The 56,489-nt window shown below is 66.8% G+C and carries 55 protein-coding genes (2 of these 55 cut by a window edge); 28 read left to right on the forward strand and 27 right to left on the reverse strand.

Going from position 1 to position 56,489, the window contains the following annotated elements:
* Positions 1–298, reverse strand: the 5' portion of a protein-coding gene (locus tag LDO86_RS19185; RefSeq protein WP_018771907.1) for an SGNH/GDSL hydrolase family protein. It extends 464 nt beyond the left edge of the window; only the first 298 of its 762 coding nucleotides appear in the window; the start codon lies at positions 296–298; its stop codon lies off the left edge, out of view.
* Between the two features lie 43 nt (positions 299–341).
* Complete coding sequence (locus LDO86_RS19190) at positions 342–839, reverse strand: MarR family transcriptional regulator (protein ID WP_026266173.1); 498 nt, start codon at positions 837–839, stop codon at positions 342–344.
* A gap of 60 nt (positions 840–899) precedes the next feature.
* Here LDO86_RS19190 and LDO86_RS19195 point away from each other — a divergent pair, with 60 nt between their 5' ends.
* Positions 900–1,205: a YciI family protein gene (locus LDO86_RS19195; protein WP_018771909.1), complete on the forward strand. Its 306-nt coding sequence runs from the start codon at positions 900–902 to the stop codon at positions 1,203–1,205.
* 14 nt (positions 1,206–1,219) lie between these two features.
* Here LDO86_RS19195 and LDO86_RS19200 read toward each other — a convergent pair whose 3' ends face one another.
* The 7 genes from LDO86_RS19200 to LDO86_RS19230 all read right to left on the reverse strand — a co-directional run bounded on the left by LDO86_RS19200 (position 1,220) and on the right by LDO86_RS19230 (position 9,634).
* Positions 1,220–2,065 carry an SGNH/GDSL hydrolase family protein gene (locus LDO86_RS19200; RefSeq protein ID WP_026266174.1) on the reverse strand — a complete coding sequence of 282 codons (846 nt, stop codon included), beginning with the start codon at positions 2,063–2,065 and terminating at the stop codon, positions 1,220–1,222.
* A 99-nt stretch (positions 2,066–2,164) separates the two neighbouring features.
* The gene (locus LDO86_RS19205) at positions 2,165–4,360 is read right to left on the reverse strand and encodes a DNRLRE domain-containing protein (protein WP_134164936.1); all 2,196 of its coding nucleotides are present in this window, start codon (positions 4,358–4,360) and stop codon (positions 2,165–2,167) included.
* A 180-nt stretch (positions 4,361–4,540) separates the two neighbouring features.
* Positions 4,541–5,548: a siderophore-interacting protein gene (locus LDO86_RS19210; RefSeq protein WP_018771912.1), complete on the reverse strand. Its 1,008-nt coding sequence runs from the start codon at positions 5,546–5,548 to the stop codon at positions 4,541–4,543.
* 59 nt (positions 5,549–5,607) lie between these two features.
* Positions 5,608–6,420: an ABC transporter ATP-binding protein gene (locus LDO86_RS19215; protein ID WP_018771913.1), complete on the reverse strand. Its 813-nt coding sequence runs from the start codon at positions 6,418–6,420 to the stop codon at positions 5,608–5,610.
* A gap of 1 nt (position 6,421) precedes the next feature.
* Positions 6,422–7,453, reverse strand: coding sequence for an iron chelate uptake ABC transporter family permease subunit (locus LDO86_RS19220; RefSeq protein ID WP_018771914.1), 1,032 nt, complete (start codon positions 7,451–7,453; stop codon positions 6,422–6,424).
* Positions 7,453–8,532: an iron chelate uptake ABC transporter family permease subunit gene (locus LDO86_RS19225; protein WP_018771915.1), complete on the reverse strand. Its 1,080-nt coding sequence runs from the start codon at positions 8,530–8,532 to the stop codon at positions 7,453–7,455. The genes LDO86_RS19220 and LDO86_RS19225 overlap by 1 nt, the downstream gene beginning before the upstream one ends.
* A gap of 13 nt (positions 8,533–8,545) precedes the next feature.
* Positions 8,546–9,634, reverse strand: coding sequence for an iron-siderophore ABC transporter substrate-binding protein (locus LDO86_RS19230; RefSeq protein ID WP_018771916.1), 1,089 nt, complete (start codon positions 9,632–9,634; stop codon positions 8,546–8,548).
* Between the two features lie 353 nt (positions 9,635–9,987).
* Here LDO86_RS19230 and LDO86_RS19235 point away from each other — a divergent pair, with 353 nt between their 5' ends.
* Complete coding sequence (locus LDO86_RS19235) at positions 9,988–10,482, forward strand: FBP domain-containing protein (RefSeq protein ID WP_018771917.1); 495 nt, start codon at positions 9,988–9,990, stop codon at positions 10,480–10,482.
* A 54-nt stretch (positions 10,483–10,536) separates the two neighbouring features.
* On the opposite strand, the gene LDO86_RS19240 is transcribed toward LDO86_RS19235, so the two are convergent.
* The 4 genes from LDO86_RS19240 to LDO86_RS19255 form a co-directional block, all read right to left on the reverse strand.
* A complete protein-coding gene (locus tag LDO86_RS19240) occupies positions 10,537–11,166 on the reverse strand; it encodes a hypothetical protein (protein ID WP_224084160.1) in 630 nt (209 codons plus the stop codon).
* A 216-nt stretch (positions 11,167–11,382) separates the two neighbouring features.
* Complete coding sequence (locus LDO86_RS19245) at positions 11,383–14,856, reverse strand: ATP-binding protein (protein ID WP_018771919.1); 3,474 nt, start codon at positions 14,854–14,856, stop codon at positions 11,383–11,385.
* On the reverse strand, positions 14,853–15,665 hold the full coding sequence (locus LDO86_RS19250; RefSeq protein WP_018771920.1) for a DUF4194 domain-containing protein: 813 nt from the start codon (positions 15,663–15,665) through the stop codon (positions 14,853–14,855). The genes LDO86_RS19245 and LDO86_RS19250 overlap by 4 nt, the downstream gene beginning before the upstream one ends.
* On the reverse strand, positions 15,658–17,115 hold the full coding sequence (locus tag LDO86_RS19255; protein ID WP_018771921.1) for a DUF3375 family protein: 1,458 nt from the start codon (positions 17,113–17,115) through the stop codon (positions 15,658–15,660). Before LDO86_RS19255 ends, LDO86_RS19250 begins: the two co-directional genes overlap by 8 nt.
* Positions 17,116–17,384: 269 nt before the next feature.
* On the opposite strand from LDO86_RS19255, the gene LDO86_RS19260 reads away from it, so the two are divergent.
* The 3 genes from LDO86_RS19260 (at position 17,385) to LDO86_RS19270 (ending at position 20,647) form a co-directional block, all read left to right on the forward strand.
* Positions 17,385–17,687, forward strand: a complete 303-nt coding sequence (locus LDO86_RS19260; protein ID WP_026266177.1) for a hypothetical protein — start codon at positions 17,385–17,387, stop codon at positions 17,685–17,687.
* Between the two features lie 61 nt (positions 17,688–17,748).
* Positions 17,749–19,749: an acyl-CoA dehydrogenase family protein gene (locus LDO86_RS19265; RefSeq protein ID WP_018771923.1), complete on the forward strand. Its 2,001-nt coding sequence runs from the start codon at positions 17,749–17,751 to the stop codon at positions 19,747–19,749.
* A gap of 64 nt (positions 19,750–19,813) precedes the next feature.
* Positions 19,814–20,647, forward strand: coding sequence for a TIGR04086 family membrane protein (locus LDO86_RS19270; protein ID WP_018771924.1), 834 nt, complete (start codon positions 19,814–19,816; stop codon positions 20,645–20,647).
* Here the strand turns inward: LDO86_RS19270 and LDO86_RS19275 are convergent, their stop codons facing one another.
* On the reverse strand, positions 20,648–21,046 hold the full coding sequence (locus tag LDO86_RS19275) for a YchJ family protein (RefSeq protein ID WP_018771925.1): 399 nt from the start codon (positions 21,044–21,046) through the stop codon (positions 20,648–20,650). It lies immediately after the preceding gene.
* A 162-nt stretch (positions 21,047–21,208) separates the two neighbouring features.
* On the opposite strand from LDO86_RS19275, the gene LDO86_RS19280 reads away from it, so the two are divergent.
* The 4 genes from LDO86_RS19280 to LDO86_RS19295 all read left to right on the forward strand — a co-directional run bounded on the left by LDO86_RS19280 (position 21,209) and on the right by LDO86_RS19295 (position 25,043).
* On the forward strand, positions 21,209–21,868 hold the full coding sequence (locus tag LDO86_RS19280) for a hypothetical protein (protein ID WP_018771926.1): 660 nt from the start codon (positions 21,209–21,211) through the stop codon (positions 21,866–21,868).
* A 54-nt stretch (positions 21,869–21,922) separates the two neighbouring features.
* Positions 21,923–22,927 carry an aldo/keto reductase family protein gene (locus tag LDO86_RS19285; RefSeq protein ID WP_018771927.1) on the forward strand — a complete coding sequence of 335 codons (1,005 nt, stop codon included), beginning with the start codon at positions 21,923–21,925 and terminating at the stop codon, positions 22,925–22,927.
* Entirely contained in the window at positions 22,928–23,803 is an 876-nt protein-coding gene (locus tag LDO86_RS19290) for an SDR family oxidoreductase (RefSeq protein ID WP_018771928.1), read from the forward strand.
* 106 nt (positions 23,804–23,909) lie between these two features.
* Positions 23,910–25,043 carry a sulfite oxidase gene (locus tag LDO86_RS19295; protein WP_043425625.1) on the forward strand — a complete coding sequence of 378 codons (1,134 nt, stop codon included), beginning with the start codon at positions 23,910–23,912 and terminating at the stop codon, positions 25,041–25,043.
* Positions 25,044–25,083: 40 nt separating this feature from the next.
* On the opposite strand, the gene LDO86_RS19300 is transcribed toward LDO86_RS19295, so the two are convergent.
* A complete protein-coding gene (locus LDO86_RS19300) occupies positions 25,084–25,440 on the reverse strand; it encodes a hypothetical protein (RefSeq protein WP_018771930.1) in 357 nt (118 codons plus the stop codon).
* A gap of 153 nt (positions 25,441–25,593) precedes the next feature.
* Between LDO86_RS19300 and LDO86_RS19305 the strand changes: the two genes are divergently transcribed.
* Positions 25,594–25,977 carry an RNA-binding S4 domain-containing protein gene (locus LDO86_RS19305; protein ID WP_018771931.1) on the forward strand — a complete coding sequence of 128 codons (384 nt, stop codon included), beginning with the start codon at positions 25,594–25,596 and terminating at the stop codon, positions 25,975–25,977.
* Positions 25,978–25,994: 17 nt separating this feature from the next.
* Here LDO86_RS19305 and LDO86_RS19310 read toward each other — a convergent pair whose 3' ends face one another.
* The gene (locus tag LDO86_RS19310) at positions 25,995–26,507 is read right to left on the reverse strand and encodes a hypothetical protein (RefSeq protein WP_018771932.1); all 513 of its coding nucleotides are present in this window, start codon (positions 26,505–26,507) and stop codon (positions 25,995–25,997) included.
* A 243-nt stretch (positions 26,508–26,750) separates the two neighbouring features.
* Here LDO86_RS19310 and LDO86_RS19315 point away from each other — a divergent pair, with 243 nt between their 5' ends.
* The 8 genes from LDO86_RS19315 (at position 26,751) to LDO86_RS19350 (ending at position 35,097) form a co-directional block, all read left to right on the forward strand.
* Complete coding sequence (locus LDO86_RS19315) at positions 26,751–28,046, forward strand: HNH endonuclease signature motif containing protein (RefSeq protein WP_224084493.1); 1,296 nt, start codon at positions 26,751–26,753, stop codon at positions 28,044–28,046.
* Positions 28,047–28,176: 130 nt separating this feature from the next.
* Positions 28,177–28,794, forward strand: coding sequence for a uracil-DNA glycosylase (locus tag LDO86_RS19320; RefSeq protein WP_018771934.1), 618 nt, complete (start codon positions 28,177–28,179; stop codon positions 28,792–28,794).
* A gap of 83 nt (positions 28,795–28,877) precedes the next feature.
* Complete coding sequence (locus LDO86_RS19325; RefSeq protein ID WP_026266179.1) at positions 28,878–29,633, forward strand: phosphatase PAP2 family protein; 756 nt, start codon at positions 28,878–28,880, stop codon at positions 29,631–29,633.
* A 9-nt stretch (positions 29,634–29,642) separates the two neighbouring features.
* Entirely contained in the window at positions 29,643–30,278 is a 636-nt protein-coding gene (locus LDO86_RS19330; RefSeq protein WP_018771936.1) for a DedA family protein, read from the forward strand.
* Positions 30,279–30,320: 42 nt separating this feature from the next.
* The gene (locus LDO86_RS19335) at positions 30,321–31,028 is read left to right on the forward strand and encodes a FadR/GntR family transcriptional regulator (protein ID WP_018771937.1); all 708 of its coding nucleotides are present in this window, start codon (positions 30,321–30,323) and stop codon (positions 31,026–31,028) included.
* 30 nt (positions 31,029–31,058) lie between these two features.
* Positions 31,059–32,099: an asparaginase gene (locus tag LDO86_RS19340; RefSeq protein WP_026266180.1), complete on the forward strand. Its 1,041-nt coding sequence runs from the start codon at positions 31,059–31,061 to the stop codon at positions 32,097–32,099.
* A 40-nt stretch (positions 32,100–32,139) separates the two neighbouring features.
* Positions 32,140–33,555, forward strand: a complete 1,416-nt coding sequence (locus LDO86_RS19345) for an aspartate ammonia-lyase (protein ID WP_018771939.1) — start codon at positions 32,140–32,142, stop codon at positions 33,553–33,555.
* 27 nt (positions 33,556–33,582) lie between these two features.
* Positions 33,583–35,097: an amino acid permease gene (locus tag LDO86_RS19350; protein ID WP_134164919.1), complete on the forward strand. Its 1,515-nt coding sequence runs from the start codon at positions 33,583–33,585 to the stop codon at positions 35,095–35,097.
* A gap of 82 nt (positions 35,098–35,179) precedes the next feature.
* Here the strand turns inward: LDO86_RS19350 and ggt are convergent, their stop codons facing one another.
* The gene (gene ggt, locus LDO86_RS19355) at positions 35,180–37,033 is read right to left on the reverse strand and encodes a gamma-glutamyltransferase (RefSeq protein ID WP_223993057.1); all 1,854 of its coding nucleotides are present in this window, start codon (positions 37,031–37,033) and stop codon (positions 35,180–35,182) included.
* A 90-nt stretch (positions 37,034–37,123) separates the two neighbouring features.
* On the opposite strand from ggt, the gene LDO86_RS19360 reads away from it, so the two are divergent.
* The 3 genes from LDO86_RS19360 (at position 37,124) to LDO86_RS19370 (ending at position 40,152) form a co-directional block, all read left to right on the forward strand.
* The gene (locus tag LDO86_RS19360) at positions 37,124–38,071 is read left to right on the forward strand and encodes an L-lactate dehydrogenase (RefSeq protein WP_018769713.1); all 948 of its coding nucleotides are present in this window, start codon (positions 37,124–37,126) and stop codon (positions 38,069–38,071) included.
* A gap of 123 nt (positions 38,072–38,194) precedes the next feature.
* Complete coding sequence (locus tag LDO86_RS19365; RefSeq protein WP_018769714.1) at positions 38,195–39,511, forward strand: GNAT family N-acetyltransferase; 1,317 nt, start codon at positions 38,195–38,197, stop codon at positions 39,509–39,511.
* 92 nt (positions 39,512–39,603) lie between these two features.
* The gene (locus LDO86_RS19370) at positions 39,604–40,152 is read left to right on the forward strand and encodes a flavodoxin domain-containing protein (RefSeq protein WP_043425020.1); all 549 of its coding nucleotides are present in this window, start codon (positions 39,604–39,606) and stop codon (positions 40,150–40,152) included.
* Here LDO86_RS19370 and LDO86_RS19375 read toward each other — a convergent pair.
* Together LDO86_RS19375 and gluQRS are read right to left on the reverse strand one after the other, a co-directional pair.
* Positions 40,119–40,742, reverse strand: coding sequence for an HD domain-containing protein (locus LDO86_RS19375; protein WP_018769716.1), 624 nt, complete (start codon positions 40,740–40,742; stop codon positions 40,119–40,121). The two genes, LDO86_RS19370 and LDO86_RS19375, sit on opposite strands and share 34 nt — an antisense overlap.
* A 9-nt stretch (positions 40,743–40,751) precedes the next feature.
* Positions 40,752–41,651, reverse strand: a complete 900-nt coding sequence (gluQRS, locus tag LDO86_RS19380; protein ID WP_018769717.1) for a tRNA glutamyl-Q(34) synthetase GluQRS — start codon at positions 41,649–41,651, stop codon at positions 40,752–40,754.
* Positions 41,652–41,967: 316 nt separating this feature from the next.
* Here gluQRS and LDO86_RS19385 point away from each other — a divergent pair, with 316 nt between their 5' ends.
* From LDO86_RS19385 to LDO86_RS19395, 3 genes are all read left to right on the forward strand, one after another.
* Positions 41,968–42,444, forward strand: a complete 477-nt coding sequence (locus LDO86_RS19385; RefSeq protein ID WP_026265834.1) for an Lrp/AsnC family transcriptional regulator — start codon at positions 41,968–41,970, stop codon at positions 42,442–42,444.
* Between the two features lie 99 nt (positions 42,445–42,543).
* Positions 42,544–44,016, forward strand: a complete 1,473-nt coding sequence (locus LDO86_RS19390) for a hypothetical protein (RefSeq protein ID WP_018769719.1) — start codon at positions 42,544–42,546, stop codon at positions 44,014–44,016.
* 140 nt (positions 44,017–44,156) lie between these two features.
* Positions 44,157–44,669 (forward strand): hypothetical protein, encoded by a 513-nt coding sequence (locus LDO86_RS19395; RefSeq protein ID WP_331274147.1) that lies wholly within the window; start codon positions 44,157–44,159, stop codon positions 44,667–44,669.
* Positions 44,670–44,687: 18 nt separating this feature from the next.
* Here the strand turns inward: LDO86_RS19395 and LDO86_RS19400 are convergent, their stop codons facing one another.
* A complete protein-coding gene (locus tag LDO86_RS19400) occupies positions 44,688–45,143 on the reverse strand; it encodes an Lrp/AsnC family transcriptional regulator (RefSeq protein ID WP_081620204.1) in 456 nt (151 codons plus the stop codon).
* A gap of 107 nt (positions 45,144–45,250) precedes the next feature.
* On the opposite strand from LDO86_RS19400, the gene LDO86_RS19405 reads away from it, so the two are divergent.
* Positions 45,251–45,910 carry a LysE family translocator gene (locus LDO86_RS19405; protein WP_018769722.1) on the forward strand — a complete coding sequence of 220 codons (660 nt, stop codon included), beginning with the start codon at positions 45,251–45,253 and terminating at the stop codon, positions 45,908–45,910.
* Positions 45,911–45,923: 13 nt separating this feature from the next.
* Here LDO86_RS19405 and LDO86_RS19410 read toward each other — a convergent pair whose 3' ends face one another.
* The 6 genes from LDO86_RS19410 to LDO86_RS19435 all read right to left on the reverse strand — a co-directional run bounded on the left by LDO86_RS19410 (position 45,924) and on the right by LDO86_RS19435 (position 51,459).
* On the reverse strand, positions 45,924–46,901 hold the full coding sequence (locus tag LDO86_RS19410) for a hypothetical protein (RefSeq protein ID WP_018769723.1): 978 nt from the start codon (positions 46,899–46,901) through the stop codon (positions 45,924–45,926).
* A 9-nt stretch (positions 46,902–46,910) separates the two neighbouring features.
* The gene (locus LDO86_RS19415) at positions 46,911–47,303 is read right to left on the reverse strand and encodes a nuclear transport factor 2 family protein (protein ID WP_224084161.1); all 393 of its coding nucleotides are present in this window, start codon (positions 47,301–47,303) and stop codon (positions 46,911–46,913) included.
* Between the two features lie 40 nt (positions 47,304–47,343).
* Positions 47,344–47,847, reverse strand: coding sequence for a DUF456 domain-containing protein (locus LDO86_RS19420; protein WP_018769725.1), 504 nt, complete (start codon positions 47,845–47,847; stop codon positions 47,344–47,346).
* Positions 47,848–47,941: 94 nt separating this feature from the next.
* On the reverse strand, positions 47,942–49,141 hold the full coding sequence (locus tag LDO86_RS19425; protein ID WP_018769726.1) for an NADP-dependent malic enzyme: 1,200 nt from the start codon (positions 49,139–49,141) through the stop codon (positions 47,942–47,944).
* 288 nt (positions 49,142–49,429) lie between these two features.
* Positions 49,430–50,038, reverse strand: a complete 609-nt coding sequence (locus LDO86_RS19430; RefSeq protein ID WP_018769727.1) for a TetR/AcrR family transcriptional regulator — start codon at positions 50,036–50,038, stop codon at positions 49,430–49,432.
* 137 nt (positions 50,039–50,175) lie between these two features.
* On the reverse strand, positions 50,176–51,459 hold the full coding sequence (locus LDO86_RS19435; RefSeq protein ID WP_018769728.1) for an MFS transporter: 1,284 nt from the start codon (positions 51,457–51,459) through the stop codon (positions 50,176–50,178).
* 143 nt (positions 51,460–51,602) lie between these two features.
* On the opposite strand from LDO86_RS19435, the gene rraA reads away from it, so the two are divergent.
* The 3 genes from rraA (at position 51,603) to LDO86_RS19450 (ending at position 55,500) form a co-directional block, all read left to right on the forward strand.
* Complete coding sequence (gene rraA / locus LDO86_RS19440; RefSeq protein ID WP_018769729.1) at positions 51,603–52,124, forward strand: ribonuclease E activity regulator RraA; 522 nt, start codon at positions 51,603–51,605, stop codon at positions 52,122–52,124.
* Positions 52,125–52,195: 71 nt separating this feature from the next.
* A complete protein-coding gene (locus LDO86_RS19445; protein WP_018769730.1) occupies positions 52,196–53,860 on the forward strand; it encodes an MDR family MFS transporter in 1,665 nt (554 codons plus the stop codon).
* A gap of 200 nt (positions 53,861–54,060) precedes the next feature.
* Entirely contained in the window at positions 54,061–55,500 is a 1,440-nt protein-coding gene (locus LDO86_RS19450) for a sugar porter family MFS transporter (RefSeq protein WP_026265837.1), read from the forward strand.
* Positions 55,501–55,620: 120 nt separating this feature from the next.
* Here LDO86_RS19450 and LDO86_RS19455 read toward each other — a convergent pair whose 3' ends face one another.
* Positions 55,621–56,489 carry the 3' portion of an MFS transporter gene (locus tag LDO86_RS19455; RefSeq protein ID WP_018769732.1) on the reverse strand. It continues 358 nt past the right edge of the window, so 869 of the gene's 1,227 nt are visible here — the last part of the coding sequence; its start codon lies off the right edge, out of view; the stop codon is at positions 55,621–55,623.

Here is a 56,489-nt window from a genome sequence, read left to right on the forward strand (position 1 = left end):
CCACCAGGAGGTCATCGATGTCCACGCGCGGGCGGAGGATGTCATTGGCCCCGGCGTAGATGCTCACCAGCGTGGGTTTGAGTTCGACGGCGGCGTCCACCTGCTCGGCCACGATCTGCCGAAGCTTCCTGCCGCGGATGGCCAGGTTGGCGTAGCCGAAATCCGGATCAGCGGCGCAGAGCTGCTCCGCCACCCGGTCCGCCCAGCCGCGGACCCCGTTGGGGCGGGTGGGGTCGTCGTCACCGACGCCTTCGGTAAACGAGTCGCCAAGGGCCACGAACCGGGAAGTGAAATCCATGCGGTTAGTTTGCCATCCGTTGCCGGAAGCAACCAATTGCCGGTTATGTCGCTTGGTCAGGCTGGGTTTCGCGCAGGATCCAGTGGTCCTTGTCCAGGCGTCCCACCACTTTCTCGCCGATCCGCGCCAGGTCCAGCACATCCTGCCCGGTCAGGGCATCGAGGAACAGGTCGCGGACGTCCTCAACATGGCCCGGGGCCAGCCCAACGATGGTGGCCATGCCTTCCTCCGTGAGGTGCGCGGTGGTCACCCTTGCGTCATGGGGGTGGGGACGCCGCTCCACCCAGCCGCGCTTCTGCAGCTTGGTCACCACATGCGAAAGCCGGGACAGTGAAGCGCTGCTGCGGGCGGCGAGCTCACTCATGGGCAGGAACCGGTCGTCTGCCTCGGACAGCATGGCAAGGACCGTGTAGTCGAAGAGCGACAGCTTCCCGGCCGCATGCAGCCTGGTGTCGAGGGCCGCCGGCAGCAGCGTATTGATGCTCACCAGCGCCAGCCAGGCGCGGCGTTCGTCAGCGTTGAGCCAGCGGGGTTCGGTCATGGCCCCCATTCTACGATTGATCTTTCAAGTAGCTGGAAGCGGCACCGGTAGGCTTGCCCCATGTATGTTGTCTCCCTCACCTACCGCGTGCCGCAGGAGATCGTCGACTTCCACAACGACGCCCACATCGCCTGGCTGCAAAAGGCGTTCGACGACGGCGTCTTCATTGCCGCCGGCCGCAAGATTCCCCGCACTGGAGGGCTGCTGCTCTCGCAGGCTGAACGGGAAACCCTTGACGCGAGCCTTGCGCAGGACCCGTTCTACATCAACGGCGTGGCCGACTTCGAGGTGCTGGAGTTCCACGCCGGCCGGGTGGCCCCGGGGTTCGAAAACCTGTTGGACACCCCGCCCGCGCAAACCACCTGAGGTGACGCAGGCCGCTAGGGTGGGCTGCCGCCGTCGTACCCTTCTGCGGCGAGCTTCTTCAGGCCACCTTTCCGCGGCACCTTCACAGGCTTGGGCCAGCGCGGGCTGAGCCTGTCCCCCAGCGTCACCCCGCGGAGCTTGCGGCCAAAGAGCGGCAGGACCCAGTCATGGACCCAGCGCCGCTGGCGCCGTTCCCATTCGCGCAGGCCCAACCTTGGTGGTGGCTCCCAGTCCCGGGGTTTGATCTTGTGCGGCACGCCCAGCTGGTCCAGCACCTGCCCGGCCAGGTATTTGTGCCCGGCCTTGGACATGTGGAGCCGGTCAGAGTCCCACATCCTGGCGTCGTGGAAGGCATCCAGGCACCAGTAGTCCACCAGCACGGCCCCGTACTTTTCCGCGATGTCCCGCACCCGCTGGTTGTAGTAGGCGTTGCGTTTCTTCAACGGCTCCAGGAGCGCGGAAACCTTGACGTCGAACCCCGTGAAGAGGACCACTGTGGCCCCCGTGCCGGCGAGCTGGGCAACAAGCTGTTCATAGTCCGCCATGAGCGCGGGCATATCGGTCTTCAGGTCCAGGATGTCGTTACCGCCAGCGTACAAGGTCACCAGTGTTGGCCGCATCCGCAGTGCCGGCTCCAGCTGCTCGTCGATGATGTGCCGCAGCCGCTTGCTCCTGATGGCCAGGTTGGCGTACTTCCACCCCGGCTGCGCCTTGGCGAGCTTCTCGGCAACCCTGTCGGCCCACCCCCGCACCCCGTTGGGCAGCCGCTCATCCCGGTCCCCCACGCCTTCGGTGAAGGAGTCGCCAAGGGCCACAAACACCCGCCGCCCGGAGTCAGGAAGCAAGGATCCAGTCACCACCGCCCCAACGTAGCGGCGCTGGGAAAAGCAAGGACGACGCCGGGATGAACAGTAAGTGAGCGGGAGCCTGGGAAAGCGCGGCGGGATCCGGTGGAGCGCTTATGGCGTCCGGGACCCGCTGTCCGTCTGCATTCCTCCGTAAACCGGACGGAACTCCCAGGTGTAGGAGCCGTCCGCTTTCAGGCTCATCCTCAGGTGGCCCCAGGTATCACTGAACTTCCGCTGGACGTAGGCCGGGTTGCTCGCGAACGATCGGAGGCCGATACCGCCGGTGGACACCTGGAACTGCTGCATGCCGTCGGGGACGCATTGGTCGGCGTTGTTCACCGGGCAGGTCCGCTCATAGTTGTGCTGGGACCCGGACAGCAGGACTTTCACCCGGTTGTTCCAGAACATGTCGATCCAGGGCTTCGCCTGGGTGAAGCGCGTGTGGCTGGATGTGTCGGACGTGAAATACGGGTCGTGGTAGACGGCCGCCAGATGCTTCCCCGCGGCCTTGGCCGCCTTCAGGTCAGCGTCCATTTCGGCGGTCATCGCCTGCGCCCGGGCCACGTTGTAGCGCCATGTGGCCGTGGGCGCCACCAGGATATGCCAGTTCCCCTTATCGAACGAATACCACTCCAGCGCATCCTGGAACCGGCCCAGAGTGGTGCTGGTAGCGGACTTGGTGGTGTTGACGCACTGGCCGTCCATGAACCGGTCCACGTCATCGTTCACACCCGGCTCCACATCGTGGTTGGGGCCCGTGGTCCAGTACGTCTTGGCTTTCAACCCGCCCCACAGCGTGTTCCACGCTCCAAGCGCCGAGCAGGTCCCCTTGTCGTACTGGAAGTCGCCGATGGCAAGGAAATTATCCAACGAACCGTCGTTGAGGCCGCTGATGATGCTGGCGGCGTTCTTGCCGGACGCCGAACTCGTGGACGTATTTCCTGACGGGTTCATGTCGCCAACAGCGGCGAACTCGAAGGAATCACCCGCCGGCGGCGTGGTAGGCACCGGGGTTGGAGTCGGGGTGGGGGTTGGAGTCGGGGTGGGGCTCGTCCCGCCGGCGGCCGGGTAGACACGTATCCAGTCCACGCGCATTTCCGCAGCACCGTCAGCAGTGGAATCAGGGAACCAGTCCAGTTGCAGCGTCTGGTGCATACTGCCCGGAGGCTGGTGGGTGGGGTCGGTGTCCTCGAACCACTTCACGCCATCCACGTATCCGACCATCCCGGCGGGGGACCAGTCCACTGCGTAGTTGTGGAACTGGGTCACGTCCAGCGTCTTGCTGGCCCTGGTCTGGGAGTTGCTGCAGGAGAAGTGCTGGAAGAAGTTGATCACGTTCCAGGCGCCCGTTGTTTCCGCGTAATCCACTTCGCCGTCGCAAGGCCAGTTTCCGCTGTCCGGCCACAGGATCGAAACCATATGGTACTCATTGTCGCCCGACCCGGCGGCGCGGACTTCCCACCGCCCGTACTTTTGTTTGGCGAACTTCGCGGACATCCCGGCAGTGGTCCCGTCCGGGGTCCCGCTCATGACCATCTTGGAACCGTCCACTGTTACCTGCTGCGGGCTGCGGATGCCTTGGCCGGCGTGCCCTGCGCTGTTGTACACGCTCCATTTGGTAGCGTCCGGGGCTCCGGTGTAGTTGAACTCGTCCCCGGCCACAGGTGCGCCCCAGTTCTGCGTGGCAGCAGCCTGGACTCCGCCCGCATCAACGGGAGCGGGCGCAGGGGTGGAGGTAGGGGTGGGGGTTGGCGTCGGGGCGGGGCTTGTCACCACGGCGTCAGCGGCGGTGGTGACCACCAGCTTTGGGCGGAGTGCCGCGTCCAGGGCCTGGTTCGATTTGAAGCCCAGCCATTTCTGCGCGCTGGATTCGAGCCGGAAGTTCTGCTCGCCGCCGGCGGCGCCGACGCCCTTGGTAACGTCCCATTCCACCCAGGCCCCCGTGGCGAACCCGCCGGTCTTGGCCAGCCAACTCCCGCGGGCCGGTGCGTTGTTCCAGGTGACGCCCGTTTCGGCCCATGTGCCGCCGGTGGTGTAAACGTCCACAAACTCGGTCGACGTTGCCGCCGCCTCAGAATATGCCCGCAGCTTTGCCGAGACGACGTGTTCCCCGGCGGGGACCTGGACGTTGAACCGCAGGAGACTGCTCCGCGAGATGCTTGTCCGGCCCTCCGTGGACCAACGCACACTGGTCCCGAAGTTCTCCGTTGGCCGGTCGGCCTGGACATAACTGTCGGCGGTCGGCGCGAATGTCAGCGCTCCCACCGCGTTCGCCACGCTGCCCACTACGGCAAGTGAGGCGAGCATGACTAAGAGTGTCAGGACGGAAACAGCTGGCCGCAGGATAGTTTTCATGGAATGAGACCTTAATGTTCCAGTTGAAATATCCGAAGCATACGCGTGTCACACCCTGTGACACAGCAATTTCCTTAATTGGCAATTGCTGAAAATTTGTGTTACTGCGCGGAGGCGCCGAGCGGGCCGGGGTTAGCCTTCGGCTTTGCCCTGCCGCCAGTAACCCATGAAGGCCACCTGTTTCCGGTCCATCCCCACGTCGCGCACCAGGTAGCGCCGCAGGTCCTTGATGACGGCGGCTTCGCCGGCGATCCAGGCGTAGAAGGGCATGGCGCCGGCGGGCATTCCGGGGTTGCCGGCGGCGCCGATGTCCCCCGTTTCGAGGCGTGCGGGGGTTTCCCAGAGGATGTCCGTGTCCACGTTGACGTCTTCGGGCTCCCGGCCGGCGCCGCCGCCGTCCGCTTTGATGCCCACCCAGCCCGGCACGGGGACTGCTGTGCGTACGGCCTCCTGCAGCAGCTGGCCGTGCGGCCGGGAGCGGCCGATGACGGCGCCGCGGGCAAGCCACGTGATCTCGATGTCCGCCGGGGACTGCAGTTCAAGGAAGTCGCCGGCCTGGGGAACCTCCAGGAGGGCGTGCCCGCTCATGTACGGCGGGAGGGTTTCGAGGATGGCGGAGATGGCGGGGACTGCGGTTTCGTCACCGGCAAGGAGGATGCGCTGGGCCAGGCCGGGCCGCCATTCGATGCCGGAGTATGTCCCGGCAGTGATGCAGTGGGCGGCACGGTTGTTGGGCCCGATGATGGTGAGGGCGTCACCGGGTTTGGCCTTCAGGGCCCAGTCCGCGGCCGGCCCGCTGTTGTGCGGCCCGTCCTTATGCATCGCAAAGTCCACGTCGATCTCCGGATACACCGCGTCCAGCCGCGCCTCACGGACGGTGTAGGTCCGCATCGAGCCGCGCACCTCCGGGTCCATGGCCAGCCAATCCCGATACCAGCCGGGCTGGCCGGTGTTGACGGCCGGCAGCGGCAGCTGCGAGCCGTCCGGGGCCAGGGACGGAATCAGGAGCTTGATCCGGAGGTCCAGGGTGTGGCCTTGGACGCCGAAGTCACGCAGCGCGTAGCCACCGAACGTGATCCTGCGGAAGGTGGGGCTGAGCTGCTGGACGGAGGAAACGGTGACCTCAAAGGCGAGACTCATCGGCTGGGCACTTGCCGGTTGTGCAGTTGCCGTTTGTGTTCGGGCGGTGTCGCGGGTCGTCATGGGACGGGCTCCAGTTCGTAGGCAGTGTGGTGGCGGCCGATGGGGATGATCAGCGGGGTGGCCGAAACGGGGTCCGGGATGACCCGGCTCTCCAGGCCGAAGACGTGGCGGACCAGTCCTTCCGTCACCACCTCGCGCGGGGACCCCACCGCTGTCACGGTGCCGTCCTTCATGGCGATGATGTGGTCCGCGTAGCGGGCCGCCAGATTGAGGTCGTGCAGGACGATTGCCACGGTGATACCCCGTCTGCGGTTGAGGTCCGTTACCAGGTCCAGGACCTCCACCTGGTGGGCCAGGTCAAGGTAGGTGGTGGGTTCGTCCAGCAGCAGGACGTCGGTTTCCTGGGCGAGTGCCATGGCAATCCAGGCCCGCTGCCGCTGGCCGCCGGACAGTTCGTCCACGTCGCGCCCGGCGAGGTCCAGCGTCCCGGTGGCTTCCAGCGCGCGATGCACGGCGGCGTCGTCCTTGTCACTCCTGCTCCGGAAGAAACCCTGGTGCGGGTAGCGCCCGCGTCCCACCAGGTCTCGGACGGTGATGCCGTCCGGGGCGGTGGGGTGCTGGGGAAGCAGGCCGAGGGTCCGGGCCAGTTCACGGGCCGGACGGGTGTGGATGTCCCTGCCGTCCAGGGTCACGGTGCCGCCGGCGGGCTTCAGGAGCCGGGACAGCCCGCGGAGCAGGGTGGACTTTCCGCACGCGTTGGCACCCACGATCATGGTCACCCTGCCCTCGGGAATCCGGACGTTGAGCCCGTCCGCCACACAGCGCTGGCCGTACGTGAGCGTCAGGTCGCGTGCTTCGAGAAGTGCCACGTCAGGCATCCTTTCGGTTGGCCGTGACCAGGAGCCACAGCAGGAAGGGGGCGCCGAGCGCGCCGGTGACAACACCCACCGGCAGGACGGTGCCGTCCAGGAACAGGGGGGCCAGGTTGGCGGCGACATAGTCTGCCGCCAGGACAATCAGGGCGCCCACCAGGGCCGACGCCGGCAGGCTGGCCTTGCCGGCGAAGCGGCGGGCGATGGGAGCGGCCAGGAAGGCGACGAACGACACCGGCCCTGCGGCCGCCGTCGCCACTGCCGCCAGGGATACCGCAATGGCCACCAGCGCCAGGCGTGCGGCATTGACGCGGACCCCCAGCCCGGCCGCGGCATCATCACCCAGTTCCAGGATGCGGAGCGGACCGGCGATGAGCACAACGGCGGGAACCAGCACCGCGAGCGCCAGGAACAGGACGCCGGCCCGGTCCCAGTTGGCGGAGTTCAGGGATCCATTGAGCCAGACCAGGACGTCGGCGGCAGTGCGGATGTCAGCGCGGGCCATCAGGAAGCTGACCACTGCGTGCAGGGCGGCAGCGATCCCGACGCCGGCAAGGACCAGCCGGTTTCCGGCGGCGCTCCCCCGGCCTGCCCTGCGGGTGGCACCGCCGCTGGAGATCGCATGGATCAGGCCTGCCACGGCCAGTGCACCCGCCAGCGCCGCCCCGGAAACCAGCGCACCGGAGGCGCCGAAGATGACAATCGCAACCACCGCCGCCGCGCTGGCCCCGGAGCTGATGCCGATGACGTCGGGGCTGGCCAGGGGGTTCCGCAGCATGGTCTGGAACAGGGCGCCGGCCAGCCCGAAGGCAGTCCCGGTCATGGTGCCGATGACGGCCCGCGGAAGCTTGTTCTCCATCACGATGAAGCTGGCGCCCGGAATCCTGGCGCCGCCCGTCACATGGTTGAAGACGATGGCGAAGAAGTCCGGAACGGTCACCGTGTAGCTGCCCAGCAGGACGGATACGAAAAACAGGAGCACGACGGCGGCGCCCAGCACGGCGGTCCGGTTGCCGGCCCCCTTGGCCATCACAGCCCGGCCCCCTTTCCGCGGCGGATCAGCCACACGAACACCGGCGCACCGATGAGGGCGGTCATGATGCCGGCCGGGACTTCGCCCGGCGGCAGCACCACCCGCCCAAGAATGTCGGCGGCCAGGAGCAGGACCGGAGCCGCCACCAGGGAGAAGGCCAGGATCCAGCGGTAGTCGGGCCCGGTGAGGACACGCACGGCATGCGGTACCACCAGGCCCACAAAGCCGATGGGGCCCGCCAATGCCGTGGCGGTGCCGCAGAGCAGGACGATGCCCAGGGCCACCAGGGCCCGCGAGGGCCCGACGCGCCGGCCAAGCCCCCGCGCGATGTCGTCCCCCAGCGCCAGGCTGTTGAGGGTGCGGCCGGCCAGGAGCACGATGAGCGCACCGGCGGCCAGGATCGGCAGGCCGGGCAGGAGTACGGTCCAGTCACGGCCCGCGATGCCGCCCACCTGCCAAAAGCGGAACCTGTCCAGGGTGTCCTGGCTGGAGACCAGGATGATGTTCATGAGCGAGGACAGTCCGGCGCTGAGCGCGGCTCCGGCCAGCGCGAGCTTGACCGGGGTGGCTCCCTCCCTGCCCAGCGAGGCGATGAGGTATACCACCACTGCGGCAGCAGCGGCCCCAATCAAGGCGAACCAAACGTAGCCGGAGAAGGTGGCCACACCGAAGATGTAAATGCCGGCGACCACCGCCAGGGCGGCTCCGGCGTTGACGCCAAGAATGCCGGGGTCGGCCAGCGGATTGCGGGCAACTCCCTGCATCGCGGCCCCGGCCAGGCCCAGCGCGCCGCCGGCCAGCAGGCCCAGGACCGTGCGCGGAATGCGGGCCAGCACCACGGCATGGTCACCGTTGGCGGGATCGAACGCGGAAAGGGCCTGCCATACCGTCGCAAGGGGAACCTCCCGTGCCCCTACGGCCAGCGATGCCCCGGCCACCAGCACCAGCACGACGACGGCGCCGGCCAGCCAGGCGGCTCGCGTTCCCGGCGCATCACCGCAGACGGGAGCAGCGGCTGCCCCGGCCCGCACCTGGGCGCCCGTGCCGGCGGCCGGACGTACCGTCGTCGTACCCATGAAGGCGCGGCCCCTACTTCACTGCATCCGCCGCCGTGGCCAACTGCGGCAGGAACGTATCCAGCGACCACGGCAGGCTCAGCGGCGACGACGCCGAGATGGACAGGGTCAGGGTGTTGTCCTGGTCGGCCACCAGGGCGCCCTTCCTGATGGCCGGGATCTGCCCGAGCAGCGGATCAGCCTTGATGGCCTCCGCGGTGGACGCGTCGGGAACCCAGGTGACGAAGATGTCCGACTGCAGTTCGTTCGCCTTCTCGGCGGACCAGGAAAGGTAGAACTCCTTGGAACCCTTGGAGTTCTCCGCGACCACATGGGCCAGGGTCATGCCGATTTCGGTGAGGAAGCGGGGACGGTTGTCGTTGGCGGTGTAGACGTTGACGCCGTCACCCCGGGCGGGCTCCAGGTTGCCGTAGATAAAGCTCTTGCCCTGGATCTGCGGGTACTGGGAGACCTTGTCCTTAACGGTGGCCTCGGTGTCGGAGACGAGCTTGGCCGCTTCCGCTTCCTTGCCCAGGGCCTTGCCGATGATGGTGGTGGAGTCCTGCCACGAGGTTCCGTAGGCCACTTCCGGGTGCGCCACCACGGGAGCGATTTCGCTGAGCTTCCTGTAGTCCTCCTCGGTGAGGCCGGAGTAGGCGGCGAGGATGACGTCCGGGGCGAGCCTGGCGATTTCCGTGAAGTTGATGCCGTCCGCCTCCGAGTACTGGACGGGGGCCTTGGCCGATCCGAATCCGGCCCCCAGCTTTTCGAGCGCCGCGTCCTTCCAGGGGGTGGACCCCTTGTCATTGCCACCCCACTCGTTCCTGGGGATACCGACGGGCACCACGCCGAGGGCAATCGCGACGTCGTCGTTCACCCATGAAACCGTCGCCACGCGCGCGGGCTGCTTCTCGATGGTGGTTTGGCCGAATGCATGGCCGATGGTCACCGGGAACTGGGTGCTGCTGCCGGTGCCGCCCGTGCCAGCCACTGAAGAGGCCGGACCCGTGCTGCAGGCGGACAGGGTCAAGGCTGCCGCGGCGAGCACCGCAGCCGCCTTGCCGGCGGAAGAGAAAAGCGTCCGGCGGGTGGAGAGAGGGCCGGAAAAGAGGGGGGATGTCACGGGGCTCCTTGGATCAAGCTGCTGGAAACTTAAGTAAGGCTAACCTATGTAAGTGTCGATTACGCAACGTTTTTGTCACCTAATCCCGCAACGTGACAAAGGCCACATCCGCCATCAGGTTCTTGGACAGGGCGGGGCACATTTGGCAGGATTGCCTTGCCGGCAGGGCACCCTTACCAGGGCACGCTGAACAGAAACGGAACAACGGGAACAATGCGCATGCAAAAGGTCGTTCCGGCCGCCGCTGCCATGGGAAGCGGGGTGGCCGCTTTGGCCTGCTCCGCGGAGACTGACTGACTCCCCTGTCACCCCGGCCCGGCTTAGGGCCGCCCACCCTTTACGAAAGTTCAGCCATGCAATCAGTCACGCCCCAACAAATCCGTTCATCCTTCGTCAACGCCAGCCGCTCAGAAGCAGCCAAGCTGACACTGCCCAGGAACTTCGACGCCCTGGACTGGGACAGCCTGGAGTTCCTGGGCTGGCGCGATGAAAAGATGCCGCTGCGCGGGTACTTGGTGGTTCCCGGCCCCAAGGGCCTCACGGGCATCCTGCTCCGGGCGCCCGAAGGAGGAGCCAGGAAGAACCGCTCGGTATTGTGCGAACTGTGCCGGGATGTGTTCTCGAAGGAGGACGTGCTCCTTTGGGTCGCAAGGCGCGCAGGCCAGTCAGGACGCGACGGCAACACCGTGGGGACCCTGATCTGCGCCGACTTCCTGTGTTGTGGCAACGTCCGCAAGGAACCGCCGGCCAACGAGATCAACCCCGATCCGGCGGCCGTCGTGGTACGCCAGATCCAGGGCCTGCAGGACCGCACCGCGCAGTTCCTGGCCCGCGTGCAGAATAAGTAGGCGGTCAGCGGAAGCCCTCCATCACTCCGGTGACGGAGGGCTTCCCCGTGTGCCTCAGCGGTAGGAGAAGCTCATCAGCAACGCCTTCAGTTTTTGGCCGTCCCCGCCCCAGTACCACGCCTTCGCCGCCTCGTCATTGGCAAACGGCGGACCGGTGAACAGCACGTCTGCGGCCAAAATGCGGTCGCCGAGCATGACGGGCCCGTTTTGCACCTTGCCGTCCGGTGACACCGGCAATCCCGCCGTCAGCCCCATGCGGTACTCAACGGCACCATTGACGTGATCGGTGAAGAACGACGAATGGGGCGTGGGAACTGCGTGGCCCACCAGCCCCGGCACAGGGTCCGCCGCAAGGACAAACCTGGCATCAGGACCGGCCACGGCGTCACCCACCTGGCTGTAGTAGATGTTGACCCGCCCGGCGCCGTTGGCATCAATGACGGCGGCCGTTTCCACCGGGGGTGATGCGGAAACCTGTTCATGTACCACGCGCCAGTCCGCCGGATGGGCAAAGGACAGCCGGCCATCGGGGAAGGTATAGGTCACCATCCCGGCAGGAGTGGGCGCGGACGTGGGAGCAGGCGAGGGCGGCGGAACGGCAGTCTCCGTGGACGCGCCCCCGCTCCCTGCGGGGGCGTAGTCCGCGCAGGCGGCGAGGGACAGCGCCGCTGCGGCTGTTATCACAAGGAGGATTGGAGCGGGGTGCCGTGGGCGCATGGGGTGCCTTTCAAGAGGACGCCATCGTTCTCTCGGAGAAAGTGCGGACCCAGCATCCTGCAGTACCTATGGGATCTACTCTGGCGAGGTGAGTTGGTAAAGCCCAGAGTGGCACAGCGAAAAGACCGGCCACCACGGCCGGAGCGATAAATCCATCAATTTGTTATATTGCTGGATCCGGTTTCAACGCAGGACGATATCCACCGGGTTTGCCTCGGAGCGCCAGGCTCCTTCCTCCCCCGGACGCGGCCGGATCACCGGGGCCGTGAGGACGCCGGAGCGGTTGGTGCGGCGGTCACGGAGGATCTCGGTGACGGAGCCCAGGTGCCGGGACAGATCGATGACGTTTTCCGGGGCAGCCAGCAGCAGCTGGAACCCGAATTCGTGGAGGGCCTTGATGCCGGCGCCGGCGAATTCCTCGGAGGCGAGCACGAACGCTTCGTCCATCATCACGGTGCCGTAGGTGGTGAAGCCCTGCTCGGCGATCCCCAGCTGGTAGCTCAGGGCCGCGGCCATGATGAACGCGGTGAACCGCTGCCGCTCGCCGCCGGACATGGAACCGGTGTCTGCGTGCATGAAGACCTCGGTCTTCGTGCCGCCGCCCTTCTTTTTGCCAGCCGCCGGGCCGGTCACTTCCCGGTGCTCCTTGCACTGGATGAACAGGTGGCCGCGGACGTCGAGCACCTCCGCCCGCCACCGCCGGTCTTCCGGCGCCTGCGAGCCAAGCCTCTTGACCAGGGTCTCCAGGGACTTGTAGCGCGCGGTGAGCTCGGCGTCGTCACCGTCCGGCCCCTCCCCCCTGGCGGCGTCCGTCCTGGCCGGCCGAGCGTGGCGGGCCTTCAAGGCGTTCTGGATGGCGTCCTTGAACTGCTTGGCAGTGGGCGGCAGCGTCTGCTTGATATCCAGCTCCAGGTAACTGCCCTCATGGAAGTTCACCTGGGAGAGGATGCCGTTGAGGGGCAGGATGCGGCTGGTGATGGAGCGGCGTTCCTCGTCCAGCAGGTGCAGCAGGGTGCTGAAGGATTCGTGCGTGCGCTGGTTGAAGAACTGCCGGAACTCCGCCTCCTGCGCCGGCAGGCCGTCGTTGACGATGGCATGGTAGCGGGCTTCGAATTCGCTGGCCGCGCCGATGCTGGTGCCGTGGTCCGCCGAAATGGCGCTGCCCCACTCCCGGACGAAGCCTTCGAAAATCCGGGTGAGCCGCTCGGCTGTCCCTTGCCCCCGTGATTCAGCAGTGTGCAGTTCGCCCAGCAGGGTGGTCCGGACGCGGTTGGCAAGGTTGTCCAGCTCGTGCATTTCGGTCACGTCGCCGAATTCCGCAAAGTACGGTTCCAGCGCCGTCACGGTAGCGTCCGACGGCGGCGCCTGGGCCAGGCGGTCACGCGCCGCTTCCAGCAGTGAATCCGCAGCCGTGAGCTGGCGGTCCAATGCCTTGTATTCGCTTTGCAGGACGGCCGCGGACTCGGTGCTGGTCTGGTGCTTTTGCCGGACCTCCTCGATGGTGGCGCGCAGGGGCTCCAGGTCCGCCTGCGCGGCAAGTGCGTCCTTGAGCCGCTGCTCGATCCTGGTGAGCTCATCGGCAGCAACGGCCGCGGACACCTGTTCCCAGGGCCGGTCGTCTTCGGCAATCCGGCGCAGGGCGTCGAGCTGGCGGCTCATGCCCTGGTGCGAGTCCTCGCGGCTCTGCGCCAGTTCGGCGGCCTTGGCCACTTCCTGCCGGAGGTCCTCCACCTGGCCGGCCACGAGTTCCAGCTTGGCGGCATTGTCGAAGCCCAGGACGTAGTCCTGGCGGCTGGTGAAGCGGTCGTCCTTCTCCACCGTGTGGCGGTTCCGCTTGACCACGCCGCCCAGGCTCAGGCCCTTGTCCAGGGCTGCCAGCTCGTCCGGGTCCTCCACGCAGGGGTAGGCAAAGTCCAGCGCGATGCGCTCACGGACCCACCCGCCGGCTTCGGCCGCCGCGCCGGACTCGAGGATATCCAGCTTGGTGAGCAGGTCGCCGTCGCGCACGTCCTCCACAGCGAGCGCGCCGCCGGCGAGCGGCTTGGAGACGTCCACTGCCCGCAGCGCGCCGCGGACGTTGTGGTCATTCAGGTAGCGGGTGACGGCGCCGAAGTGCTCACCGGGCACCAGCAGGGTGGTGGCCAGGCTGCGGAGCGCACGCTCGGCAGCGGGGCGCCACCGTTCCTCGCCGTCTGCGAGGTCCATGAGCTCGCCGGCAAAGGGCATGCGGTCTTCCGCAATACCGGTGGCAGCGGCGATGGCGGCACGGTTTTCAATGCTCGACGGCGGCAGCAGGGACTTGCGCGTCTTCAACGACACGAGTTCCTGCTCGGCAGCCGCCAGCTCCCGCTTGCGGCTGGCGTGGGCGTCGAAGGCCTCGAACCGCAGCTCCTGCAGGGCCTGCGAATCATCCTTCAGCTCGGCCGACCGTGCCGCCGCCTGCTCGTATGCCTGCTCCCAGCCGGCCGCGCTCCACTCAAGCTGCAGCCCGGCGTCGGCCAATGCCTGCTGCGCCGCCTCCTCCACCTGGCGCCGCAGCTTCAGGCCAACCCGGGCGTTCTCCAGCGACTGCTCAATCGCGGAAATCGCGTTGCCGCCCTGGTTGTTGTACTCGGTTTCCAGCTGCCGCAGTTCCTTGGCCAGGTTGTCGCGGACCGCACGCTCGGCGCCGAGTTCCTTCGCCTTCGCCTGCGCCAGCTCGCGGAAACGGACCAGCGTCTTCTGGTGCACGGTGACGGCGAGCTGCTGCCTGTACGCCTCGAACTCCCCACCCACCAGCTCCCGCAGCCGGTTCGCGTCCAGCAGCGACTGCGCATATTCGCGGTTCAGTCCCGGCACCGGCGCCAGCTGGTCGCGCTGCTGCCGGACATCCTCCAGCCGCTGGCGGATGGACATCAGGTTGCTGAACTCCTCCACCACGTCATCGGCGGCGGCAAGGGTTGCCGGGGCATCCAGCACCTGGTCGCGGAAGAAGGTGTTGACGCTGCCGCCCAGGCCCTTGCCGGCCTGGATGACGCGCAGCAGGGGCAGGGCCTGGTCCGAGTTGATCCCCAGCAGCCGGCGGAACCGCTCCGCGAACGCCTTGTGCACGTCGAAGACCTGGGCGTGCGGGAAGATCGCCTCAAGCGCGCCCTTGGTGAACCGTTTGTCGGCGATGCCCTCAACCGCCTCAAGGTCCAGGGGCACGTTGTCGATCAGGTAGAACCGGCCCACGCTGGACTCCGTGCCGTTCTTGGGCAGGTCGAACAGCGCCGACACCGTCACCCGCGTCCCGGCGGCGTTGTCGAAGGTCAGGGCGACGGCGGACCAGGTGGCACCCGGGCGCTGGAACGCACTCGCCGAGCCCTCCCCCACCGCCTTGTCCCCCACCTTGCCGCGCATGTACGTGAAGGTGGTCCGCTTGTCCTCCACGGCACCGCCCGACCGCTGCGCCGCCGCCTCGTTGGACCGCGGCCGCGCATCGAAGACCCGCAGCATCGCGTCGAACAGCGTGGATTTACCCACGCCCGAGTTACCGGTCAGCAGGGTTCCGTTCCGGTCAACGTGCATGGTGTGCGCTCCATGGAACGTCCCCCAGTTGACCACCTGCACCAACGCAAGCCGCATCTGGCCCGGGTTGGTGACATCACCCAGCGGGAGCATGCTTGCGATGGTCACTGGTCATCCTCCTCGGACGTGGTTCCGTTCGTCTCCGCGGCGGCTGTGTCCTCCAGGTCCAGGAGCGGCTCCGTTCCTGATTGGTCAGCCGAGGCGGCTACGAGGGCTTCGATGTGGGCCGGGATGTCGCCGATGTTTTCGAACGGCAGGGCCAGGGGCAGGGCGTTGGAGATGGTGTAGACGTCGTCCAGTCCGGTGGGGAGCAGGAGCTGGCGGGCCAGGAGCTTGGTGATGGCACGGGTGACCACATCGGAGTCGCGCAGGGCGTCCTGCTGGCCGGCGGGCTGGTAGTGCGCCACCAGGTCCGTGATCTCCTCGCGGGTGATGGTGGGGTCGGTCTGGGCCGTGACGTGCCGGTCCAGCAGCAGGCGGAGCCGGAGCAGCACAATGGTTTCCACCCGGCTGAGGGCACGCTGCTGGCGCAGGATGCTGGACCGGGCGCTCCCGCCGATGACGTCCGGGTCCACGGGGCGCAGGACCGCGATTTTCCGCTCGTGGTCCAGCTGCAGGGTCAGGAACAGCTCGGACAGGCGGCTGCGCAGGATCACCTGGTTGTCCAGCAGTACCGTCCAGAGCTTTTCGTCCCGGCCGCCGTCGATGTACGGGCCCTTCAACAGCTTCACCAGGGCCTGGCGCACTTTCATGGACAGGACGCCGGTATCGCCGGGGAACAGGGCAGCGCCGTCGACGAAGGTATCGCGCGGGGACACTGCGAAGGGGCGCTCAACGCCCGGTGCCGCCCCCGCCCGTTCGCCGCGCGGCTGGTCTTCGATCAGCTCTGGGCCCTCAGCGTTTGAAACTTCAGTCATGTGGATCCTTTGCGAGCGTAACCACGGGCAGGTAGGCCCTGCGGGTGGAGCCGTCTATCTGTTCGAAGTCCAGGCCATCCCAGGCGCTGCGGTTGAAGTCGGCCCCGGCGTGCAGGGCCTCGGACAGCAGCGCGCGGATGGTGTTGATGTGCTGCTCTTCGGGCGGCAGCTGCTGCCAGGCGTCGGCTAGCGTGGCAGCCCCAGCCATGGCGGACCGGACGACGTCGGGCCTGGCCTTGCCCGTCCGCGGCGAGCGCACCCGGTCCGAGTCGGTGAACGCGATGGGATCGGCCAGCCTGGGTGGTGCCGCGAACTCGTCGGGGTCGAAGAGCTTCACCATGGACAGTGACTCAAACCCTGCGTTGTACAGGACGGGGCCGGGAACCAGGCCGGGCCGTTCACGCTCGTACGGGAGTGAACGGATGGCCTGTTCTGCCTCGCGCAGGACCTTCCGGAGCCGGACCGACTGGCGGAAGTCGTCGCTCTGGACGTACGTGTTCAGGCTTTCGCTGAGCTTGCCGTAGATGCGCTGGATCTGGCTGTGCTGCTGCCGGAGCTCGGCCACCAGGTTCTTCAGTGTCTCCCGGTCGTCAGGTGACAGGTCATCCGCGAACTGGCGGCTCAGGACCTCCCCAATCGCGGACCGGAACCGCACTTGCTGCTGCGGGTCCTCCAGGAAGGCGGTAAAGGACCGGAACGTCCTGCCCTCCGGGCTTTGGCGGAGCCGCTTGTCCGCCTCCAGGACCTGGGCCATGGTGGCGCCCTTGGTCAGCGACTCCTCGATGATCTGGTTGCGCAGTCCGCCCACCAGTTCCTCGATCCGGTCGCGCATCTTTTTGTAGTCCGCGGGCAAACTGGCGGCCAGGTCCAGGATGTTTCCGGCGGCCTCCACGGCCTCGTCGTCGTCAAGCAGGCCGTCGAAGTCGCCCGTGCTGATGTCCTGGATCAGCTGCTGCCGCTCTTCGATTTCCTCTTCCAGGGCTTCGAGGCGCGCACTTTGGTCCGGGTTGGTCTCGTTGGCGAGCTTTTCCACGTCCCCCAGCAGGGTGCCCAGCCGGGAACCGTTCAACGTGGACCGCTCGCTGGAAAGGCTGTCAAGGAAGGCGAGCACGCGTGCTGCAGGCTCGGTGGCCTCGTAGACGATCTGGCCTGACTGGTTCCGCCGGGTCAGGAACTGCCGCCGGGTCCACTCATCCCCGAACGCCCTTCCGCTGGCCCCTCCGCCCAGGCCCGGATCCTGGCGCCGGAGCTCCTCAAGGAAGGAGTCGACGTCGGCATGGAATTCCTCGAGCGGCACCTGCGGCCGGGTGCGGGTGAAGGAAGCCTGGAGCACGGCGATCACCCAGGGCGCCGAACGCGTCAGTGCCCACGCGGGCCCCTTGGTGAGGAGTTCGAGGTCCCGGAGCCGGGCGCTGATGGCGTCAGCGGATGACCTGGCGGAGCGGGGCACGCACTCTCCTTGGACTGTTGAACGGGGGCTGAACGGGGACCGGGCAGGGGCGGCACGCAGGGGACGAACGGGAAAACTGCCAACTACAAGGTTAACGCAGCCGCCGCGACCGCTCCGTGACCTACCTGCCGGTAGCATTTCGATCCCATATCAACAGGCTCCCCCGCCCGTGCCGGGTCTGGCTGGCCGCGCAGCTGTCCCCCTACGCTTCTGCTACTGGTCTTCGCCACCGCAGTCTTATGCAAAGCAACGTCGCAGCAGGGGGATTCATGCAGTTCGATCTAAGCTCAGTGGAAACAGCCACCTTGGTCTTCATCGGGACGCTGGTGTTCGGCGCAGTCCTGGCCGCATTCGTCCTCTCGGCGGGGCTGGTTGCCCTGGCGCTGCTGGGGGTGGGCAAGCTCACCTGGATGGTGGTGGCCAATACGCTCCTGGCGGTGGTCCACGGGATCAACTCCGGCTGGGACCGGCTGGTCCACCGGGCCTCCACCGTGGAACTGCCCGGCGATTTCCAGGCGCAGCCATCCCCTAGCACCGGAACCTACCCGCGGGTAATCTTGAGGGACAGCTGAAGGGTTCTCCAACCCGGCGGATCCATGGCTACACCGGCCACTCCGGCCAAGGAGATAACCCATGACCTCCGCAACTGACAGCCAGGCCAAAGACGCCCCGGCTGAAGAAACCCCCGTCCCCGCCGGCAACATCGGCGCCGGAGCCACCGCCGAAGATGCCCGGGCCGTTGCCGAAGCCGCCCGTGAATCCGGCTGGGACCGTCCCAGCTTCGCCAAGGGCCTCTATTTGGGCAGTTTCGACCTGGGCCTGGTCCATCCCTGGCCGGCTGCCGACCCCGCTTCCGTGGACAAGGGCGAGGCATTCATGGCCCGCCTCACGGAGTTCGCCAAAACCATGTCCGGGCGGGTCATTGAACGGGAAGCGAAGATTCCGGACGAATACATCAAGGACCTGGCAGCCCTGGGCGTCTTCGGGATGAAAATCCCGGAGGAATACGGCGGCCTGGGCCTCTCCCTGGTCTATTACGGCAGGGCCCTTGCCCTGCTGGGCAGCGTGCACCCCAGCCTGGGCGCCCTCATCTCCGCCCATCAGTCCATCGGCGTACCCGAGCCGGTCAAGGTGTTCGGCACGCCCGAACAGAAGCGTGAGTACCTGCCGCGGTGCGCTGCCGGCGCCGTCACTGCTTTCCTCCTCACCGAACCGGACGTGGGCAGCGATCCCGCCCGGCTGGGCAGCACGGCAACTCCCACGGACGACGGCGACGCGTACCTTTTGGACGGCGTGAAACTTTGGACCACCAACGGGGTGATCGCGGAACTGGTGGTGGTCATGGCAGTTGTCCCGGCGCACACCGATCCGGACGGCACCAGGCACAAGGGCGGCATCAGCGCGTTCGTGGTGGAAATGGACTCGCCGGGCATCACGGTGGAAAACCGCAATGCCTTCATGGGCCTGCGCGGCATCGAGAACGGGGTTACCCGGTTCCACCAGGTGCGGGTGCCGGCCGCCAACCGGCTGGGCCGGGAGGGCCAGGGACTGAAGATCGCGCTGACCACGCTCAACACCGGCCGCCTGGCGCTTCCGGCGCTGTGCGTGGCGTCCGGGCGCTGGAGCCTGAAGATTGCCCGTGAATGGTCCAACGCCCGCACCCAGTGGGGCAGGCCCGTGGGTGAACATGAGGCAGTCGGCAAGAAGATCGCCTTCATCGCGGCCACGGCTTTTGCCCTGGATGCCGTGTTCGAACTCTCCGCAGAACTTGCCGATGCCGGGCAGAAGGACGTCCGGATCGAGGCCGCGCTCGCAAAGCTCTGGGCCACGGAAATCAGCTGCCGGATCGCGGACGAACTGGTCCAGATCCGCGGCGGACGGGGGTTCGAGACCGCTGAATCACTGGCCGCGCGCGGTGAACGTGCCGTAGCGGCGGAGCAGCAGCTGCGGGACATGCGGATCAACCGGATCTTCGAGGGGTCCTCCGAAATCATGCGGCTGCTGATTGCGCGCGAGGCGGTGGATGCGCACCTGGCTGCCGCCGGCGACCTTGCTTCGCTGGATGCGAGCATGGCGGACAAAGCGAAGGCCGCCGTCGGCGCCTCCGGCTTCTATGCAAAGTGGCTGCCCAAGCTGGTGGCCGGCGCCGGCATGGACCCCCGCTCCTACGGGGAGTTCGGCAGGCTGGCCAAACACCTCCGGTTCGTTGAACGGTCGTCGCGACGGCTGGCCCGGCAGACCTTCTATGGCATGGGCCGGTGGCAGGCCAAGCTGGAGCGGAAGCAGGCGTTCCTGGGCCGAGTGGTGGATATCGGCGCCGAACTGTTCGCCATGACTGCATGCTGCTCCCGTGCAGAGATGCTGCTGAAAACCGCCCCGGAAAAGGCTGCCGGCGCCTACGAGCTTGCCGACGCCTACTGCGAGCAGGCCAGGGTGCGGGTGGACGAGTACTTCGACCAGCTGTGGCGGAACACCGACGATGCCGACCGGGCGTTGACGCGGAAGGTCCTCGCCGGTGACTACCTATGGCTTGAGGCAGGGGTCCTGGACCAGTCCGAAGGCACCGGCCCGTGGATCGCCGATGCCTCGCCGGGCCCATCCAGGAAGGAGGACCTGCACCGGAAATACCGGTAAAGCCGCAGGTCACAAAATAGTAAGCACGCTTGCTATCACCCGGGGCGGGTGGTTGAGTTGAGCCATGAGCAGCTCAACGGAACCAGAGAACCTGCCTCCCCGGCGTGCCCGGGAGGACGAAACCGCCCGCAGCGGAAGCTACCGGGAGGCAGCCGCAGACGATGCCGCCACGCGCTCGATGGACCAGGCGCCGGCCGGCCAGCGGGAGCGGGACTACACCCGCGCCCCCGCCGCGGAGCGCGAATACCAGCCTGCCCCCACCAGGGCCACACCCGTGGTGGAACCGGTGGCAGACCCAACGCTTGCGAACCGGGAAACCGCCGTCGCGCGCCAGAAGGAGCGGTTTGGCGGCATCAAAGTGGGCTCGGCCTTCTTCGGATGGCTGACCGCCACCGGGATGGCCGTGCTCCTCACCGCACTGGTGGCAGCCGCCGGAACCGCCGTGGGCCTGGCCAGCAACACCGACGTCAACGAGGCCGTGAACCAGGCGGCGCAGAACAGCGGCACGGTTGGCCTGGTGGGCATCATCGTGCTGCTGGTGATCCTCTTCCTCTCCTACTACTGCGGCGGCTACGTGGCCGGGCGGATGGCCCGCTTCAACGGCCTCAAGCAGGGACTCATGGTCTGGATCTGGGCGCTGATCGCAGCCGTTGTGGTGGCCATCCTGGGCCTGGTGGCCGGGCAACAGTTCAACGTCCTGGCCAACCTGAACAGCTTCCCGCGGATCCCAATCAACGAGGGACAGCTGACCACCACCAGCATCATCGCCGCGATCGTGGTGGCGGCAGTCGCCCTTGTCGGCGCGCTGCTGGGCGGCCTGGCGGGCATGCGGTTCCACCGGAAGGTCGACCGCGCCGGATTCACCCCGGACAGCGAGTTTTACGACGACGGGGAGTAGTCAGGCGAGGATGTCACCGTCCACATACAGCCACCGGCCATCCTCCCGGACAAACCTGCTGTTCTCGTGCAGGACCCCGCGTTCCCGGTTCTGCCGGTAGTAGGCCTTGAATTCGACGGTCCCTTCGGAATCGAAGGGACCGCCGTTGCTGGTGGACACAATGTCCAGGCGGCGCCATTCCATGGCCGTGTCCAGGTCCAGGCTGGCCGGCGCGGTGGACGGATGGTGGGTGCGCAGCAGGTAGTCCTCATCCAGCCGGACGAAGGCGCTGTAGCGTGACCGCATCAGCTGTTCGGCAGTGGCTGCAGATGCGCGGCCGGAAAGGAACCTGCCGCAACATTCGGCGTACGGCTCCCCGGACAGGCACGTGCAGTTCGCGGACTCCATCGATTCGGTCATCCGGTGATGCTGCCATATCCGGTAACAGCTTCGCTACAACCTCGAACCGTGCCGGGCAGGCGGCGGCATCGCCTGATAAAAATCCGTATGGTGGAGAAGGAGCCTGCCGCCGGCCGTGAGTGCCGGGGCGGCCCAGGATGTTGATTGGAGAGGAGAGAAGACGTGGAGAACCCGGACACTCTCGTCCTCAACCTGACATTCCTGGGCACGGTGGGCGTTGCCCTCCTTATGTTTCTGGTCCTCTTCCTGCTGGGCGTTATCACCTTGGTGCTCGCGGGCCTGGGCCGGTTTGCCGCCCTTGTGCTGATGGCCTTGTTCGGGCGCGTTCCCGGCAGGAGGGATTCTCCCGGTACCGCCGGCGCCCCCATGAATCCGGGCCAAGCCCGCAGGCCGCTCCGGGCTCGGGCCTCCGCACTCAAGCCGGACCGGCTGAAAAAGTCGCTCCGCACCGCCGTCGAACGCCATCCCAAGCTTGCCGCCGCCCGCCATGAACCCCCGGTCCTCGCTGAGGACTGGGCCTCCGCGGTCGCCGAGGCCGACAAGCGCGCCCAGGCCAGGGCGCGCGCCGCGGCGCCCGAAATCAAACTGTCGGTGCGGGACCTTCCAGACCCGGCCGTCCCTGCCGACAAGGTGTCCGAGGTAGCCCCGCTGGTGGAGTCCGCCCTGCACAACCACCGGCCGCCGCATGAGCTGCCCAGGTCCTTCAAGAAGCCCCAGCCGCCTCATCCGGTACCGCCGCTGGATACCGGGTCCCTGGTTTCCATGGCCGGCCCACAGCAGGTGCTCAAGGAGAAGGCGCAGGATCCGCGCCCCCAGCCGTAAGGGAGAAACGGCCAAGCCCTTACCCTGAGCAACCATCTGGGTTAGCGTGAACATATGGAATTCAGATACCTCGGAAACAGCGGCTTCAAAGTCTCGGAAATCACGTTCGGCAACTGGCTGACGCACGGCTCGCAGGTGGAAAACGACGTTGCCACCCAGTGCGTGCGGGCTGCCCTCGACGCCGGCATCAGCACCTTCGATACCGCCGACGTCTACGCCAACACAGCCGCGGAAACCGTCCTGGGCCAGGCCCTGAAGGACGAGCGCCGCGAGTCCCTGGAAATCTTCACCAAAGTCTTTGGCCCCACCGGACCCAAGGGCAAGAACGATCTTGGCCTGTCCCGCAAACACATCATGGAGTCCATCAATGGCTCGCTGCGGAGGCTGCAAACGGACTACGTGGACCTCTACCAGGCCCACCGCTATGACTTCGAAACGCCGCTGGAAGAAACCATGCAGGCCTTCGCGGACATCGTCCGGCAGGGCAAGGCGCTGTACATCGGCGTGAGCGAGTGGACCGCTGACCAGCTCCGCGAGGGCCACAAGCTGTCCAAAGAGCTTGGCTTCCAGCTCATCTCCAACCAGCCGCAGTACTCCATGCTGTGGCGCGTGATCGAAGCCGAGGTGGTCCCGGCGTCGGAGGAACTGGGGGTCTCCCAGATTGTCTGGTCGCCCATGGCCCAGGGCGTCCTCAGCGGCAAGTACCAGCCCGGCCAGCCCGCTCCGGAGGGCAGCCGCGCCACGGATGAAAAGGGCGGCGCCAAGATGATCCAGCGCTGGATGCGCGACGACGTCCTGGCAGCCGTGCAGGAACTGAAGCCGATCGCCCAGGAAGCGGGCCTCTCCATGCCGCAGCTGGCTGTGGCATGGGTGCTGCAGAACCCCAACGTTGCGTCAGCCATCGTGGGTGCCTCGCGGCCCGAGCAGATTGCCGACAGCGTGGGCGCAGCCGGCGTGAAGCTGGAGGCGGAGGTCCTCAAGAAGATCGACGACGCCGTCGGTGGCCTTGCTGAACGGGACCCCGCACAGACCAAGTCGCCGGCCACGCGGGAAGCGTAAGTGGCGTCCCCGTCGGAACTGTCCCCGTCAGAGCTCCCGGAGCTTGCGGTCACCGGGGCCACCGGAGGCCTGGGCGGAATGCTGGCGCGGCAGCTTGCCGCCTCCGGCTTCGCCCAGCGCCTGCTGGTGCGCGATGCCACACGGGCGCCACAGCTGGATGACGCTCATCCCGTGGTGTGTTCCTACGGGGACGGCGCTGCCTCCCGGCGCGCCCTGGAGGGGGCGAAAATCCTCTTCATGGTGTCCGCCGCGGAGGCCGAAGACAGGCTGCAGCAGCACTACGCATTTGTGGACGCCGCTGCTGATGCCGGAGTGGAGCACGTGGTGTACACGTCCTTTTACCGGGCCGCGCCGGACGCCACCTTCACCCTGGCCAGGGACCATCACGCCACGGAGGAGCGGATCAGGGCGTCCGGGATGCAATACACCTTCCTGCGGGACAACTTCTACCTCGACTTCCTGCCGCTGCTGGCCGGGGAGGACGGCGTGATCCGCGGGCCTGCCGGCGACGGCGTGTTCTCGGGCGTGGCCCGGGAGGATGTTGCCCGCTGCGCCCATGCGGTCCTGCGGGATCCGACCATCCACAAGGGCAAGACCTATGACCTGACCGGTCCGGAGGAACTGACCCTGGCACAGGCGGCGGAGGTGCTGAGCACCGGGACCGGGCGCACCATCAGCTACCACCCCGAGACGGTGGAGGAAGCCTATGCGTCCCGGGCCTCCTACGGTGTGCCGCAGTGGCAGCTGGACGCCTGGGTCAGCACCTACACGGCGATGGCCGCCGGTGAGATGGCGGGGCTCTCGCCGGATATCCACGGGCTGACCGGCCAGGACCCCATCAGCCTTGCCGAGTTCCTGACGCGGCCGGTGCTGTAGTGGGCAGGTTTATGCGTTGACGGGCGGATGGACCCGGCGTAGACCTGTGGCGGGGACCTTTTACTCCGCCAAGCAGGGTTACTACGCCAAGCAGAATCGCACCGCCATGAATCACAGCAACCAGCAGTCCATTGGCCAGGAGCCGGCGGCAGGGCAGGCGCCGGTACTGTCCCCGGCCGCGCAGCCCGTGTCAGGTCCACTGACGCGTGAGGAGCTGCAGCTCGCCGCCCGGAACCATTCCTTGCCGCTGGAGGCGCTCCGCCGCGACGTCACGCCGCCGGGGCTTCACTACGTGTTGACCCACTTCGACATTCCCGACCTTGATGCTTCGTCCTGGCATCTGCGGATCGGCGGCGCAGTGGAACGTGCCCTGGAGCTGGGAATGGCGGCACTTCGCAGGGATCCGGCCATCACCGTCCCGGTCACCCTCGAGTGCGCGGGCAACGGCCGCTCGCTCCTGGAACCGCGGCCCCTAAGCCAGCCCTGGGTGCTGGAGGCGGTGGGCACGGCGCACTGGACCGGGGTGCCGCTGGCGTACCTCCTGGGCAAGGCGGGGGTGCTGCCGGACGCGGTGGAGGTGGTCTTCACCGGAGCCGATGCCGGGGTTCAGGGCGGCGTCCCCCAGCAGTACGCGCGGAGCCTGCCGATCCGTGAAGCGCTGCGTCCCGACGTCGTTCTTGCCTACAAGATGAACGGCACCGACCTTCCGCCGCAGCATGGGTACCCGCTGCGGCTGGTGGTGCCAGGCTGGTACGGCATGGCCAGCGTGAAGTGGCTGCAGTCCATCGACGTGGTCCGGGCGCCGTTCACCGGGTTCCAGCAGCAGTCCGCCTACCGCTACCAGAGTTCCGCGGACGACGCCGGCAGGCCGGTCATGCGGATCAGGGTGCGTTCGTTGATGGTTCCGCCGGGCGTTCCGGACTTCTTCACCCGGCAACGGTTCCTTCGCCCGGGCCCGGTCATGCTGGAAGGCAGGGCCTGGTCAGGGGAAGGCGCCGTGACCGCCGTCGAGGTGGGGATTGACGGCACCTGGCTGCCGGCCCATCTGGACAAGCCGTCCGGCGGATTCGCGTGGCGGAGGTGGAGCCTGCCCTGGGTGGCCGACCCCGGCGAGCACGTCCTGGCCTGCCGCGCCACGGACGTCACTGGTGCCACCCAGCCCCTGGAGCAGAACTGGAACTACCAGGGGATGGGCAACAACATGGTGCAGCGGGTCAGCGTGACGGTGGAGTCAAATTAGTCCTGCGTGCAAGGGTACGGCCGGTCAGGGTTACCGGGCATCACAGCAGGCTGGCCGGTGCCATGACCAGCGCGACCAGGGCCGTGATGGAGAGTCCCACAACAATCGGCCCTGCCACAAGCATCCACGTCGTGGCCGGGTAGCGGCGGTAGCCCCTGCCCCGCAGCCTTGCCGTCCACAAGGCTCCGTAGGCAATGCTGGCCACCACGTACGGGACGCCCAGGGCGGGCAGCGCCAATCCAATCCAGATGGTCGCCTGCAGGACTGCCGAAGTGCCGCCGGCATACATGTCCCCGACTCTTGACGTGCCCATCATGAGCAGGAGCAGCAGAAGCAGCAACAAAATCGCGGCCAGGACCAGCAGGACCGTCCGGAACGTCCCCGCCCATGCAGGCAACGCAGGCCTTTGTGATGAATCCGGACAGGCTCTGGGGTCCTGGTGCTGGTGAGGGCGGTAGGGCTCCACGTTTCTCTCTTCCTGGCAGGTGCTCCAAGTCTTGCACGAGGCGCGGGACGGCACGACGCGCCGCGGCTATACTCGGTGCCAACCATGACCAGCCTCCCCTCATCCCCCGCCAGTGTCCGAATCGATGCCTGGCTGTGGGCCATTCGCGCCTATAAGACGCGGTCCGCCGCCACGGCAGCCTGCCGCGCCGGGCATGTCCGCCTCAACGGCAGCCCTTCCAAGGCATCAGCCACCCTCGTCACCGGTGATACCGTGACCGTCCGCATGCCGGGATACGAGCGCATCCTGGAGGTTCGGCGGCTGATCGCCAAACGTGTGGGAGCCGAGGCGGCATCGCACTGCTTTACCGACCACACTCCCCCGCGGCCTGTCCTGCCGGCACTTGGCCTGCCGCAACGGGACCGGGGCGCCGGGCGGCCCACCAAGAAGGACCGTCGCGAGATGGAGCGTTTGCGCGGCCCTGCGTGAGGAGCGTGCTGCAGAGGTCAACCGCCAGACTTGGTGCGCGCCTGCACGAGGTTAGCGAACGGCAACCGGCAGAATTCCGCCACGAAAGCTGAATGGCAGGCCGCTTCTGCGTCATTCAGTTGTTCCGCCGGGAGTTCTTTCCACGCAATGGCCAGTGATCCAGCATTGGCCAGCTGCCAGATCGCCCGCCCATCCCAGTGCCCGGGGGGCTTTCCTTGCCCGAAGTCCACAAACTCCTGGATCTGACGTCGCAGCCCCCGGTTACCTTTGCTTCCCGGCCCGGCCTTTCCGACATAGAGAACGACGGCGCCCTCTACCCACTCGGCGGTCAGAGCGGCGGCGGAGAGGGACGGTTCCTTCTTCTTGAAGACTCCTGCTGTGCTTTTCGTGAGGAAGCGCGGCTGGAAACCTTCCGGAGCCACGACGGTGAAGAGGCCTGTTGCCTGCGGGATCCTCATGGTCTCGAGATCCTGGATGGGCCGGAAGCCAGCGAAACCTTCGGCCTTCAGGCCCTTCCTGGTGAACTGCATAATCCATTGAACAGCATGTCCTCGGACCCTCACTGTTGCAGCCTGCCGTTTTCCACATAGGGCTTTTGGGTGGCTGTCGTTGTCGGACCCTGGTGGAAGACTTTGGTCATGGAAGCGGTTGGTGGGATGGCGGCAGTGCTTGGGGCGGAGCCTCGGGGGCTGTTGGCTGCTGGTCCGCTGCATCGCACGTTTGCTGTTACGGGTGTCAAGGATGGGCTTCCGTTCCCGCCTGCTGCGCCTTCGATTGGTGATGTCTTGAAGCTGCGCGCTTCTGTTCCGCTGGCTGCCGACAGCGCGGGGATGATCGACCAGATGCGTGGGCTGGAGGATTTGAAGTGCCTTGCCGGTGCCCGTCAGGCCGATACCGCGGTGGCGTTTGATCTACAGCAGCGGGGTGAGCAGGCCGCCGCCGGGGTCCCGGCTCATGAGCAGGCTGCCGGGGTCGCGGCGCAGCTCGCGTTGGCCCGGCGGGAATCACCGGCCAGGGGGCCCCGGTTGCTCGGCCTGGCCAGAACCCTTCCCGGGATGCCGCGCACGTTCGCGGCGTTCCGGGCGGGCCGGCTGAATGAATGGCGGGCAACCCTGATCGTGAAGGAAACCATCTGTCTGTCAGCGGAGGACCGGGCCGGGGTGGATGAGGCACTCGCCGCCGACACCGGCACCCTGGACGGCGCCGGCGACAAGGCCATCATTGCCTCGGTCCGGGCCGCCGCGTACCGGCGGGACCCGGCAGCGGTCGCCAAACGGGCCGCCCGTGCGGTCACGGAACGGACGGTGAGCCTGCGGCCGGCCCCGGACACCATGGCCTACCTGACCGCGCTGCTGCCCGTCGCCCAGGCCGTGGCCGCCTACGCCGCGTTGTCCCGCGAGGCGGATACGGTGCGTTCGGCCGGGGATGGGCGCTCCCGGGTGCAGGTCATGGCTGACGCCCTCGTCGAACGCGTCACCGGGACCCCTGGAGGCGTCAGCGGGGTCGAGATCCAGCTCGTGATGACCGACCGGACCTTCCTCCAGGGTGATGCCGAACCCGCACGGCTCCCCGGCTACGGCACCATCCCCGCCGCCTGGGCCCGGAACATCGCCCTCACCGGCGCCGGCCACACCGAACCCAGCCTGTGGGTCCGCCGGCTTTACACCGCCCCCGGCAGCGGGGATCTGGTGGGCATGGATTCCAGGGCCCGGCTGTTCCCGGCGGGGTTGAAACGCTTCCTGCAGATCCGGGACGATACCTGCCGCACCCCGTACTGCGACGCCCCGATCCGGCACCACGACCACATCGCCGCCTGGCGCGATGGCGGATCCACGAGCGCCGGCAACGGCCAGGGCCTCCGCGAAGCCTGCAACCACACCAAGGAAACCCCCGGCTGGACCGCCCAACAGGTGCCCGGCCCGCGGCATACGGTGGCAACCACCACCCCCACCGGCCACACCTACCATTCCACCGCACCACCACCACCCGGAACGCCACACCCCTGCTCGCCCGCCGGCAGGAGCACGATCACGCAACTCCCACGAAGAGTGGCTGGCTTTCGCGCATGAGGCCCCCTGACGTCGTCATTTACTCCCACAGCCCGGCCGGCCCAAATTTGGTGTGCCCACCCCTCCCCGCAAAAGCGTAGAGTGGCATAGGACGCCTGATTCTGGACGCCTCGCTGCAAAGGGAGAAATCGTGACGATTGATTGGGACGAAAAAAAGGCCCTGCTACAGGAACCAAATATCGCGAAGGTAACCCAGCTTTGCGATGAGCTGATGGAAAAGAAGCCCGGTTCCGTCGTCCCCTATATCGACCCCGTCCACGACGAAGACGAGTGCAGGATCATCAGCCTTCAGGCGAGCCCCGGCAAGGGGACGGAGTCCGGATTCGTCTCCCACAACAACGACGACGAAGCGGCCCGCCGAGCCACCCAGATCTACGAGCTCGCTGAACTGGATCCGCGCTACGTCATGCCGTGGAACGCCTACCCGTGGGTCCGCGAGAGTGGCAGCCCATCGGCCCTGAGTGTCCAGGAAAAGACCGACGGCCTGCGTCCTTTCCGGCAGTTCCTCAAAATCAATTCCCGCGTTTCGGCGATCATCGCGCACGGCACGGACGCCTCCACGTTCCTGACCCTGTTCGAGAAGACCTACCATTCATCGCTGAAGAACGCCGGCATCAAAATCTACAAGGCCTCTGCCCTCGGCGGCAGGGCCTTTGCTGTTTCCGAAGCCAAGCAGGAAGAACTGCTGGCCAAGAGCGTGGACACCTACCGTGATGCCATGCAGCGGGCAGGCATCCAGCACCTTTAGCGGACGGTTTCCCAGCTTTCTTCCAGCCGCGCAGGCGCATACTCGTAGGTACCCTGACCGGCGAGAGAACCAGGCTGACCTTGATGTCCCACCCCGACAGTTCCCATGAGGCAGGACCTCCAGCGGAGGCTGCAGCCATCCGCATGGCCGTGCTCCCCCAGCTTCGGCACTGGATTGCCGTGCCCGTCATCGCAGCAGTCCTGATTGTGGCAGGCGGACTGGCGCTGAGGTTCAGCCCGGCATTGACGTCAGCGGACATGTCCGTGGACGCCGAGCTGAGCCATGACCACACCGCACCTCTGACCGGCATGGCGATGTTCATCAATGTGGTGTTCAGCCCGGCGGGCGGGGTGCTGATGATCGCAGCCCTGTGCCTCTATCTGCTGCTGGTCCGCCGCAGCCCCGTTAACGCCGTCGCCACGGGCCTGGTTGCGGCCGGCGCCTGGGTGAGCAGCGAATTGTTCAAGGTGCTGGTGGCCCGGCACCGCCCGGACTCGACAGCCCTGTACAACCCGCTCATCCCGGAGCCGGGAACGGACAGCTTCCCCAGCGGGCATGTGGCGCTGGCTTCCGCGCTGGCCATTGCCGTCTTCCTGCTGGCCCGCGGCACCAGGTGGCAGCGGGCGGCTGCCGTCCTCGGAATCGCCGTGGCGGTCCTCGTGGCCTTCTCCCGTGTTTACCTCGGCGTGCACTACCCCACCGACGTCACGGCATCCTTCCTTACCGCAGCTACCGGAGCCGCGTTCCTGACCGGCCTGTGGAACCGCTTTGGGCTGTCACTGCTGGCCCGGGTCCCGTTCCTGGCAAAGCTCGGCCCCGTCCCGGCCCCGCAAGGCTGACCAGCAGCCATGACGGGCTTCATCGACGGCCTCCTGAACGTCAGCCCGCTTGTGGCATATATTGCCGTCTTCTGCCTGGTCTTTGCCGAGGACGCATTGTTTGTGGGCTTCGTGGTTCCAGGTGAGACAGCGGCCGTCCTGGGTGGAGTAGTGGCCAGCCGCGGTGAAGTGCAGCTGGGCGCGATGATGGCCCTGGTGGTCGCTGCCGCCATCATCGGCGACAGCGTGGGCTACGAAGTGGGCAAACATCTGGGCACGCGCATCATGAAGGCAAGAATGCTGCGCCGCCATGCCGGGAGGTTGGAGAACGCGCAGGACTTCCTCCGCCGCAAGGGCGGTTCGGCAGTCTTCCTGGGCCGCTTCACCGCCTTTTTCCGGGCCGTCATGCCCGCCCTCGCGGGCACGTCCCGGATGCCCTATGGCCGGTTCCTTGCCTACAACGCGGTGGGCGGCATGGTGTGGGGCATCGGCTTCGTCCTGCTGGGTTTCCTCGCGGGCAACTCCTACGAAGCCGTTGCCCAGGCAGCGGGCCGGGATCTCGCCGTCGTCATAGCGATCGTGGCGGTGGCAGGGCTCATCATCTGGCACGTCCGGTCACGACGGCGGCGCGACCGGCGGCGTGCGGCCAGCCGGCGGCAGGACTAGGGAGAGCTTGACAGCAACTGTGACCAGTGCCATATTTAAGGCGTGAACCTGTCAGACAGCCGGACAGCAGGACAGCCTGCATTCCGCCCCCTTGCCCGGCTGAGCGCTGCCGAGGCGGTGTTCAACGCCATCCGTGAGGACATCGAGTCCGGCGCGCTTCCGGTGGGAAGCAAGCTCAGCTCGGAGGCAACCCTCTCGCAGCAGTACGGAGTCAGCCGATCGGTAATCCGGGAAGCCCTCCGCTCCTGCACCGCGCTGGGCCTCACGGTCACCAGGACCGGCAAGGGCACGTTCGTCATTGCCAGCAAGGTGGCCAACGACCTCATGCTGGGGCAATACTCGGCGCGGGACCTGACAGAAGCGCGTCCGCACATCGAGGTCCCGGCTGCAGGGCTGGCAGCGGAACGCCGCACTCCGGAGGAGCTCGACGTCCTCCGCGGGATCGTTGCCGCCATGGCCACGGAAACCGATCCGGAATCCTGGGTGGCCCTGGACTCCAGCTTCCACGCCGCGATCGCACGCGCCAGCGGCAACAAAGTGTTTGCCAGCGTCGTGGCTGACATCCGCGACGCTCTGGCGCACCAGTCCGAGACCCTGAACATGGTGGCAGACCGCCAGCATGCCTCCGATATTGAGCACCAGCAGATCCTCGCTGCCATCGAGGCCGGCTCGGCGGAAAACGCCCGCGCCGCCATGGCCCACCACCTGGAAGCCGTGGGCGTGGCCCTGGACTCCATCCTTAACAACTAGCCGTATCCAACCAAACCTTCCTAGGACTCCATGCCATCCCCCGTGTTTTCTGCTGCCCACACCGCTGCCCCGGCCCAGCTGGCCCTGCCGCAGCACGTCCCGCTGGTGGCCGCCACCCGTGACGGCCTGGTGGAAAGTGTCCACTACGGCTCAGCGATCGCCCTTGCGGCTGACGGTTCAGTGGCGGCAGCCGCTGGGGATCCCCAGACTCCCTTCTACCCCCGCTCTGCGCTCAAGCCCCTCCAGGCAGTCGCCCTGGTCCGCGCCGGCCTTGAACTCCCCGCAGACCTCCTGGCATTGGCCGCCGCAAGCCATTCGGGTGCCGCAGTCCACCGGGACGGCGCCCTGCGCATCCTGGAACTGCACGGACTCGGCCCCACCGACCTGGAAAACAGCACCGACCTTCCCTACGGCACTACCGAGCGTGAGGACTGGCTGCGGAACGGCGGAAACGCCACCCGGATCACCCAGAACTGCTCCGGGAAACACGCCGCCATGGCCGCCACCTGCGCCATCAACGGCTGGTCCGTGCAGGGCTACCTGGATCCCGCCCACCCGCTGCAGCAGCTCGTTGCGGAGACCGTCACCGACCTGACCGGCGAGGAGCCGGCCGCGGCGAGCACCGATGGCTGCGGGACCCCGTTGTTTGCCCTGAGCCTGCGCGGCATGGCCCGCGCCTTTGGCCGGATCGCCCAAGCGGCCGCGCACAATGACGCCTTGGATTCGGGAAGTGCGGAGGCCGCCGTCGGGCTGGCCATGCAGCAGCACCCGCACATGGTGGCCGGGGAAGGCCGCGACGTCACCGAACTGATGCGCCTGCTGCCCGGCGCCGTGGCCAAGGACGGTTTTGAGGGCGTGCAGCTGGTGGGCCTGGCCGACGGCAGCGCCGTGGCTGTAAAGATTTCCGACGGCGGCGACCGCGCCCGGATGCCCGCCACCGTCCGCCTGCTGGATGCGCTGGGCGTGGACAGCGAACCGCTCACCGGTATCGCCACCGCACCCGTGCTGGGCGGCGGCCACCAGGTGGGCCGGCTGTTGGCCACCGATTTTCTTGCTCCTGTTTCCGCATAACCACCGTCCGAACCCGACAACGACGCCCCGTAAGGACCCCATGACCATCACCCAAACCACCTCAGACGTCCGGTCCGAGCACGACCTGCTCGGCGACCGCGACGTACCGGCCCACGCCTACTGGGGCGTGCACACGCTCCGCGCGGTAGAGAACTTCCCGATCACCGGCCAGAAGCTGTCCTCCAACATGCACCTGGTCCGCGGGCTTGCCGCCGTGAAACTGGCCGCCGCCCGCACCAACCGCGAGCTTGGCCTGCTGGACGCCGAACGCGCCGACGCCATCGAACAGGCATGCCAGGACGTCCTGGCCGGACGGCTTGCCGACCAGTTCGTGGTGGACGTGGTGCAGGGCGGTGCCGGGACGTCGTCGAACATGAACGCCAATGAGGTCATCGCCAACCGGGCGCTGGAAATCCTTGGCCACCCCAAGGGTGACTACGCGCGGCTGCACCCGAACGACCACGTCAACCTCAGCCAGTCCACCAACGACGTGTACCCCACGGCCGTGAAGCTGGGCACCATCTTCGCCGCCAGGGAGCTGCTGGCTGCACTCGAAGAACTCGAGGATGCCTGCGCTGCCAAGGCCATGGAATTCCGCACCGTGGTCAAGATGGGCCGCACCCAACTGCAGGACGCCGTCCCCATGACCCTGGGCCAGGAGTTCGGCAGCTACGCCGTCACCATCGGCGAGGACCGGCTGCGCCTGGCGGAGGCAGAGCTGCTGATCCACGAGATCAACCTCGGGGCCACCGCCATCGGCACCGGCCTGAATGCCCCGGCCGGTTACGCCGCAACGGCCTGCCGGCACCTTGCGGAGGTCACCGGACTGCCGCTGGTGACCGCCGTCGACCTCATTGAAGCCACCCAGGACGTGGGCGCTTTTGTGCACCTGTCCGGCGTGCTGAAGCGTGTGGCGGTCAAGCTGTCCAAGATCTGCAACGACCTCCGCCTGCTCTCCTCAGGCCCCCGCGCCGGCTTCGGCGAGATCAACCTGCCGGCCGTCCAGTCCGGATCGTCCATCATGCCCGGCAAGATCAACCCGGTCATCCCGGAAGTGGTCTCCCAGGTGGCCTACGAGGTGATCGGCAACGATGTCACCATCACCATGGCCGCCGAGGCCGGGCAGCTGCAGCTCAACGCCTTCGAACCCATCATCGTCCACAGCCTCCACAAGAGCATCTCCCACCTCGAAGCAGCATGCCGCACCCTTACGGCCCGCTGCATCCGTGGCATCACCGCCAACACCGAACACCTGCGCCGCACCGTGGAGCAGTCAATCGGCCTGGTCACCGCATTGAATCCCCACCTCGGCTACGCCACCGCCACCGCCATCGCGCAGGAGGCGCTTGCCACCGGCAAGGGCGTGGCTGAACTGGTCCTGGAACACGGGCTCCTCACCGACGCCCAGCTCCAGGAACTCCTGAGCCCCGAACGCCTGGCAAACCTCAGCAAGTAGTCCCCACCTGCTCCGAAGGACACACCAATGACAAATACTCCCCTTCCCGACCACCTGATTGATGGTGGTCACGCGCATGCGTCCGAGACCTCCCTGCACGCGGAGGACAAGGGTTACCACAAGAACCTCAAGCCCCGGCAGATCCAGATGATCGCGATCGGCGGCGCGATCGGCACCGGCCTGTTCCTGGGCGCCGGCGGCCGGCTCAACGCCGCCGGCCCGTCCCTGGTCATCGCCTACGCGGTCTGCGGGTTCTTCGCGTTCCTGATCCTGCGCGCCCTGGGCGAACTGGTCCTGCACCGGCCCTCCTCGGGCTCGTTCGTCTCCTACGCCCGCGAATTCTTCGGCGAAAAAGCCGCGTTCGTCTCCGGCTGGTTCTACTGGATCAACTGGGCCACCACCACCATCGTGGACATCACCGCCGCCGCCCTCTACATGCACTTCTTCGGCAACTACATCCCCTGGATGGCCGACGTCCCCCAGTGGGCCTGGGCACTGACCGCCCTCATCGTCGTCCTGGCCCTGAACCTGGTCTCGGTCAAGGTCTTCGGCGAAATGGAATTCTGGTTCGCCCTGATCAAGGTCGCCGCCCTGGTCGCGTTCCTCATCATCGGCACCTACTTCGTCATCTTCGGCACCCCCGTGGACGGCCAACAGGTCGGCATCAGCCTCCTGTCCGACAACGGCGGGATCTTCCCCAACGGCCTGCTGCCCATGATCATCCTCATGCAGGGCGTCCTGTTCGCCTACGCCTCCATCGAACTCGTCGGCACCGCCGCCGGCGAAACCGAAAACCCCGAAAAAATCATGCCCAAGGCCATCAACTCCGTGGTCTTCCGCATCGCCGTGTTCTACGTCGGCTCCGTGATCCTCCTGGCCCTGCTGCTGCCCTTCACCTCCTACCAAAAAGGCGTCAGCCCCTTTGTGACCTTCTTCGGCTCCATCGGCGTCCAGGGCGTAGACGTCATCATGAACCTCGTCGTCCTCACCGCCGCCCTGTCCTCCCTGAACGCCGGACTCTACTCCACCGGCCGGATCCTGCGCTCCATGTCCGTCAACGGCTCCGCACCCCGCTTCGCCTCCCGCATGAACAAAGCAGGCGTCCCCTACGGCGGCATCGCCATCACCGCCACCGTCTCCCTCCTCGGCGTCCCCCTGAACTACCTCGTCCCCGCCGAAGCCTTCGAAATCGTCCTGAACATCGCCTCCGTGGGCATCATCATGACCTGGGCCACCATCGTCCTGTGCCAAATCCAACTCAAACGCTGGGCCGACAAAGGCTGGGTCACCCGCCCCTCCTTCCGCATGTTCGGCGCCCCCTACACCGGCTACCTCTCCCTGCTCTTCCTCATCGGCGTCCTCATCATGGTCTTCATCGACTCACCCCTGACCATGCTCGTCACCGCCATCGCCTCCATCCTCATGGTCGCCGGCTGGTACGCCTGCCGCACCCGCATCCGCCAAATCGCCGAAACCCGCGACGGCTACACCGGCATGTCGCCGGTGGTTGCCAATGCCCCGGCGGAGACCTTCAAAAAGTAGCTGCCCTGAACGACGGCGGCACCCAGGTCCTGGAAATCCAGGAGCCGGGTGCCGCCGTCGGGCGTTTAATGCAGTGGCTCTTCTACTTTGACGGTTTGACCACCATGGCCGATCCGCCGCCGCGCCTGACCGGCTCGGCTGCCGCTAGTGTCCGGCCGTCCTCCAGGAATTCGATGGCGGTGGCCGCCCCGATCTCCGAGGCGGAGGAGAACGAGTCGCCCGATGGGGTCAGGGTGTGCCCGAAGCGCGACGTCAGTGCTGCGCCGTACTTGTCGATGAACGCCGGCTCAGCAGTGACGGCCTTGGTGTTCCGCTGTGAAGCACGGGGAGCGGCGATGGCGTCCGGGATGCTCATGCCCAGGTCGATGCGGTTGACCAGCGTCTGCAGCACCGTGGTGATGATGGTGGAGCCGCCCGGGGAGCCCAGGGCCAGGAACGGCTTGCCGTCCTCCAGCAGGATGGTGGGCGACATGGACGACCGCGGCCGCTTGCCCGGCTCGATCCGGTTGGGGTCGGCAGGGTCATAGACCGTGGAGAAGTCGGTCAGCTCGTTGTTGAGCAGGAACCCGCGGCCGGGAACCACCATGCCGGAGCCGCCGGTCTGCTCGATGGTCAGCGTGTACTCGACGACGTTGCCCCACTTGTCCGAGACGGTCATGTTGGTCGTGGAGATGTTTTCCGTGTCCTTCTCATCAGCGAGCGCAGCCGGTTTGACCGGGCAGGTGCCGTCATAGGAGGTGACATCGCCTGCGGTCTTCAAGGGCTTAATAGCCGCGTGCATGGGATCAAGCTCGCAGGCACGCTCCTTGCCGAAGATGGGATCGGTCAGCGCCTTGGTGGGCACCTTCACGAACGCGGGGTCCCCCACGTACTTGGCACGGTCCGCGAAAGCCAGGGCGCTGGCCTCCAGGTAGTGGTGCAGCACGGCGGGCTGGTCAGCCTTGAGGGACGGGAGGTTGAACACGTCCAGGATGTTCAGCGACTCACCCACGGTGGTGCCGCCACTGCTGGAGGGTGCCATGCCGTAGACGTCATAGCCACGGTAGTTCACGTGGGTGGGGTCCTGGTCCAGGGCCTTGTAGTGCTCCAGGTCCTCCTCGGTCATGGAGCCTTTGGGCACAGGAAGCTTGGTGTCCGGAGACTTGGGCGGGTTCTGTACGGTCTTGGCGATCTCCTTGGCCAACGCTCCGTCGTAGAACGCGTCCATGCCCTTGTCTGCCAGCAGCCGGTAGGTGTCGGCGAGGTCAGGGTTCTTGAAGACCGAGCCCACCTCCGGGAGCTTCCCGTTATGCAGGTACAGGTCCTTGGTTGAGGTGAAGGCTTCGAACCGTTTCTGGTTGTCCGCCGTCTGGCTCCGGAACGTCTCGTCCACCACGAACCCGCGGTCCGCCACCTCGATGGCGGGTTCCAGCGCCTTCTTCAGGCTGAACTTTCCCCAGCGCTCCAGCGCGCGCTCCCAGGTGGCAGGCGTCCCCGGAACACCCACCGAGACGCCACTGGTGACAAGCTCGGGAGTGAACGGGTAGGGCTTGCCGGTGGCCGGATCGATGAACGCATCATGGGTAATCCCCGCCGGAGCCGTCTCGCGGCCGTCAATGGTGCTGACCTTTCCGGACTTCGCGTCGTAGTAAACGAAATAACCGCCGCCGCCAATGCCGGCGCTGTAGGGTTCGGTGACGCCAAGGGTGGCCGCAGCAGCCACGGCGGCGTCCACAGCGTTGCCTCCGTGACGGAGGACGTCAATGGCCGCCGCTGAAGCTTCCGGGTCCACGGTACTGACGGCACCGCCGTAACCGGTGGCGGTGGGATTCTTGTCCGTGTGCCGTTCATCGGCGCCGTGTTGGTTGGTGGCAAAAGCAGGACTGATGGCCCCGGTGGTAACGCACATAGCCAGCGCTGCAGTAACAGCTGCGAGCCGGCCTCCATAATGTGGCATGGTGGCTCCTAATTGGGGATTTGAGTGATGTGGGCCACGCTACTCTTCGGGTAGGACACACTCAACGGCTCCGGAAAGGGAGAGTGCACCATGGCAGGATCCAAGCTCGCAGTGGTGGGCGCCGGGAGCGTCGGGACGTCGCTGGCGTACGCCGCGCTGATCCGCGGCTCCGCCAGCAGTATCGCCTTGTACGACGTCAACACGCCCAAGGCGGAGGCGGAAGCACTGGATCTTGCCCACGGCAGCCAGTTCGCCGCGGCGTCGGCCACCGTCACCGGCGGCGGGGATATCGCCGTCACGGAAGGCGCCGACGTCGTGGTCATCACGGCCGGCGCCAAGCAGAACCCAGGCCAGAGCCGCCTTGACCTGGCGGGGACCAATGTTCGGATCCTCGAGCAGCTGATGCCGCCTCTGCTGGAACGTGCGCCGGATGCTGTCTATGTCCTGGTGACCAACCCCTGCGACGTCCTGACGGTGGCTGCCCAGCGCATCTCCGGGCTGCCACCGGAACGGATTTTCTCCTCCGGCACGGTGCTGGATACGTCCCGGCTGCGGTGGCTCCTGGCCCTGGAGGCCGGGGTTTCCGTTACCAGCGTCCACGCCAGCATGGTGGGAGAGCACGGGGACACGGAGTTCCCGTTGTGGTCCGGCGCCACGATCGGTCCGGTCCCCATCAGGGACTGGACGGTGGGCGGGGAGCGGATCTTCACGCCCGAATACCTCGCCGGCACCGCCCGTGAAGTGGTGCAGGCCGCCTACAAGGTCATCGCCGGAAAAGGGGCCACGAACTACGCCATCGGCCTGTCCGGTGCCCGCATTGTGGAGGCGCTGCTCCGGGACGACAACGCTGTCCTTCCGGTTTCCACTGTGCTGTCGGGGCTGTACGGGATTTCCGGCGTGGCGCTGTCCCTCCCCAGCGTGGTGGGAAGGGGCGGGGTGCACCGTGTCCTGGAAACGCCCATGGACGACGTCGAGCTGGCCGCCCTACACCATTCCGCGGACACGCTGCGGAACACAATGGACATGCTGGGGGTTTGAGCAGCGGCACGTCATGCAACGCCACCGCAACCCCGCCCGGTGCCTGCTTCACATATGCTCACCTGAGATGTCCACGCTGGCTCGACCACGACTGGCTCAATGACGAACCAACAGGAGTAACGCATGACCAACTGGCGGATCAGGGATTTCCACTCGGCGGACCTGGACGGCATCCTGCACCTGTGGGAGACGCTCAAGGCCCACAACGTCGAACCCGTATACGCCCTGTCCGAGGTCCTGGCATCGTGCGAAAAAGACCATGCGGTGGTTGCGGTGCAGGGCGAGCAGGTGGTGGGCGCCGCTGTGGGACGGGCCGCGCATGACCAGGGCTGGATCGTGTTCCTGGCCACCCTTCCCGAGTACCGCGGCAGGGGCATCGGCACCTCGCTGCTCGCCGCCGTCGAAAACCGGATGGCCCCGCACGGCCTGAACAAGCTCTCCGCCCTGATGCCTGAGTCCGAAACCCGCGTGGAGGCCTTCCTGGGCCGCGGCTTCGCACTCAAGAAGAACCTGCGCTACTTCGAGCGGACCATTCCCGTCCAGCGCCAGGAGCTCGGCGCCCTGGGCCAGCTGGGCGGCCGCGTCCTGGCCCGCGACCTTTGGGAAAACGTTGCCGGCATGCGCAGGGAAAAGGAACTGCTGGAACGGCGCCTGGTGCTGCCGCTCGCCGAGGCGGACCTGGCCGATGAATTCGGCGTGGTGCCGCCGCGCGCCGTCGTCCTTTTCGGGCCTCCCGGCACCGGCAAGACCACCTTTGCCAAGGCCATCGCCTCCCGGCTGGAGTGGCCGTTCGTGGAGGTCTTCCCGTCCCGCCTGGCCGGCGACCCGCAGGGCCTGGCCGGCGCGCTGCGCGAGACCTTCCTGGAAATCGCGGAACTGGAGCACGCGGTGGTGTTCATCGACGAGGTGGAGGAGATCGCTTCCCAGCGCGCCGGTGATCCGCCGTCACCGCTGCAGGGGGTGACCAACGAGCTGCTGAAGATCATTCCCGCATTCCGGGAACAGCCCGGCAGGCTCCTGGTCTGCGCCACCAACTTCATCCGCGCCCTCGACTCGGCCTTCCTGCGCCACGGGCGGTTCGACTACGTCATCCCCATCGGGCTGCCGGACCGGCAGGCCCGGGAGGCGATGTGGCAGCGTTTCATCCCGGCGGCCGTGGTGGATGCCGTGGACGTGGAACTCCTGGTGGAACGTACCGAGGGCTTCTCCCCGGCCGACATCGAGTACGCGGCCCGCAGCGCCTCCCAGCGGGCGCTGGAAAAAGCCGTGTACGACGACGGCGGGCTGGCCTCCGGGGGCGACGTTTCCGTCCGCGCCGCCGTCAGGAAAGGTCCCTCCACCCAGGACTACCTCGACGCCATTGGTGATACCCGCACCACCGTGAGCGCGGAGGTGCAGGCGGACTTCCTGGAGGACATCGAAGCGCTGGGACGGGTCTAGTCCCCGGCTGCTCCGCAGGACGCCTGCAGGGCACCGCATACAGGGACCTTTGCCCCTTTGCCCGGTTCCGGGCGGACGCCAGAGTAGTGGTCATGGCAAGAATCCTGATCCCGTACGGAACTTCGGAAGGGCAAACGGCCCGCATCGCCGACTACATCTCTGATGTCCTGCAGGCCCACGGGCACCAGGCCGACACGTTGGACCTCAAGCACGCAGACAACGGCCTGCCTGACGGCTATGACGGCGTCATAGTGGGTGCTTCCATCCATGCCGGAAAGCACGAGGCCTACGTGGCCGATTTTGTCCGCCGGAACCGGTCCGGCCTGGAGCGCCTGCCGGCCGCCCTGTTCTCGGTCAGCCTCTCGGCGCACGCGGAGCCGGAAGAGGCGGAAAAGTACGTTGCGGAGTTCGAGGACAGCACCGGCTGGCATCCTGACAAGGTGGCGATGTTCGGCGGCGCCCTCCTCTACACCCAGTACGGATTCCTCAAGCGCATGATGATGAAGAAGATCGTCAGCGGCCAGGGCAGCCCGGATACGGACACCGGCCGCGACTACATCTACACGGAATGGGACGGGGTGCGGCGGTTCGCGGAGGAGTTCCTGGTCTACTTGGAGCGGGAGCCCGGGCCGGAATCGTAGCGGAGGTTCTCGTAGTCGGTGTCGTCGGCCTCATCCAGCTGCGCGTCGAATTCCTCCAGCAGCCAGGGATTGGCCCGAGCTAAAATCTTGCGGACCTCCTCCACCTCCACGGCTGCGTAAAGCACCGGCCTGGCGTCCCGGTACTTTGTCACCGGGGGCTTGTCCGGCCACTTCTCCGCCAGCGCCTGGACGCGTTCGGGCAGGGAGTTGTGCGCATTGTCGGCGATCTTGACCAGGGCGGCGTCATGGTCCCCGGCGATCTCACGGATGCCGGACTGGTAATCGTCGGGGTCGCTGTGCAGGCGGTTGGTGACGCGCTCGATGATGTCCACGGAGCGCTCGGGAACCCCCATGTCCAGCAGGGCCTGCCGTGTCATCGGTGTGTCCTCGGCGATGTCGTGGAGGTAACCCGCGATGCGGATCTCGTCGTCGAAGTCCGCCAGGGCATCCCCGACGGCAAGGACATGGTCCCGGTAGGGCCGCTTCAGCTTGTCCTTCTGCCGGTTGTGGGCAACCTCTGCGAGGACTTTGGCGGTCTCCACCGTGAACCTTGGCGTCCGGGCCTGGGCCGGAATGTGCTCGTCTGACATCTACCAAGCTTAGCCAGCGGCCGGGCGGTCCATCCCGGGCCACACCCAGGGTTCGCGGGGCAACCGTGCCGGGTCCAGGGCCTGCAGCGCGTGGCCCAGCGTTCCGGCGGGTAATCCCAGGGACTCCAGCAGCAGGTTCCGCACCTCGTGGGCACCCACCCCGGCCTGGGCGAGGTCCGCCAGTGTGACCGCTCCATCGCGCTTTGCCAGCCTCACGCCGTCGCGGTTCACCACCAAGGGAACATGCACATATTCCGGGACGGGAATATGCAGGAGCGAGGCGAGATAAGCCTGCCTGGGCGTTGAGGGGAGCAGGTCGTCGCCGCGGACCACCTGGTCTATGCCCTGCGCGGCATCATCCACCACGACGGCAAGGTTGTAGGCGGTTATCCCGTCATTCCTGCGAAGCACGAAGTCGTCCACAGCCCCGGTGAACTCGCCGTGGAGGACGTCCTGGACCGTGTATTCCCGCACATCCGCCCGCAGGCGGATGGCGGCCGGCCGCGTGGACCGCTTGTAGTCCAGTTCCGCCCGGTCCAGGTTGCGGCATGTGCCGGGATAGGCACCCTGCGGAGCATGCGGGGCGGACGGCGCCTCCTGGATCTCGCGGCGGGTGCAGAAGCACTCGTACGTCAGGCCGGACTCTTCAAGCCGTGTGATCGCCGCGGCGTAGAGGGGCCCGCGGTCGGTTTGCCGGACCACATCGCCGTCCCAGGTGATGCCCACTGCCGCCAGATCGCGCAGCTGCACGGCCTCCGCTCCTGCGCGGGCGCGGTCCAGGTCCTCCACCCGCAGCAGGAAGCGGCGTCCGGTGGAGCGGGCGAAAAGCCAGGCGAGGATTGCGGTCCGCAGGTTTCCCACGTGCAGCTCACCGGACGGGCTGGGGGCGAAGCGGCCGGCGGAGGTCATGGATTAACCCTAGACGGAAGCACACAAGAGCCCCTCAGCTACCGATGACTCCGGGAGGCGGGCGTCGGTAGCTCAGGGGCTCTTGCCGTGTTTGCAGAATGAGCGTGGTGTGAACAAGCGTCAATCAGCGGCGGCTTCCTTGCGGGAAGCGGTGTCCAGGTGCCGGGTGGTGTGCCGGGGAAACTGTAGCCTGCGCGGACCAGCGGTAGCTTTTGTCCTTGTTGCCACTATTCCAGCAGAGAACATACAGTTGGGACAATTGGCCCTACTTGAGTTGATCAGTTTGATCAATCCCTGAGGCCAGCAGCAACAGGAAGTGGTCAGATTGCAGGAACTGGACGCCACCGACCGGCGCATCCTGAATGCCCTGGACCAGGATCCGCGTGTCCCCATCATGGTGCTTGCCCAGCGGCTGGGCCTCGCGCGCGGAACCGTCCAGAGCCGGCTGGAGCGGATGACGGCATCCGGCGCCCTCCGCCCCAACAGCAGCCGGGTGCTTCCGGCGGCCCTGGGACGGGGCGTGGCCGCCGCGGTCAGCGCAGAGCTGGACCAGAGCCACCTGAACGAGGCCATCGCTGCCCTGCGTGAAATTCCCGAAGTCCTGGAGTGCCATGCGCCGGCCGGCGATACCGACCTCTTGATCCGCGTGGTGGCCAAGAGCCCCGACGACCTCTACCGGGTGTCGGAGGAGATCCGGCTCTGCCCGGGCATCGTCCGCACGTCCACCAGCATGTTCCTCCGCGAAGTCATCCCGTACCGGACCACCGGGCTCCTGGGGGACCAGGCCGAGTAGGCGGGGACCACAGGGGCACCACTCCCCATCGCCGCACGGAGGATGCCCCGTTAGGCTGGCACGGAAGAGCCAACAGCGGGGGAGCCAACAGGGGGCAGCATGGCGGGAAACTTTTACGGCGGCGATGTGGCGCAGCTGCGGCAACTCGCCAAGGACCTGGCTGCCGGCGCCAACCGGCTCAACGTCCTGGGGCAGCAGCTCAGCAGCAGCATTGGTTCCGGCCTGTGGAAAGGGCGCGACGGCGACAGGTTCCGCAGCGAGTGGACGTCATCGCACGCCAGGCTGCTGAGGTCGGCAACGGCAGGGCTGGAGTCGGCCGCCAGGACACTCCTTGCCAACGCGGACGAACAGGAGAAGGCCAGCACTGGTGGACCGGGAGGACCCGGGTCGGGCGGATCCGGGAGCGGAACCGCCCAGGACCTGACAGACAGACTGAATGCCATGACCCCGGCCGAGCGGCGCGCCTACCTGCTGAGCGACGGGTTCCGCCAGTGGGCCCAGGCGAACCCGGAGGCAGCCAAAACCGCCATGGACGCCGCGGCGGACTCCGGCCTGATCAGCAAGAACTCCAAGGGCTACCAGGACTTCCTCAATTCCTACTGGAACCGGCAGGCGATGCTGGACATGGGCATTGATCCAGCCGACTGGGACACGTCAAAAGGTACGGAATACAACTGGGAGACCATCACCAAGGTCTACGACTTTTACGGCCAGGCCTACCTTGCCAACCCGGACCTGCAGTGGGCAGGCATGGCCAATATGATTGGCCCGTCCTTCGCCGGCGGATTCCGGGACATGGCCATGCTGCGGGATTTGGCTCAACAAATCACCGACAATCCAGCCTCGGACATCCCCCTTCCCGTCCTGGACCAGCTGGAACAGCTCGCAGGGATGACGGATGCGGAAATCCGCTTTTATGAAACCAGCATGCTGGACATGAACAAGGAAATCTTCCTGGACCAGGCGCGCCAGCACCAGGCGTATCTGAACGGCGGCATCGATGAGATCAACCGCCTTCGCGACTCCGGCGCCATCGACCAGGCCACGGCCAACGCGTGGGCGCAGATCGATTCGGGAGATCCCGACCAGGTCCGTGAAGGAAACACGGCCCTCCTGTACCGCGAGCAGAACGAAATTATCGCGGACGACTACGACAACATGCGCGGCCACCCTGGAGGCGAAGCCGTGACCTATATGGTGACGCTCGCCGGGGAACCCTCCATCCCGGGCGCCAAAAGCTACCCTGAGGTGTTTCCCTACAGTTTCAGCGTGGAAAGCCCCGGTCCCGAGAACATCCCCTTCACCAGCTGGGACAATCCCGCCCAGTTCCGCACCGACTTCACCACGGGCTTCCCCGACGGCAACATCGCCAACGCGGACCAGCGCTGGAACCTCATCCGGCAGGACACCCTCCCCGCTTACCAACATCTTCTGGCCACGGACCCGGACCGGGCGGCGCAGATCATCGGCTCCGACTTTGACGGCCGGGTGGACCAGTACCGTCCCACCAACAACATTCCCGGCATCATGGACCGGTTCCTTGACGGGTTCGACGCGGAGGTCCACCAGTGATTGCGCCCCGCCGACGCGCCGCACCCGGCGAACGGACCGCCGTCGTCATTGCCCTCGTTTCACTCCTTGTCCTGGCCGGCTGCAAAGCGCCAACTCCGGCCGATCCGACCACCGCCACTTCATCTTCTGCAGGGAGCCCCGTGAAAACCTCCGCTTTCTCCACCCTTGACGCCACCGGCGTGGAAAGTATCCGCACCACCGGGACGGCCCGCCTGGATATGAGCTCGGGACGCCTGGAAAAGGACGCCGTCCGCGTCACCAAGGACAGTTACGGCCCCGAGATCAATACCCGGGGTTCGGGCAAGATCAGCCTCAGCATCCTGGCGCCCAACGGCGAAATAACCGCCGAAACGGACCGGATCCGTTTCAACACCACGGACCGGCGGACGGACTTCAGCGAGGTCACCTACTTCCTCACCGCCAGCTCACCTGATGAGTACTTTGAGTTGATCAGGGACGGCGTGCAGCGCTACGGGATAGCAGCGGAGCCGGCTGAAGAATGGATCAGCAGCACCCAGGCGGATCCTGCTTCCAAGAGCGATTTCTCCATCACGCCGGGAACAGGCACCGGACTGACGGTGAACTACGATCTCCGCTACGACGGCAGCAAGGACACGCAGGTGATCATCGTCCACATCCTGCCTGCCGACTGACTTGCGGACCGCGGGGACCTAGACGGGCGGGCCCGCGTTGGACTTGAGGTTCTTCATGACCAGCGTTGACGTCAGCCGTTCAACGCCGGGCAGCGATGTGAGCTCGGTGTCGTAGAAGCGCTGGTACGCCGGCAGGTCCTCCGCTATGACCTTCAGCAGATAGTCCGGGGAACCAAACAGCCGCTGTGCCTCCACAATGTTCGGGTTGTCCGCCACCCGGTTCTCGAAAATCTCCATGGTGGGGCGGTCCACCTGGCGGAGCGTGACGAAAACGATCGCCTCGAACCCCAGGCCCACCGCCGCGGGGTCGATGTCTGCCTTGTACCCGCGGATCACCCCGGACCGCTCCAGGTCGCGCAGCCGCCGGTGGCAGGGAGCCACCGTCAGGCCCACCTTCGCTGCCAGCGCGGTGGCGGTCATGCGCCCGTCCTCCTGGAGGTGCCGCAAGATATTTCTGTCAATCTTGTCTATCACGCAATAAACATACTGCTGTCACCGCGGGGCGGGCGAAAACAGGACAGCACTTATGGCTGGATTCTCCCTATGGTTGCTCCTGAGAGCCCTTCGACAGGAGAAACCCGATGAACCCGCAGTTGTTCCTTGCCTTCCTGGTGGTTGCTGCAGCCCTGGCCTGCACGCCGGGGGTGGACTGGGCCTACACCATCGCGGCGGGCCTGCGGCAGCGCAGTTTCGTCCCCGCGGTTGCCGGGCTCTGCGGCGGATACGTCCTTCACACCGTCCTGCTGGTGGCCGGGCTGGCCGCCGTGCTGGCAGGCATGCCCGGGGTCCTGGGCTGGATTACCCTGGCCGGCGCGGGCTACCTGCTGTGGCTGGGGGTGGGAACCCTCCGGTCCTGGCGCGGCGCGAGCTTCAGCGCGGACGCGCCCGGCGCCGCCGGAATACAGGCCGCCGGAACACAGCTGCGCACCTTCCTGCAGGGGATGGGCACCAGCGGGATCAACCCCAAGGGCCTGCTCTTTTATGTGGCCCTCATACCGCAGTTCGTCAGCTCCGAGGCCTCCCTGCCCGTGCCGGTGCAGTCCGGGCTGCTGGGCATGACGTTCGTGGCACTGGCGGGCCTGGTTTACACGGTGGTGGCCCTGCTCTCGCGCTCCCTGCTGCAAAGCAGGCCCGGCGCCGCCCGGGCAGTAACGCTTGCCAGCGGCATCATCATGGTGGCACTGGGGGCCGTGCTGCTCGGCGAGCAGCTGGTGCCGTTCCTGGCCGGCCGCCCCCAGTAGCCGGTCCGGGTTCCTACTCTCCGCCGAGTTCCTTCCAGTCCTGCTCCCAGATCCGCCGCATCTCCTCATCCTTGCGGATGGGCGGCGGCGCCTCGAGTTCGCGCCGCGGTTCCGGGTCCCCGCGCCGGCGTCCCCAGTCGCGGGGATTCAGCGACCGCCGGCCCGATTCCAGCACGAGCAATGCCCGGTCCGTCAGCGCGTCGTTGCGGAGCACAAGGTGTGTCTTGCGGCGGCGCAAAACTTCGGCGATGGCCTGGTGCGCAGCCTCCAGCCGGCCTTCACGCCGCAGGGCACGGGCGCGGACCAGCAGCAGGGCAGCGGAGAGATCGTCCGCGTTCAGCAGCCCCTCCGTCCAGTCAATGACCGTGCGGCTTCGTCCCAGGGTGAGGGCCAGCGAGCAGCGCGCCAGGGCCATGGGAAGCGATGGCGGCAGCCCGCCCAGTGCGTCGAGCGCCGCTTCGGTGCGGCCCGTCTCGCGCAGCGCATGGGACAGGGCGAGGAACACCGATTCCTCGCTGAACAGCACGGGGATCTCCACCCGCTCGGCCAGTTCGATCCGGGTGACGATACGGGTGAGGTAGGTCGATGAGTAACGGTTGGCTTCGTCGTCATTGCGGGTGGCGAGCCCCCGTTGCAGGAGTTCCGACGCCCGCAGGTAGCCGCCGTGCTTGTACGCCAGGAGCCCGCCCATGAGGTAGCAGAGCCCCGCCCACCCGGGGTAGGCGCGCGCCAGGGTGATCAGGCGCTCCGGTTCGTGGCTGGTGAAGACGGCTTCATGAACCGCCTTGGCAGGCTTGGGCAGCAGCCGCTTGAGCCGCGGCACCTCGCCGTCGATGGAGAGCAGGGCAGGGTTGCGGCCGCCGAGGACGCCGGTCAGCAGGCCGCCCACTCCCCCGGCAAGGTCGTGGACAGGGGTGCGCAGCTGGGCCTGCCCGAACGGTGTGAGGTCGCGGTTGTCCCAGTAGATCGGTGCGGTCTCCCCGGCGCTCATCTTTCCATGCTAACCGGGAGGGATCTCCGGCTTCCCCGCCATGAACCATTCAGTAAAGGAGCGGGCACGGCCGGATCCATCAAGCCTGATCACCCACAGATTGTCGTACGTGGGCCTGCCGCCCGAGTAGGTGGTGAGGCCCTGGACAAAGGCGGTGTCGCCGTCGCACCCCAGCAGTTCCCAGCTGAACGTCCAGTCGGCCGGCTCGTCACGTGCCGCCAGCCAGCCCTGGACGATCCCGTCGTGGCCGCGCCAGGGTTCGGGATCATGGGGACGCGTCTCGTAGAGCGCGTCCGGGGCAAACAGGTTGCGGATGTCATCGGCGCCGTTGCTGGTCCAGGCAGCCTGGTATTTTTCCATCCAGGCGTGGACATGGTCCCGGGCTGAAGCTGGCTGGGTCATACCTTGGTTGTACCCGGGCAGGGTCCGGGGCGCAATGGACTCAGCCGTTGGCGGCGGCGATCCACACACCAATGACCCAGGTGCTGGCGGCAAGGCAGGCCAGCCCGAACTCCGCGAGCATCCCCAGCCCGGTGGCCTTCAGCGCGGCCCAGCTGGACTTCGCCGCCGTCGAAAAATTCCGAGTCCGGAGGAACTCGCTGGCCAGCAGCCCGGCCGCGAAACCAACGAAGAGGCCCACCACAGGGATGATGAACATCCCCACCACGCCCGCCACGAGGGCCACCACAATGCTGCGGCTGGGAATGGCATGCTGCTTGAGCTTCCTGCCGGTGAGGACGGCACCCGCCGTCATCCCCGCGGCGACAAAGATCATGGCCACCGCAAACACGACCCACCCCGCAGACCCGGCGCCGCCCCAGATGGCCCACGCCAGCAGGCTCACGCCAATGAGGACGCTGCCTGGCAGGACGGGAATGATGGTGCCGGCCACCCCCACCAGGATCGCCAGGCCGCACAGGATGGTCACCACGGTTTCGGAGCTCATGGACTTCAGTCTAGGGCCGGCCCTTAACGCCCGACGGCGGTGCCTCCTTCGGGGAAGGAGGCACCGCCGTCGTGGTTTCTGCCGGAAAGGGGATTTACTCCGCTTCCACCGCCGCGGCGACGGCCGCGGTGACCGCCGGTGCCACGCGGGGATCCAGCGGGCTGGGGACGATGTAGTCGGCCGAGAGGTCCTCGGCGGCGAGCCCGGCGATGGCGCGCGCCGCTGCGAGCTTCATGGCCGGGGTGATGCGGCGGGCGCCGGCGTCGAGGGCACCGCGGAAGATGCCTGGGAACGCCAGGACGTTGTTGATCTGGTTGGGGAAGTCGCTGCGGCCGGTGGCCACCACGGCGGCGTACTTTACGGCCACCTCGGGCAGGACTTCGGGATCCGGGTTGGACAGGGCGAACACGATGGCGTCCTGGTTCATCGATGCCAGGTGCGCCTCGTCCAGCTTCGAGGAGGAGACGCCGATGAAGACGTCGGCACCGGCCAGCGCTTCAGCAGGTCCGCCGGTGATGCCGCGGGGGTTGCTGCGGCCGGCGAGGTCGGCCTTCTTGCTGTCGGGGCTGGCAGCGAGGTCGGCGCGGCCGCTGTTGATGACTCCGCGGGAGTCGAGCAGGACGACGTCGGTGATCCCGGCTGCGAGCAGGATTTCGGCGACGGCGATCCCCGCCGCGCCGGCGCCGGACACCACCACCTTCAGGCCCTCGAGGCCGCGGCCGGTCACCTTGGCGGCGTTGGTCAGCGCTGCCAGGGCCACGACGGCGGTTCCGTGCTGGTCGTCGTGCATGACCGGGCAGTCAAGGGCTTCGATCAGCTTTTCCTCGAGCTCGAAGCAGCGCGGGGCGGAGATGTCCTCAAGGTTCACGGCGCCGAAGCTGGGGCGCAGGCGGACCAGGGTTTCCACGATCTCGTCCACGTCCGTGGTGTTGAGGACCAGGGGGATGGAATCAAGGTCGCCGAAGGTCTTGAAGAGGGCGGACTTGCCTTCCATGACCGGCAGCGAGGCGCTGGCCCCGATGTTGCCCAGGCCCAGGACGGCAGTGCCGTCGCTGACCACGACCACCAGGCGCTCGGCCCAGGTCAGGGTGCGGGCCAGTTCGGGCTTGGCGTGGATGGCCCGGCTCACCTCGGCCACTCCGGGGGTGTAGGCGATGGACAGGTCCCGCTTGTTGGACAGCGGAACAGTGCTGGTGACGGAGAGCTTGCCGCCCTGGTGGGCCGTGAAGATTTCGTCTTCGGTCAAGGCCGTGGCTGCTGAATCGTCGGTGGCTGTGATTGCGTCAATGGACACGTCGTTGTCTCCTGGTGCTGGCCGTGGGCACACGGCACATCGGGAACCGGGCCCTCCCGGGCCCAGGCGTGGAAGGTAGTGCGACAGGAAACCCAAGGGTGGCGGGTCCGCGGGAACGCCGGGGATGTTTCCGCCCTGCCGCTCCTGTGCCCCAATGGTAGGCAGGCCCGAAAGGGCTGCCGGGTCCTGCTTGACACAGCTTTAGCCTGACAAAACGTTTATGCAGGACGATTTGTGATCCAGATCACGGCATTATGGCGTATTTAATTGCCTTTTGGTCTAGACCAGTTACGCCGACCGGGACACTGTGAAGCCCGCCTCGGCCCCGGGGGACAGCCGACCGCACGCCTTTTTCAGGTCCTCCTCGGCTTCGAAGAGGGACAGTCGGCGGCTCCGGACGGACTGGACCAGACCAGTGACGGTCAGGAGGAGGACCCTGGCTCCCACGGCGTCGCCGCAGGCACCCGCAACGAGCTTTTCGCTGAGTGCATCAATCTCGCGCAGGAGTGCGGTGGTGTCCTTGTCCGGGTGGTACACGCCCCGGCTGAGGCATTGCTCCACCGCGGGCTGCATGACGCGCATGTGGAAGATTTCCATCAGCAGGCCGGACAGTGCCCGGCCCCGGAAGCGCGGCGACGAGCCCCGGGAACCGGCCTGCAGCTCGTCCAGCTGCTGCCGGTACAGCGCCAGCATCAGGTGGGTGGGGGACGGAAAGTAACGGTAGAGGGTTCCCAGTGGCACGTCCGCTTTTTCTGCGACTTCGGAGAGTTCCACGGCGTCAAGACCCGTGCGGGCGAACCCTGCGGCGGTGTCCAGGATCCGCGTGTAGCGGAGGCGCTGGCGTGGAGCGGAAGGCCGGGCGGCCATGGGCGGATGGTCTGAAAAAGTCTCGGGCATCAGCATTCCGGGGTTGTGTCGTAGGGACTGCGGCCAGGAGCGCCCCCACTTCCGTACCGCCCTGCAGCCCGGTTCAACTATACGGCACAGGCGTGTGCCCTAATTAGTCAGCGGCCTTAGTTTCGGGCGCCGGCAGGTCAGTCGACGCCCTTGATTTTCACCACGAAAACGGCACCCAGCAGCCCGATGGCAGCCGCCGTGAGGAACAGCGTCCGGTAGCCACCCCAGTAGGCCACGGCCAGCAGCGCCAGTCCCGGGGCAACCACCTGCGGCAGCGAGTTGGCCACGTTGATGATCCCCATGTCCTTGCCGCGGCTGACGGCGAACGGCAGGACCTGGGTCAGCAGCGCAAAGTCCACGGCCAGGTAGGCGCCGAAACCGACGCCCAGGACGGCGGCGCCGGCGAGCGCGCCGGGCCAGACGGGAAAGAAGGCCATGATGGCTCCGGCCATGGCGATTATGGCCGAGGAGGCGATGACGAACGGTTTCCGCCTGCCCACCCGGTCACTCCAGGGACCGGCCACCACCGCGGTGGCCATGACCATCACCGCGTAGATACCCGTCAGGACCAGAACCCCCGCGGCAGGATCCTCATGGCCTATGACGTCACGCAGGAAGAAGAGCAGGTAGACGATGGTCAGCTGGTTTCCCACGTTGACCAGGAAGCGCGTGAGCCAGGCCCAGGCGAAATCCGGGTGGCGCCGGGGACTGATCCAGAAACCCTTGAGGAAAACCCTGGGCCGGAAAGCCTCCAGCCCGGACTTGGGCAGGGCGGGATCATTCCGGTGGAACAGGTACGGCAGCACGGACACCAGCAGGGCGCCCGCACACAGCCAGTAGCCCACCATGAAGTTGCCGGAGACCACTGCCCCGAAAACCGCGCCAGTGAGGATGCCAAGGGTCTGCCCCATGGCCGCGAGTCCGCCCACTCCCCCGCGCTGGATGACGGGAACCCGGTCCGGGACGGCGGCGGTAATGGCCGCGTACGCGGCATTTGCACCCAGCTGCACCAGGCACCAGAAAAGCACCATCAGGGCCACCGCGGCAGAGAAGGACATGGCCAGCAGCGCCGCCGTGGCCAGGACTGCCCCGGCCAGCACCCACGGGGCCCGCCGGCCGAACCGGGACGTAGTCCGGTCCGAGAGGGCACCGAAGAGGGGGTTGGCCACCAGCGAAACCCCCGCACCGCAGGCCGTCACCAGCGAGAGGATGGCTTCCTTGGAAGGCGCATCAATGCTGATGGCCTGCTGGCCGATGAACACGTTGATGGGACCGAAGAACGCCGCGTTGATGCCCACGTTCACCAGCACCAGGCCGGTGACCCAACGGGCGGTGACCTTCTGCACCGGCTCGGCGAGCGCCGCCGTCGCGGTTTTGCCTGCGGCATCATCCGGCGGCGCGGGCGTGTTGAACGGACTCATTGGCGTGCTCCCCTTGGTGCGGCCGGCTGGCGGTGGAATCAGACTATCGTGGGCGGTACCGGGCCACCGGGCACGCGGCGGTCAACGCCGCCCGGGGGATCACGTTGCCGGGTAACAAATTGCCGAGTATCGAGGAGAACCAGATGAGCGCACCCACCCCGACCGAAGGCACAGCGGTCAATACCGCCGACCTCTACGATGAGCGCGGCGACGAGCTGGCGTCCGTCTCCCTGCAGTTCCAGTCCCTGGGCGGCCGCTCGCACTTCAGCGGCCGGGTCCGCACCATTCGCTGCTTCCAGGACAACGCCCTGGTGAAGTCCACGCTGGGGTCACCGGGGAACGGGGCGGTCCTGGTGGTGGACGGCGGCGGATCGCTGGGCACGGCCCTGATGGGGGACATGATCGCCGAAAGCGCCGTGGCAAACGGCTGGGCCGGCGTCGTCATCAACGGCGCCATCCGTGACCGGCTGGCGATCGCGGACCTGGACCTTGGCGTCAAGGCCCTGGGCAGCAACCCCAGGAAGAGCCAGAAGGCGGGGGCCGGCGAGGTTGACGTGGATGTGGTGATCGACGGCGTGACCTTCCGCCCCGGAGCCACCGTCTGGTGCGATCCGGACGGCATCCTCGTGGAGCGCCAGCAGGAAGCCCGGCAGGACGGGGAATAAAAACAACGAGTAAGATAGTTACTGAAAGCAACTATCGCTGCTTATATCCTTTCCTTCCCCTTGGAGCACCCATGTCCAAAGCCACTGCCGCGCCCGGCCCCGGAGAAACCCTGACGCAACGCCAGATCGTCACCGTGATGGTGGGCCTGATGCTGGGCATGTTCCTGGCATCCCTTGACCAGACCATCGTCTCCACTTCCATCTACACCATTGCCAATGACCTGGACGGGCTCTCCCTGCAGGCGTGGGCCACCACCGCGTACCTGATCACCTCCACGGTCAGCACCCCGCTGTACGGCAAATTGAGTGACATCTTCGGACGCCGCCCGCTGTACCTGACCGCGATCCTCATCTTCCTGGTGGGCTCGCTTTACGCCGGCTCGGTCCACTCGATGACCGAACTCGCAGTTGCCCGCGGCATCCAGGGCCTGGGCGCCGGCGGCCTGCTGGCCCTGGCGCTGACCATCATCGGCGACATCGTCTCGCTCAAGGACCGCGCCAAGTTCCAGGGCTACTTCATGTCCGTGTTCGGCATCTCCTCGGTCCTGGGCCCGGTGGTGGGTGGGGCATTCGCCGGCTCGGCGAACATCCTCGGTTTTGACGGCTGGCGCTGGGTCTTCTTCATCAACATTCCCATTGGCCTTGCCGCGCTGACGGTGGTGTTCCTGTTCCTGCACCTGCCCGCCAAGCACCTGAAACAGAAAATCGACTACTGGGGCGCCGCCGCCATCACCGTGGCCATCGTTCCGCTCCTCCTGGTGGCTGAGCAGGGCCGCACGTGGGGCTGGACCTCCGTGAACTCTTTCCTCTGCTACGGCCTGGGTGTGGTGGGCATTGCCTGGTTCCTGCTGGCGGAGAAGCGCGCCGGCGACTACGCCTTGATCCCGCTCCGGCTCTTCCACAACATCACGTTCGGACTGTCCTCGCTGCTGAACTTCATCATCGGCATCGGCATGTTCGGCGCAATCGCCATGCTTCCGATGTACCTCCAGCTGGTCAAGGGCCTCACCCCCACCGAGGCCGGCCTGATGATGATCACCTTCACCGTGGGCATCCTGTTCGGCTCCATCACCGCCGGCCGCACCATCTCGGCCTCCGGCACGTTCCGCATCTTCCCCATCATGGGTACCGGCATCCTGACCGCCGCCGCCCTGGTGATGGGCTTCTCACTGGCAGTGGACACCGAACTCTGGGTCCCCGGACTCATCGCCGTCTTCTTCGGCGTCGGCCTGGGCTTCTGCATGCAGCCGCTCACCCTGGCCATGCAGACCTCGGTACCGCCGCGGGACATGGGCGTGGGAACCTCCTCCGCAGCGTTCTTCCGCTCCATGGGCGGCGCCGTGGGCACCGCCGTCTTCATCTCCATGCTCTTCAGCATGGCGGCAAGCCGCATTGCCGACGCCATGAAGGCCGCCACCACGGACCCGGCCTACCTGGCCGTCCTGAAGGACCCTGCCGTCGCGTCGGACCCTGCCAACGCCAAGCTCTATGAATTCTTCAAGAACGGCGCCTCGAACGACTCCCTGAACGACACCAGCTGGCTGCATACCGCCAACAGCACCCTCACCAGGCCCATCACCGAGGGCTTCGCCACGTCCATCGACACCGTGATGCTGACGGCCGCGGCGCTCACCGGCCTGGCGTTCCTCATCAGCTTCGCCCTTCCGCGGAAGAAGCTGACCGACCAGAAGGCATCCCCGCAGGACAAGGACAGCATGGAGATTCCGGCGCACTAGCCCGTAAGCGCACGGGTGGGACGACGACGGCGGCACAGCCCGCCGTCGTCGTCCTGCGTTAACGGGGCAAACGGCGCCAAGTGGAACCTCGGGCGGTGACGTGCCACACTGTTTAGCGCGTGTGCGCCGGCCATTCTGCCGGTACCGCAGCCGACGACGTCCGCACCGCATCCATAAAACCCCCAAACCCAGGGAGAACCATGCCCACTGCACAGGAGCAGACCACAACCGGGATACCGCGGCGGGTGATCTGGCTGGCGCTCGCGGGGGCGGTGGGCGGATTCCTCTTCGGCTTCGACTCATCGGTGGTCAACGGCGCCGTGGACGCCATGAAGGAAGAATTTGCCCTGTCAGAGGCCGTCACGGGCTTCGCCGTAGCCATTGCCCTGCTGGGCTGTGCTGCAGGCGCCTTCCTGGCCGGCAAGGTGGCGGACCGCTACGGCCGCATTCCGGCCATGAAGCTGGGCGCCCTGCTGTTCCTGGTCAGCGCCGTGGGCACGGGTTTCGCGTTCGGCGTCTGGGACCTGGTGTTCTGGCGCCTGGTGGGCGGCCTGGGCATCGGGCTGGCCTCCGTCATCGCGCCCGCCTACATCTCCGAGATTTCGCCGCGAAAGGTCCGCGGCCGCCTGGCTTCGCTGCAGCAGCTGGCCATCACTACGGGTATTTTTGCCGCGCTGCTGTCTGACGCGCTCCTGGCCACCAGTGCCGGCGGTGCGGACCAGGCCTTCTGGCTGGGCATTGAATCATGGCGCTGGATGTTCCTGGCCGCCGCCGTCCCGGCCGTCGTTTACGGTTGGGTGGCGTTCACCCTGCCCGAGTCCCCGCGGTTCCTGGTGTTCCAGGGCAAAGAGGACCAGGCCCGGGAAGTCTTTGAGTCCATCGCACCCACCGAGGATGCCGGTCGGCATATCCGGGACATCCGGGAAGCCATTGAGGAAGACAAGCTGGCCGGGCAAAAGGGGTCCCTCCGCGGCAAGGCCTTTGGCCTGCAGGCTGTGGTTTGGGTGGGCATCACGTTGTCGGTGCTCCAGCAGTTCGTGGGCATCAACGTGATCTTCTACTACTCCACCACCCTGTGGAAGGCCGTGGGCTTCCAGGAGAAGGACTCCCTGGCCATCTCGGTGGCAACCTCCGTCACCAACATCCTGGTAACCCTCGTGGCCATCGCCCTGGTGGACCGCGTGGGCCGCCGGCCCATCCTGCTGGCCGGGTCCGTGGGCATGGCCGTGTCCCTGGGCGCCATGGCCGTGGCGTTCTCCTCGGCAACAGGCAGCGGCGAGAACATCAGCCTGCCGGGCGCGTGGGGCCCAGTGGCCCTGGTGGCCGCCAACGTCTTCGTGATCAGCTTCGGCGCGTCCTGGGGACCGCTGGTGTGGGTCCTCCTGGGCGAGATCTTCCCGTCCCGGATCCGTGCCCGGGCGCTGGGCCTGGCCGCAGCGGCCCAGTGGGTGGCCAACTTCGTGATCACCCTGAGCTTCCCGGTCATGGCAGCGGGCTCGCTGCCGCTGACCTATGCCATGTACGCCCTGTTCGCTGCGGCTTCCTTCTTCTTCGTCATGTTCAAGGTCCCGGAGACCAACGGCATGTCCCTGGAGCAGGCCGAGACGCTGTTCGTACCCAAGGGCTCCGCCAAGGCCTAGCAACGCCCCATCACTTTTGGCGGCCTTCCCTGGAACGCCCCATCAGCTTCAGCAGGAAAACACCAAACCCTCCATCACATGCCGTGATGGAGGGTTTGTCCGTTGGTGCGCCGGCAGCGGCTACACGACGTGCGGTTCGTGCGAGGACAGGTAGGCCCGGCCGCCGAACGCGACCAGGATGGCGATCACCATGGCCACCGCCCCGGCAAAGAACGGGACCTGCGGGCCGAAGTGCTCACCGAGCTGCGCCGCCGCGAACGGGGCCAGGGCACCGCCCATCCAGCGGACAAAGTTGTAGCCGGAGGAAGCCACCGGCCGGGGCGAATCAGAGACGCCCATGGCCAGTTCCGTGTAGATGGTGTTGTTGATGCCCAGCAGCGCGCCGGCAACAATGACCAGGACGACGACGGCAGGCACCGAGTGCCCCGCGGCCAGTCCCAGCCCGGCCAGGTCCAGCATGAGGACGAACAAAGTGCCGGTCAGTACCTTCACCGCGCCGAAGCGGGTCTGCAGGACCGGTGCAACGAAGACGGAAAATACCGCCACGGCCACACCCCAGCCAAAGAAGACGCCGCCGATGCCGTACGCGTCCATGCCCAGGATGAACGGGGTGAAAGCCAGGATGGTGAAGAAGCCGTAGTTGTAGAACAAGCCGCTTGCCGCCGTCGTCCGCAGTCCCTTGTGACCCAGCGCCAGCAGGGGGTCCCGCAACCGCACCTTGCGCTCAGGCAGCGGCGTCCTGGGCAGGAGGGCGATCAGGGCGATGAAGGCGGCGGCCATGAGGACGGCGGTGCCGAAGAACGGGGCGCGCCACTGCCAGCCGCCCAGGAGGGCGCCGAGCAGCGGGCCGAGCGAGATGCCCAGGCCCAGTGCGGCTTCGTAGAGGATGATGGCGGTGCCGGCGCCGCCGCTGGCCACCCCAACAATGACGGCGAGGGCGGTGGCGACGAACAGGGCGTTGCCCAGTCCCCAGCCGGCGCGGAAGCCCA

The sequence above is a fragment of the Arthrobacter sp. StoSoilB19 genome (assembly GCF_019977275.1).
In the GTDB taxonomy this organism is placed as follows: Bacteria; Actinomycetota; Actinomycetes; order Actinomycetales; family Micrococcaceae; genus Arthrobacter.

Excerpts from the sequence above, each read along its gene's own strand:
- LDO86_RS19190 (WP_026266173.1), bottom strand. The coding sequence starts at position 839 with ATGACCGAACCCCGCTGGCTCAACGCTGACGAACGCCGCGCCTGGCTG.
- LDO86_RS19195 (WP_018771909.1), top strand. The coding sequence starts at position 900 with ATGTATGTTGTCTCCCTCACCTACCGCGTGCCGCAGGAGATCGTCGAC.
- LDO86_RS19205 (WP_134164936.1), bottom strand. The coding sequence starts at position 4,360 with ATGCTCGCCTCACTTGCCGTAGTGGGCAGCGTGGCGAACGCGGTGGGA.
- LDO86_RS19210 (WP_018771912.1), bottom strand. The coding sequence starts at position 5,548 with ATGAGTCTCGCCTTTGAGGTCACCGTTTCCTCCGTCCAGCAGCTCAGC.
- LDO86_RS19220 (WP_018771914.1), bottom strand. The coding sequence starts at position 7,453 with ATGGCCAAGGGGGCCGGCAACCGGACCGCCGTGCTGGGCGCCGCCGTC.
- LDO86_RS19225 (WP_018771915.1), bottom strand. The coding sequence starts at position 8,532 with ATGGGTACGACGACGGTACGTCCGGCCGCCGGCACGGGCGCCCAGGTG.
- LDO86_RS19235 (WP_018771917.1), top strand. The coding sequence starts at position 9,988 with ATGCAATCAGTCACGCCCCAACAAATCCGTTCATCCTTCGTCAACGCC.
- LDO86_RS19250 (WP_018771920.1), bottom strand. The coding sequence starts at position 15,665 with ATGACTGAAGTTTCAAACGCTGAGGGCCCAGAGCTGATCGAAGACCAG.
- LDO86_RS19260 (WP_026266177.1), top strand. The coding sequence starts at position 17,385 with ATGCAGTTCGATCTAAGCTCAGTGGAAACAGCCACCTTGGTCTTCATC.
- LDO86_RS19265 (WP_018771923.1), top strand. The coding sequence starts at position 17,749 with ATGACCTCCGCAACTGACAGCCAGGCCAAAGACGCCCCGGCTGAAGAA.
- LDO86_RS19270 (WP_018771924.1), top strand. The coding sequence starts at position 19,814 with ATGAGCAGCTCAACGGAACCAGAGAACCTGCCTCCCCGGCGTGCCCGG.
- LDO86_RS19275 (WP_018771925.1), bottom strand. The coding sequence starts at position 21,046 with ATGACCGAATCGATGGAGTCCGCGAACTGCACGTGCCTGTCCGGGGAG.
- LDO86_RS19285 (WP_018771927.1), top strand. The coding sequence starts at position 21,923 with ATGGAATTCAGATACCTCGGAAACAGCGGCTTCAAAGTCTCGGAAATC.
- LDO86_RS19295 (WP_043425625.1), top strand. The coding sequence starts at position 23,910 with ATGAATCACAGCAACCAGCAGTCCATTGGCCAGGAGCCGGCGGCAGGG.
- LDO86_RS19305 (WP_018771931.1), top strand. The coding sequence starts at position 25,594 with ATGACCAGCCTCCCCTCATCCCCCGCCAGTGTCCGAATCGATGCCTGG.
- LDO86_RS19310 (WP_018771932.1), bottom strand. The coding sequence starts at position 26,507 with ATGCAGTTCACCAGGAAGGGCCTGAAGGCCGAAGGTTTCGCTGGCTTC.
- LDO86_RS19325 (WP_026266179.1), top strand. The coding sequence starts at position 28,878 with ATGTCCCACCCCGACAGTTCCCATGAGGCAGGACCTCCAGCGGAGGCT.
- LDO86_RS19330 (WP_018771936.1), top strand. The coding sequence starts at position 29,643 with ATGACGGGCTTCATCGACGGCCTCCTGAACGTCAGCCCGCTTGTGGCA.
- LDO86_RS19340 (WP_026266180.1), top strand. The coding sequence starts at position 31,059 with ATGCCATCCCCCGTGTTTTCTGCTGCCCACACCGCTGCCCCGGCCCAG.
- LDO86_RS19345 (WP_018771939.1), top strand. The coding sequence starts at position 32,140 with ATGACCATCACCCAAACCACCTCAGACGTCCGGTCCGAGCACGACCTG.
- LDO86_RS19350 (WP_134164919.1), top strand. The coding sequence starts at position 33,583 with ATGACAAATACTCCCCTTCCCGACCACCTGATTGATGGTGGTCACGCG.
- ggt (WP_223993057.1), bottom strand. The coding sequence starts at position 37,033 with ATGCCACATTATGGAGGCCGGCTCGCAGCTGTTACTGCAGCGCTGGCT.
- LDO86_RS19360 (WP_018769713.1), top strand. The coding sequence starts at position 37,124 with ATGGCAGGATCCAAGCTCGCAGTGGTGGGCGCCGGGAGCGTCGGGACG.
- LDO86_RS19365 (WP_018769714.1), top strand. The coding sequence starts at position 38,195 with ATGACCAACTGGCGGATCAGGGATTTCCACTCGGCGGACCTGGACGGC.
- LDO86_RS19370 (WP_043425020.1), top strand. The coding sequence starts at position 39,604 with ATGGCAAGAATCCTGATCCCGTACGGAACTTCGGAAGGGCAAACGGCC.
- LDO86_RS19375 (WP_018769716.1), bottom strand. The coding sequence starts at position 40,742 with ATGTCAGACGAGCACATTCCGGCCCAGGCCCGGACGCCAAGGTTCACG.
- gluQRS (WP_018769717.1), bottom strand. The coding sequence starts at position 41,651 with ATGACCTCCGCCGGCCGCTTCGCCCCCAGCCCGTCCGGTGAGCTGCAC.
- LDO86_RS19390 (WP_018769719.1), top strand. The coding sequence starts at position 42,544 with ATGGCGGGAAACTTTTACGGCGGCGATGTGGCGCAGCTGCGGCAACTC.
- LDO86_RS19405 (WP_018769722.1), top strand. The coding sequence starts at position 45,251 with ATGAACCCGCAGTTGTTCCTTGCCTTCCTGGTGGTTGCTGCAGCCCTG.
- LDO86_RS19410 (WP_018769723.1), bottom strand. The coding sequence starts at position 46,901 with ATGAGCGCCGGGGAGACCGCACCGATCTACTGGGACAACCGCGACCTC.
- LDO86_RS19415 (WP_224084161.1), bottom strand. The coding sequence starts at position 47,303 with ATGACCCAGCCAGCTTCAGCCCGGGACCATGTCCACGCCTGGATGGAA.
- LDO86_RS19420 (WP_018769725.1), bottom strand. The coding sequence starts at position 47,847 with ATGAGCTCCGAAACCGTGGTGACCATCCTGTGCGGCCTGGCGATCCTG.
- LDO86_RS19430 (WP_018769727.1), bottom strand. The coding sequence starts at position 50,038 with ATGCCCGAGACTTTTTCAGACCATCCGCCCATGGCCGCCCGGCCTTCC.
- LDO86_RS19435 (WP_018769728.1), bottom strand. The coding sequence starts at position 51,459 with ATGAGTCCGTTCAACACGCCCGCGCCGCCGGATGATGCCGCAGGCAAA.
- rraA (WP_018769729.1), top strand. The coding sequence starts at position 51,603 with ATGAGCGCACCCACCCCGACCGAAGGCACAGCGGTCAATACCGCCGAC.
- LDO86_RS19445 (WP_018769730.1), top strand. The coding sequence starts at position 52,196 with ATGTCCAAAGCCACTGCCGCGCCCGGCCCCGGAGAAACCCTGACGCAA.
- LDO86_RS19450 (WP_026265837.1), top strand. The coding sequence starts at position 54,061 with ATGCCCACTGCACAGGAGCAGACCACAACCGGGATACCGCGGCGGGTG.